54 protein-coding genes (1 of these 54 cut by a window edge) are annotated in these 55,903 nt (G+C 69.7%); 24 read left to right on the top strand and 30 right to left on the bottom strand.

Annotated elements, in window-relative coordinates:
• The 6 genes from G582_RS15670 to G582_RS0105635 all read left to right on the top strand — a co-directional run.
• Positions 1-38, top strand: the end of a protein-coding gene (locus G582_RS15670; RefSeq protein WP_051246800.1) for a ribonuclease HII. It extends 580 nt beyond the left edge of the window; 38 of the gene's 618 nt are visible here — the last part of the coding sequence; its start codon lies beyond the left edge, outside the window; the stop codon is at positions 36-38.
• 83 nt (positions 39-121) lie between these two features.
• Positions 122-3,700: a DNA polymerase III subunit alpha gene (gene dnaE, locus G582_RS0105655; protein WP_038053091.1), complete on the top strand. Its 3,579-nt coding sequence runs from the start codon at positions 122-124 to the stop codon at positions 3,698-3,700.
• A gap of 93 nt (positions 3,701-3,793) precedes the next feature.
• Positions 3,794-4,756 carry an acetyl-CoA carboxylase carboxyltransferase subunit alpha gene (locus G582_RS0105650; RefSeq protein ID WP_028839005.1) on the top strand — a complete coding sequence of 321 codons (963 nt, stop codon included), beginning with the start codon at positions 3,794-3,796 and terminating at the stop codon, positions 4,754-4,756.
• 55 nt (positions 4,757-4,811) lie between these two features.
• Complete coding sequence (gene tilS / locus G582_RS15665) at positions 4,812-6,125, top strand: tRNA lysidine(34) synthetase TilS (protein WP_051246797.1); 1,314 nt, start codon at positions 4,812-4,814, stop codon at positions 6,123-6,125.
• 9 nt (positions 6,126-6,134) lie between these two features.
• On the top strand, positions 6,135-6,398 hold the full coding sequence (locus tag G582_RS0105640; RefSeq protein WP_028839004.1) for an exodeoxyribonuclease VII small subunit: 264 nt from the start codon (positions 6,135-6,137) through the stop codon (positions 6,396-6,398).
• On the top strand, positions 6,385-7,305 hold the full coding sequence (locus G582_RS0105635; protein WP_028839003.1) for a farnesyl diphosphate synthase: 921 nt from the start codon (positions 6,385-6,387) through the stop codon (positions 7,303-7,305). Before G582_RS0105640 ends, G582_RS0105635 begins: the two co-directional genes overlap by 14 nt.
• A gap of 53 nt (positions 7,306-7,358) precedes the next feature.
• Here the strand turns inward: G582_RS0105635 and G582_RS0105630 are convergent, their stop codons facing one another.
• The 3 genes from G582_RS0105630 to pmbA all read right to left on the bottom strand — a co-directional run bounded on the left by G582_RS0105630 (position 7,359) and on the right by pmbA (position 9,866).
• Positions 7,359-7,799 (bottom strand): DUF4870 domain-containing protein, encoded by a 441-nt coding sequence (locus G582_RS0105630; RefSeq protein ID WP_051246794.1) that lies wholly within the window; start codon positions 7,797-7,799, stop codon positions 7,359-7,361.
• Between the two features lie 189 nt (positions 7,800-7,988).
• Positions 7,989-8,408, bottom strand: coding sequence for a DUF4870 domain-containing protein (locus G582_RS0105625; protein ID WP_038053088.1), 420 nt, complete (start codon positions 8,406-8,408; stop codon positions 7,989-7,991).
• A 90-nt stretch (positions 8,409-8,498) separates the two neighbouring features.
• Entirely contained in the window at positions 8,499-9,866 is a 1,368-nt protein-coding gene (pmbA, locus tag G582_RS0105620; protein ID WP_028839000.1) for a metalloprotease PmbA, read from the bottom strand.
• Between the two features lie 32 nt (positions 9,867-9,898).
• Here pmbA and yjgA point away from each other — a divergent pair, with 32 nt between their 5' ends.
• Positions 9,899-10,474, top strand: a complete 576-nt coding sequence (gene yjgA / locus G582_RS0105615) for a ribosome biogenesis factor YjgA (protein WP_028838999.1) — start codon at positions 9,899-9,901, stop codon at positions 10,472-10,474.
• A gap of 8 nt (positions 10,475-10,482) precedes the next feature.
• Here the strand turns inward: yjgA and tldD are convergent, their stop codons facing one another.
• From tldD to G582_RS0105595, 4 genes are all read right to left on the bottom strand, one after another.
• Positions 10,483-11,922, bottom strand: a complete 1,440-nt coding sequence (gene tldD / locus G582_RS0105610) for a metalloprotease TldD (protein WP_028838998.1) — start codon at positions 11,920-11,922, stop codon at positions 10,483-10,485.
• Positions 11,923-12,058: 136 nt separating this feature from the next.
• Positions 12,059-15,877, bottom strand: coding sequence for a YhdP family protein (locus G582_RS15660; protein WP_083960997.1), 3,819 nt, complete (start codon positions 15,875-15,877; stop codon positions 12,059-12,061).
• Between the two features lie 67 nt (positions 15,878-15,944).
• The gene (gene rng, locus G582_RS0105600; RefSeq protein WP_028838997.1) at positions 15,945-17,438 is read right to left on the bottom strand and encodes a ribonuclease G; all 1,494 of its coding nucleotides are present in this window, start codon (positions 17,436-17,438) and stop codon (positions 15,945-15,947) included.
• Positions 17,435-18,007 (bottom strand): Maf family protein, encoded by a 573-nt coding sequence (locus tag G582_RS0105595; protein ID WP_028838996.1) that lies wholly within the window; start codon positions 18,005-18,007, stop codon positions 17,435-17,437. The genes rng and G582_RS0105595 overlap by 4 nt, the downstream gene beginning before the upstream one ends.
• Before the next feature lie 125 nt (positions 18,008-18,132).
• Here G582_RS0105595 and G582_RS0105590 point away from each other — a divergent pair, with 125 nt between their 5' ends.
• The 6 genes from G582_RS0105590 to G582_RS0105565 all read left to right on the top strand — a co-directional run bounded on the left by G582_RS0105590 (position 18,133) and on the right by G582_RS0105565 (position 24,600).
• The gene (locus G582_RS0105590) at positions 18,133-18,867 is read left to right on the top strand and encodes an SIMPL domain-containing protein (protein WP_038053085.1); all 735 of its coding nucleotides are present in this window, start codon (positions 18,133-18,135) and stop codon (positions 18,865-18,867) included.
• A gap of 221 nt (positions 18,868-19,088) precedes the next feature.
• Positions 19,089-19,787 carry an energy transducer TonB gene (locus tag G582_RS0105585; protein ID WP_038053082.1) on the top strand — a complete coding sequence of 233 codons (699 nt, stop codon included), beginning with the start codon at positions 19,089-19,091 and terminating at the stop codon, positions 19,785-19,787.
• An 82-nt stretch (positions 19,788-19,869) separates the two neighbouring features.
• The gene (locus G582_RS0105580) at positions 19,870-20,115 is read left to right on the top strand and encodes a GlsB/YeaQ/YmgE family stress response membrane protein (protein ID WP_038053079.1); all 246 of its coding nucleotides are present in this window, start codon (positions 19,870-19,872) and stop codon (positions 20,113-20,115) included.
• Positions 20,116-20,287: 172 nt separating this feature from the next.
• On the top strand, positions 20,288-22,117 hold the full coding sequence (locus tag G582_RS0105575) for an assimilatory sulfite reductase (NADPH) flavoprotein subunit (RefSeq protein ID WP_028838992.1): 1,830 nt from the start codon (positions 20,288-20,290) through the stop codon (positions 22,115-22,117).
• Positions 22,118-22,132: 15 nt separating this feature from the next.
• Positions 22,133-23,842, top strand: a complete 1,710-nt coding sequence (gene cysI, locus G582_RS0105570) for an assimilatory sulfite reductase (NADPH) hemoprotein subunit (RefSeq protein ID WP_028838991.1) — start codon at positions 22,133-22,135, stop codon at positions 23,840-23,842.
• 23 nt (positions 23,843-23,865) lie between these two features.
• Complete coding sequence (locus G582_RS0105565; protein ID WP_028838990.1) at positions 23,866-24,600, top strand: phosphoadenylyl-sulfate reductase; 735 nt, start codon at positions 23,866-23,868, stop codon at positions 24,598-24,600.
• Positions 24,601-24,640: 40 nt separating this feature from the next.
• Here G582_RS0105565 and G582_RS0105560 read toward each other — a convergent pair whose 3' ends face one another.
• Positions 24,641-25,603 (bottom strand): LysR substrate-binding domain-containing protein, encoded by a 963-nt coding sequence (locus G582_RS0105560; protein ID WP_028838989.1) that lies wholly within the window; start codon positions 25,601-25,603, stop codon positions 24,641-24,643.
• Between the two features lie 150 nt (positions 25,604-25,753).
• Here G582_RS0105560 and cysG point away from each other — a divergent pair, with 150 nt between their 5' ends.
• Complete coding sequence (gene cysG / locus G582_RS0105555; RefSeq protein ID WP_028838988.1) at positions 25,754-27,214, top strand: siroheme synthase CysG; 1,461 nt, start codon at positions 25,754-25,756, stop codon at positions 27,212-27,214.
• 33 nt (positions 27,215-27,247) lie between these two features.
• The gene (cysK, locus tag G582_RS0105550) at positions 27,248-28,207 is read left to right on the top strand and encodes a cysteine synthase A (RefSeq protein WP_028838987.1); all 960 of its coding nucleotides are present in this window, start codon (positions 27,248-27,250) and stop codon (positions 28,205-28,207) included.
• 214 nt (positions 28,208-28,421) lie between these two features.
• Here the strand turns inward: cysK and G582_RS0105545 are convergent, their stop codons facing one another.
• Positions 28,422-29,840: a mannose-1-phosphate guanylyltransferase/mannose-6-phosphate isomerase gene (locus G582_RS0105545; protein WP_028838986.1), complete on the bottom strand. Its 1,419-nt coding sequence runs from the start codon at positions 29,838-29,840 to the stop codon at positions 28,422-28,424.
• A gap of 53 nt (positions 29,841-29,893) precedes the next feature.
• Here G582_RS0105545 and G582_RS0105540 point away from each other — a divergent pair, with 53 nt between their 5' ends.
• Positions 29,894-30,898 carry an aminoglycoside phosphotransferase family protein gene (locus G582_RS0105540; RefSeq protein WP_028838985.1) on the top strand — a complete coding sequence of 335 codons (1,005 nt, stop codon included), beginning with the start codon at positions 29,894-29,896 and terminating at the stop codon, positions 30,896-30,898.
• Positions 30,895-31,593 (top strand): N-acetylmuramate alpha-1-phosphate uridylyltransferase MurU, encoded by a 699-nt coding sequence (gene murU / locus G582_RS0105535; RefSeq protein WP_028838984.1) that lies wholly within the window; start codon positions 30,895-30,897, stop codon positions 31,591-31,593. The genes G582_RS0105540 and murU overlap by 4 nt, the downstream gene beginning before the upstream one ends.
• On the opposite strand, the gene hda is transcribed toward murU, so the two are convergent.
• The 3 genes from hda to G582_RS15655 are packed head-to-tail and all read right to left on the bottom strand — an operon-like array spanning position 31,590 to position 34,580.
• The gene (gene hda / locus G582_RS0105530) at positions 31,590-32,297 is read right to left on the bottom strand and encodes a DnaA regulatory inactivator Hda (protein ID WP_038053076.1); all 708 of its coding nucleotides are present in this window, start codon (positions 32,295-32,297) and stop codon (positions 31,590-31,592) included. The genes murU and hda overlap by 4 nt on opposite strands.
• A 1-nt stretch (position 32,298) precedes the next feature.
• Positions 32,299-33,480 carry an AI-2E family transporter gene (locus G582_RS0105525; protein WP_156880297.1) on the bottom strand — a complete coding sequence of 394 codons (1,182 nt, stop codon included), beginning with the start codon at positions 33,478-33,480 and terminating at the stop codon, positions 32,299-32,301.
• A 2-nt stretch (positions 33,481-33,482) separates the two neighbouring features.
• On the bottom strand, positions 33,483-34,580 hold the full coding sequence (locus G582_RS15655) for a DUF2066 domain-containing protein (RefSeq protein ID WP_156880295.1): 1,098 nt from the start codon (positions 34,578-34,580) through the stop codon (positions 33,483-33,485).
• Positions 34,581-34,729: 149 nt separating this feature from the next.
• On the opposite strand from G582_RS15655, the gene purM reads away from it, so the two are divergent.
• From purM to G582_RS0105505, 3 genes are read left to right on the top strand one after another with little or no spacing between them, the layout of a single operon-like run.
• On the top strand, positions 34,730-35,779 hold the full coding sequence (gene purM, locus G582_RS0105515; RefSeq protein WP_028838981.1) for a phosphoribosylformylglycinamidine cyclo-ligase: 1,050 nt from the start codon (positions 34,730-34,732) through the stop codon (positions 35,777-35,779).
• Complete coding sequence (gene purN / locus G582_RS0105510; RefSeq protein WP_028838980.1) at positions 35,779-36,423, top strand: phosphoribosylglycinamide formyltransferase; 645 nt, start codon at positions 35,779-35,781, stop codon at positions 36,421-36,423. Before purM ends, purN begins: the two co-directional genes overlap by 1 nt.
• A 33-nt stretch (positions 36,424-36,456) precedes the next feature.
• The gene (locus tag G582_RS0105505) at positions 36,457-37,128 is read left to right on the top strand and encodes a DUF3108 domain-containing protein (protein ID WP_028838979.1); all 672 of its coding nucleotides are present in this window, start codon (positions 36,457-36,459) and stop codon (positions 37,126-37,128) included.
• 79 nt (positions 37,129-37,207) lie between these two features.
• Here G582_RS0105505 and G582_RS0105500 read toward each other — a convergent pair whose 3' ends face one another.
• From G582_RS0105500 to surE, 4 genes are read right to left on the bottom strand one after another with little or no spacing between them, the layout of a single operon-like run.
• A complete protein-coding gene (locus G582_RS0105500; protein WP_028838978.1) occupies positions 37,208-37,972 on the bottom strand; it encodes a peptidoglycan DD-metalloendopeptidase family protein in 765 nt (254 codons plus the stop codon).
• Between the two features lie 8 nt (positions 37,973-37,980).
• Positions 37,981-38,595: a YqaA family protein gene (locus G582_RS0105495; RefSeq protein ID WP_028838977.1), complete on the bottom strand. Its 615-nt coding sequence runs from the start codon at positions 38,593-38,595 to the stop codon at positions 37,981-37,983.
• Positions 38,592-39,272, bottom strand: coding sequence for a protein-L-isoaspartate(D-aspartate) O-methyltransferase (locus tag G582_RS0105490; protein ID WP_156880293.1), 681 nt, complete (start codon positions 39,270-39,272; stop codon positions 38,592-38,594). Before G582_RS0105490 ends, G582_RS0105495 begins: the two co-directional genes overlap by 4 nt.
• Positions 39,269-40,057 (bottom strand): 5'/3'-nucleotidase SurE, encoded by a 789-nt coding sequence (surE, locus tag G582_RS0105485; RefSeq protein WP_028838975.1) that lies wholly within the window; start codon positions 40,055-40,057, stop codon positions 39,269-39,271. The genes G582_RS0105490 and surE overlap by 4 nt, the downstream gene beginning before the upstream one ends.
• 73 nt (positions 40,058-40,130) lie before the next feature.
• Between surE and G582_RS0105480 the strand changes: the two genes are divergently transcribed.
• A complete protein-coding gene (locus tag G582_RS0105480; RefSeq protein ID WP_051246784.1) occupies positions 40,131-40,697 on the top strand; it encodes a Smr/MutS family protein in 567 nt (188 codons plus the stop codon).
• Positions 40,698-40,742: 45 nt separating this feature from the next.
• Here the strand turns inward: G582_RS0105480 and truD are convergent, their stop codons facing one another.
• From truD to G582_RS0105440, 8 genes are all read right to left on the bottom strand, one after another.
• Complete coding sequence (truD, locus tag G582_RS0105475) at positions 40,743-41,777, bottom strand: tRNA pseudouridine(13) synthase TruD (RefSeq protein ID WP_028838973.1); 1,035 nt, start codon at positions 41,775-41,777, stop codon at positions 40,743-40,745.
• Positions 41,774-42,253, bottom strand: coding sequence for a 2-C-methyl-D-erythritol 2,4-cyclodiphosphate synthase (ispF, locus tag G582_RS0105470; RefSeq protein ID WP_028838972.1), 480 nt, complete (start codon positions 42,251-42,253; stop codon positions 41,774-41,776). Before ispF ends, truD begins: the two co-directional genes overlap by 4 nt.
• 95 nt (positions 42,254-42,348) lie before the next feature.
• Positions 42,349-43,035: a 2-C-methyl-D-erythritol 4-phosphate cytidylyltransferase gene (ispD, locus tag G582_RS0105465; RefSeq protein ID WP_028838971.1), complete on the bottom strand. Its 687-nt coding sequence runs from the start codon at positions 43,033-43,035 to the stop codon at positions 42,349-42,351.
• Positions 43,032-43,370: a cell division protein FtsB gene (gene ftsB, locus G582_RS0105460; protein WP_028838970.1), complete on the bottom strand. Its 339-nt coding sequence runs from the start codon at positions 43,368-43,370 to the stop codon at positions 43,032-43,034. The genes ispD and ftsB overlap by 4 nt, the downstream gene beginning before the upstream one ends.
• Positions 43,371-43,384: 14 nt before the next feature.
• A complete protein-coding gene (eno, locus tag G582_RS0105455; protein ID WP_028838969.1) occupies positions 43,385-44,677 on the bottom strand; it encodes a phosphopyruvate hydratase in 1,293 nt (430 codons plus the stop codon).
• A 21-nt stretch (positions 44,678-44,698) separates the two neighbouring features.
• On the bottom strand, positions 44,699-45,532 hold the full coding sequence (kdsA, locus tag G582_RS0105450) for a 3-deoxy-8-phosphooctulonate synthase (RefSeq protein ID WP_028838968.1): 834 nt from the start codon (positions 45,530-45,532) through the stop codon (positions 44,699-44,701).
• An 8-nt stretch (positions 45,533-45,540) separates the two neighbouring features.
• Positions 45,541-47,208 carry a CTP synthase gene (gene pyrG / locus G582_RS0105445; protein WP_038053073.1) on the bottom strand — a complete coding sequence of 556 codons (1,668 nt, stop codon included), beginning with the start codon at positions 47,206-47,208 and terminating at the stop codon, positions 45,541-45,543.
• Positions 47,209-47,386: 178 nt separating this feature from the next.
• Complete coding sequence (locus tag G582_RS0105440) at positions 47,387-48,376, bottom strand: glucokinase (RefSeq protein ID WP_028838966.1); 990 nt, start codon at positions 48,374-48,376, stop codon at positions 47,387-47,389.
• A 224-nt stretch (positions 48,377-48,600) separates the two neighbouring features.
• On the opposite strand from G582_RS0105440, the gene parE reads away from it, so the two are divergent.
• Positions 48,601-50,490 (top strand): DNA topoisomerase IV subunit B, encoded by a 1,890-nt coding sequence (gene parE / locus G582_RS0105435; protein WP_028838965.1) that lies wholly within the window; start codon positions 48,601-48,603, stop codon positions 50,488-50,490.
• Positions 50,491-50,532: 42 nt separating this feature from the next.
• Here parE and G582_RS0105430 read toward each other — a convergent pair whose 3' ends face one another.
• The 3 genes from G582_RS0105430 to G582_RS0105420 all read right to left on the bottom strand — a co-directional run bounded on the left by G582_RS0105430 (position 50,533) and on the right by G582_RS0105420 (position 52,767).
• On the bottom strand, positions 50,533-50,721 hold the full coding sequence (locus G582_RS0105430; protein WP_028838964.1) for a hypothetical protein: 189 nt from the start codon (positions 50,719-50,721) through the stop codon (positions 50,533-50,535).
• Between the two features lie 19 nt (positions 50,722-50,740).
• On the bottom strand, positions 50,741-52,000 hold the full coding sequence (locus G582_RS0105425; RefSeq protein ID WP_028838963.1) for an NAD(P)/FAD-dependent oxidoreductase: 1,260 nt from the start codon (positions 51,998-52,000) through the stop codon (positions 50,741-50,743).
• Positions 52,001-52,284: 284 nt separating this feature from the next.
• On the bottom strand, positions 52,285-52,767 hold the full coding sequence (locus G582_RS0105420) for an FKBP-type peptidyl-prolyl cis-trans isomerase (RefSeq protein WP_028838962.1): 483 nt from the start codon (positions 52,765-52,767) through the stop codon (positions 52,285-52,287).
• A gap of 62 nt (positions 52,768-52,829) precedes the next feature.
• Between G582_RS0105420 and G582_RS0105415 the strand changes: the two genes are divergently transcribed.
• Both G582_RS0105415 and G582_RS15650 read left to right on the top strand, forming a co-directional pair.
• Positions 52,830-53,390: a C40 family peptidase gene (locus G582_RS0105415; protein WP_083960991.1), complete on the top strand. Its 561-nt coding sequence runs from the start codon at positions 52,830-52,832 to the stop codon at positions 53,388-53,390.
• A gap of 146 nt (positions 53,391-53,536) precedes the next feature.
• On the top strand, positions 53,537-54,184 hold the full coding sequence (locus tag G582_RS15650) for a C40 family peptidase (protein WP_051246781.1): 648 nt from the start codon (positions 53,537-53,539) through the stop codon (positions 54,182-54,184).
• A 46-nt stretch (positions 54,185-54,230) separates the two neighbouring features.
• Here the strand turns inward: G582_RS15650 and G582_RS0105405 are convergent, their stop codons facing one another.
• The 3 genes from G582_RS0105405 to G582_RS15645 all read right to left on the bottom strand — a co-directional run.
• Entirely contained in the window at positions 54,231-54,740 is a 510-nt protein-coding gene (locus tag G582_RS0105405; RefSeq protein WP_028838960.1) for an acyl-CoA thioesterase, read from the bottom strand.
• A 45-nt stretch (positions 54,741-54,785) separates the two neighbouring features.
• Positions 54,786-55,316 (bottom strand): single-stranded DNA-binding protein, encoded by a 531-nt coding sequence (gene ssb / locus G582_RS0105400; RefSeq protein WP_028838959.1) that lies wholly within the window; start codon positions 55,314-55,316, stop codon positions 54,786-54,788.
• Between the two features lie 361 nt (positions 55,317-55,677).
• The coding region (locus G582_RS15645) for an IS5/IS1182 family transposase (protein ID WP_038053067.1) at positions 55,678-55,903 on the bottom strand (226 nt) is incomplete at its 5' end.

The following is a 55,903-nucleotide window of genomic DNA, read 5'->3' as shown; positions in this document are numbered from 1 at the left end:
TGCAGGCGGAACTGCCGGGTTTGCCGCAGCCAGCCTGAGTCACGCACGGATCGCGTACTGTCAAGCCTTGCCCGCCTCCGCTGCGGGCCCTAACCTGCGGCTTCAACACCGCGACCACGCGATGCCCGCACGTTTCGTCCACCTGCACCTGCACACCGAATTCTCGCTCGCGGACTCCACCATCCGCGTGCCCGAGAAGCCGGACTATGCGCGGCCGGAAAAAGCCGGCGACCGGCCCAACCTGCTCAGCTGTGCGGTGGAACTGCAGCTGCCGGCGCTGGCGGTCACCGACCGCAACAACCTGTTCGCGCTGGTCAAGTTCTACAAGGCCGCGGAAAGCGTGGGCATCAAGCCCATCGCCGGTGCCGACGTGCTGGTCGCCGACGGCGGCGATGCGCCTTCGCAACTCACCCTGCTGTGCCGCGACCAGGACGGCTACCTCAGCCTGTCGCGCCTGCTCAGCCGCGCTTGGCTGGAAGGCCAGCGCGGCGACTGCGTGGCGATCGATCCGGAATGGCTGCGCGACGACCATGCCGGCCTGTTCGCGATCGCTGGCCGCACCAGCCTGGCCGGGCGGCTGGTGCAGGCCAATCGCCATGACGTCGCGGAGGCGCAGCTGGCGGAATGGCGGCGGGTGTTCGGCGATGGCCTGCATCTGGAGCTGACCCGCACCGGCCGCGACGGCGAAGAAGCGTTCAACCAGTTCGCCCTGCACGCCTCCGGCAAGCTCGGCCTGCCGGTGGTGGCCAGCAACGACGTGCGCTTCCTCGATGCCGCCGGCTTCGGCGCGCACGAGGCGCGGGTGTGCATCTCCAGCGGCCGGGTGCTGGAAGATCCGCGCCGCCCGCGCGACTACAGCGCCCAGCAGTACCTGCGCTCGACCGAGGAAATGGTCGCGCTGTTCGCCGACGTGCCTGACGCGCTGGACAACACGGTGGCGCTGGCGCAGCGCTGCAACCTGCAGCTGAAGCTGGGCACCTACTTCCTGCCGGCCTATCCGGTGCCGTCCGACGAGACACTGGACAGCTGGATCCGCAGCGAAGCCCGGCGCGGCCTGGAAGCACGGCTGCAGAAAAATCCCCTGGCACCCGGCAAGACCCGCGAGGACTACGAGGCGCGGCTGGAATTCGAGCTGGACACCATCATCAAGATGGGCTTCCCAGGCTACTTCCTGATCGTGGCCGACTTCATCCAGTGGGGCAAGAACCAGGGCATCCCGATCGGCCCGGGCCGCGGCTCCGGCGCCGGCTCGCTGGTGGCGTGGGCGCTGCAGATCACCGACCTGGACCCGCTGCCGTACAACCTGCTGTTCGAGCGCTTCCTCAACCCGGAACGCGTGTCGATGCCCGACTTCGACATCGACTTCTGCATGGACCGGCGCGACGAAGTCATCGACTACGTCGCCCGCAAGTACGGCCGCGAGCGCGTTTCGCAGATCATCACCTACGGCACCATGGCCGCCAAGGCGGTGCTACGCGACACCGGCCGCGTGCTCGGCTTCGGCTACGGCATGGTGGACGGGATCGCCAAGCTGATCCCCAACATCCTCGGCATATCGCTGAAGGACGCGATGGGCCAGGGCAAGGGCGGGATGGACGGCGAAATGGCATCGCCCGAGCTGATCCAGCGCTACGAGAGCGAGGACGACGTCCGCGACCTGATCGACCTGGCGCTGCAGCTGGAGGACCTCACCCGCAACGCCGGCAAGCACGCCGGCGGCGTGGTGATCGCGCCGACGCCGCTGTCGGATTTCTGCCCGCTGTACGCCGAACACGACCACGGCACGCTGGGCAAGAACCCGGTCACCCAGTTCGACAAGGACGACGTGGAAGCGGTGGGGCTGGTGAAGTTCGACTTCCTCGGCCTGCGCACGCTGACCATCATCGACTGGGCGGTGAAGGCGATCAACGTGCGCCGCGCGAAGGATGGCGCCGAACCGGTCGATATCGCCACGATCCCGCTCGACGACGCCAGCGTCTATCGCAACGTGTTCGCCAACGGCAACACAGGCTCGGTGTTCCAGTTCGAATCCTCCGGCATGCGCCGCGCGCTGAAGGACGCGAAACCGGATCGCTTCGAGGACCTGATCGCGCTGAACGCACTGTACCGCCCCGGCCCGATGGAGATGATTCCGTCGTTCGTGGCGCGCAAGCACGGCACCGAGACGTTCGAATACCCCGACCCCCGCACCAAGGGGATGCTCCAGGAGACCTACGGCATCATGGTCTACCAGGAGCAGGTCATGCAGATGGCGCAGATCGTCGGCGGCTACTCGCTGGGCGGCGCCGACCTGCTGCGCCGTGCGATGGGCAAGAAGGTGCCGGCCGAAATGGCCAAGCACCGCGAGATCTTCCGCGAGGGCGCGGCCAAGGGCGGGGTCAGCGCGGCCAAGGCCGACGAGATCTTCGACCTGATGGAGAAGTTCGCCGGCTACGGCTTCAACAAGTCGCACGCCGCCGCGTACTCGCTGGTCGCCTACCAGACCGCCTGGCTGAAGCAGCATTACCCGGCCGAGTTCATGGCCGCCACCCTGTCCAGCGACATGGACAAGACCGACAAGGTGGTGGCCTTCCTGGATGAGGCGCGCGGCCTCGGCCTGACCGTGCTGCCGCCCGACGTCAACGCGTCCAGCTACATGTTCGATGCCACCACCCCGGACACCATCCGCTATGGCCTCGGCGCGGTGAAGGGCGTGGGCCAGGGCGTCTGCGAGGCCATCGTCACCGCCCGCAATGCCGACGGCGTGTTCCGCGACCTGCTCGACTTCTGCCAGCGCGTCTCCGCCGCCGGCCTCAACAAACGCACGCTGGAAGCACTGATCCACGCCGGTGCGATGGATGCGCTGGCGGTCAACCGCGCCTCGCTGATGCTGCAGCTGCCGGAGGCGATGAAAGCCACCGACCAGATGGCGAAGAACCGCGAAGCCGGCATGTTCGACATGTTCGGCAGCGGCGGCAGCAGCGACATCCGGATTGAACTGCCGGAAACCACCGAGTGGCCGCTGGCGCAGCTGCTGCAGGGCGAACACGACACGCTGGGCCATTACCTCAGCGGCCATCCGATGGACCCTTACCGCGACGACGTGCAGAAGCTGGTCGGCCACGACCTGTCGGCACTGGCGGAAATCTGGGAACGCGCCGCGCGCAACAGCCGCCCGCAGGAAGGCCGCAGCTGGCGCCCGATGGTGCAGACGGTGGTGGCTGGCCAGGTGATCGGCATGCGCAAGCGCGGCGAATCGCAGGCGTTCGTGCAGCTGGAGGACGGCCGCGGCCGGATCGAATGCGGCTTCTTCAACGAGCAGTGGCAGGAATTCGCCCCGCTGCTCACCCGCGACCGCATCCTGGTGGTCGAGGGTGGCCTGCGCGAGGACGAATTCAACGGCGGCTATTCGCTGCGCGCCAGCCGTTGCTGGGATTTCGCGCAGATCTGCGGTCAGCAGGCGCAGCGCATTTCCATCCGCATCGACCTGCGCGTGGCCGGCGCGCAGCAGCAGCTGGAACACGTGCTGAAGGCCCACGCCGGGCCGACCCCGGTGCTGCTGGAAGCCACCACCGTCGCCGGCATCGGGCGGCTGACCCTCGGCGGCGGTCGTGGCCTGCAGGTGGACGCCAGCCTGCCCGGGCTGCTGCGCAGCCTGCCGGGCGTCGGCACGGTGCAGGTGCAGCTGGCGCGGCCGTGGGCAGCGCCAAAGTCCGAATGACGCCAGCGGCTGCCTTCTCCCCCTGCTCCGCGAGCAGGGGCGGCAGCACCGTCCGGTTCGGTACGGCGACCCCGCTGGGATAAACTCCGCAGGATGAATCCGAATTACCTCGACTTCGAGCAGCCGATCGCCGACCTGGAAACCAAGATCCAGGAACTGCGACAGGCCAGCAACGGCCCGGCGCTCAACATCGACAAGGAAGTGCAGGCGCTGCGGGACAAGCTGCGCAAGCGCACCGCGACGATCTTCCGCGACCTCACCCCGTGGCAGGTGTCGCAGCTGTCGCGCCACCCGCAGCGGCCGTACACGCTGGATTACCTGCGGGTGATCTGCGACGAGTTCCAGGAACTGGCCGGCGATCGCGCGTTTGCCGATGACCAGGCCATCGTCGGCGGCCTGGCCCGCATCGACGGTCGCCCGCTGATGGTGATCGGCCACGAGAAGGGCCGCGACACCAAGACCAAGGTCCGCCGCAACTTCGGCATGCCCAAGCCCGAGGGCTACCGCAAGGCGCTGCGGCTGATGAAGATGGCGGAGCGCTTCGGCCTGCCCGTCCTCACCTTCATCGATACCGCCGGCGCCTGGCCCGGCATCGACGCGGAAGAGCGCGGCCAATCCGAGGCGATTGCCCGCAACCTGCTGGAAATGGCCGAGCTGCGCGTGCCGATCGTGTGCACGGTGATCGGCGAAGGCGGCAGCGGCGGCGCATTGGCGATCGGCGTGGGCGACCGCACGATCATGCTGGAATACAGCACCTATTCGGTCATCACCCCGGAAGGCTGCGCCTCGATCCTGTGGCGCGATTCCGCCAAGGCCAAGGACGCCGCGGAACAGCTGGGCATGACCGCCAGGCGCCTGCACGGGCTCGGGTTAGTGGACAAGGTGGTGCGCGAACCCACCGGTGGCGCCCACCGCAATCCGGTGCAGATGGCCAAGCGCCTGAAGGCGGTGCTGCTGCGCGAGCTGGACGCACTGGAAGGCCTGCCGGCAGAGGATCTGCTGGAACGCCGATACCGCCGCCTGCGCGCCCTCGGCGCCTACGACCTCGCCTCCTGATTCCGCAACGCGGCGCCGGCCGCCCGCCGCGCAGGCGCCGCCCTACACTTGCGGCATGCGCCTGCCCGCTCCACCGCTGCCGTCGCCGATCCTGCTGGGTTTCAGCGGCGGCCTGGATTCCACCGTGTTGCTGCACCTGCTTGCGGCGGACGAAGCCATCCGCCAGCGCGGGCTGCGCGCGCTGCATGTCCACCACGGCTTGCACCCGGAGGCCGACGCCTGGGCCGCGCTTTGCCGGCGCGCCTGCGACGCGCTGGATGTGCCGCTGGAAATCGTCCGCGTCGAGCTCGACCTGACCGCCGGACTCGGCATCGAAGGCGCCGCCCGTGTTGCCCGCCACGCCGCCTTTGCCGCAGCGCTGGGCGAAGACGAAATCCTGACCCTCGCCCATCATCGCGACGATCAGGCCGAAACCTTCCTGCTGCGCGCACTGCGCGGCGCCGGCAGCGACGGGCTGGCGGCGATGCGGCCGTGGCGTCGCCACGCGCACGGCTGGTTGTGGCGACCGCTGCTGGACGTGCCGCGCACGACGTTGCACGACTACGCCACGTCGCAGCGCCTGCACTGGCTCGACGACCCCGCCAACGCCAACACCGACTTCGACCGCAACTTCCTGCGCAACGCGGTGCTACCGCTGCTGCGCCAGCGCTGGCCGGACGCCGCCGCCAGCTTCGCCCGCAGCGCCGCGCTATGCGCGCAGGCCGGCGAGCTGCTGGACGCCGAAGACGCCGCGGCGCTGGCCGCCGCGCGTCGCGACCCGCACACACTCGACATGCAGGTGCTGCTGGACCTGTCCGCTGCGCGCCGGGCGCGGGTGCTGCGGCGCTGGACTATCGAGCTGCAGCTGCCGCCGCTGCCCGGCAACGGCATTGCCCGGATCGAGCGCGAACTGCTGGCCGCGCGCCACGACGCCAGCCCGCGCTTCGACTGGCAGGGCGCGCGCGTCTGGCGCTGGCGCGGGCTGCTGCACGCGGACGTGTTGCACGAACCGCTGCCCGCCGGCTGGAGCCAGGCATGGGATGGCCGCGCGACACTGATGTTGCCGGGCGGCGGGCGCCTGCAGCTGGTGCACGCAGCAGGCTTCGACGCGCCGCTGCGCGTGCATGCGCGGCAAGGCGGCGAACGCATCGTGTTGCCAGGCCGCAGCCATTCGCATGCGCTCAAGCACGTGCTGCAGGACAGCGGCATGCCGCCGTGGCAGCGCGCGCGCCTGCCGCTGCTGTCCGACCCCGACGGCAGGCTGCTGGCAGCGGGCGATGCCATCGTGTCCGCACCACTGGCGGCATGGCTCGCGGCGCGGGATGCGCGACTGCAGCTTTCCCCTGCTCCCGGTACGGATGAGGAGAGTGGCGCGGCCGCGCTGGCGTAAACTGCGCGCATGGCCAAGAAACCCGCCCCCGACATTTCCCCCGTTGCCGATTTCGAGCAGTCGATGCTGGCGCTGGAAGACCTGGTTGGCCGGATGGAAACCGGCGACATGACGCTGGAAGAATCGCTGGCCGCCTACGAACGCGGCGTCGGTCTGTACCGCCGCTGCCAGGGTGCGCTGGAGCAGGCCGAGCTGCGCGTGCGCCTGCTCGATGACCCCGCCAACCCTGGCGATGCGCGCGAGTTCGATGCCGGCGACGATGGCAGCGCCTGACCTCGCGCCTTGGCGCGCACGCGCGGAAGCCGCGCTGGAACATGCCCTGCCCGACCCCGCCACCGCCCCGCAACGCCTGCACGCGGCGATGCGCCACGGCGTCCTCAACGGCGGCAAGCGCATGCGCCCGCTGCTGGTGTATGCCACCGGCACCGCGTTGGGCGCATGCGAGGCCGATCTGGACGCCGCCGCCGCCGCGGTGGAACTGGTGCACTGCTATTCGCTGATCCATGACGATCTGCCGGCGATGGACGACGACGACCTGCGCCGCGGCCAGCCCACCGTGCACGTCGCCTTCGACGAAGCCACTGCCATCCTCGCCGGCGATGCGCTGCAGACGCTGGCGTTCGAATTGCTGACCACTGCGCCGCAGCCTGCCGAACGGCGCGTCGCGATGCTGGCCGAACTGGCGCGCGCCTCCGGCGTGGCCGGCATGTGCGGCGGGCAGGCGCTGGATATCGATGCCACCGGAAAAGGGGGTCAGAGTGTCTTTTCACAAGTGAAAAGCCACTCTGACCCCCTTTTCCCCCTTGCCGACCTGGAGCGCCTGCACGCGCTGAAAACCGGTGCGCTGCTGCGCTGCGCGGTGCGGCTGGGTGCGTTGGCCGGCAACGCCACGCCGGCGCAGGCCGCGTTGCTGGACCGCTACGCCGATGCGCTGGGCCTGGCCTTCCAGATCCGCGATGACCTGCTGGACATCGAGGGCGATGCCGCCACCCTCGGCAAGACCGCCGGCAAGGATGCGGCGCAGGCCAAGGCGACCTTCCCGGCGCTGCTCGGCGCCGATGCCAGTCGCGCGCGGCTTGGAGAACTGTCTGCAGTCATGCAGCAGGCGCTGGCGGAACTGGACGCCGATACCGGTGCACTGCACGCGCTGGCGCGGCAGGTCGTCGAACGCAGCCACTGACACGGAAAAGGCCGGGAGTTCCCGGCCTTTTCGTCATACCTGGTTTGCCGCGGTCACAGCAGCCGCAGCGTGAAGGGATAACGGTAGCTTTCGCCGTTCAGCGCCTTGAACGTCGCGATGACGCTGCACACCAGCCAGCTTACGGCCACCGCCCCCGCCAGCAGCACCAGCACCAGCCCGGCCGGCAGGGTCACGATGGCGCCCAGCCCCAGCGTCAGCACGGTGGCGCCCACCAGTAGCACGCCAGTGATGGCAAGCGCGCAGGTCAGCAGGAACATGGTCAGGTTGAAGTTGAACGCTTCGCGGGCGTGTTCGGCGACGAAGGCCGAATCGTTCTTCTTCAGGAAAAAGATCGCCAGGCCCGCCAGCATGCCGGCCACGCCGGCGCTCCAGCTGGTCATGAAGGCCAGCAGCAGGGCACCCGCATGCACGCCAGCGGCCCAGCCGCGCTCGCCCTGGGCGGTCGACAGCGTCTGCATCTGCACGGTCTCCATCGTCGTCTCCTGCCGGAACCATTCCGGTCTGGATCGATGATGGCGGCGCCCGACGGCCGCACAAGCCGGCATGCGACGAAACCCGCGGCAGCGGCGACGGAAACCCATGCCGGAGCGGCGAATGCAGCCCGGAAACGGACGAGCCCGGGCATGCCCGGGCTCGTGGTCGTGCACTGTTGCCGCCGGCGCTTACTTGACCAGGCGGATCGTCAGCGGGTAGCGGTAGGCCACGCCCTCGTTGGCCTTGATCGCTGCCAGGATCACCAGCACCAGTGCGCCGATGCCCACGATCAGCGCCACCGGAATCGTCAGCAGCGCGCCGATGCCGATGGTGAGGATGGTGAAGATCAGCAGCAGCAGGAAGATCGCCGACACGGTGATGTTGAAGTTCAGCGCTTCCTTGGCCTGGTCGGCCACGAACGGCATCTCGTCCTTCTTCATCAGCCAGATCACCAGCGGGCCGATGAAGAAGCCCCAGCCGCCCAGCGCCGACGTCAGCAGGCCGCCTACCAGCGCGGACAGATGGGCGAACATCGCCCACTGGCGCTCTTCCTTGGAAGGCCCGACGGGCGGCGGTGGCGGCGTGGCGACGGTATCGTTCTGGTCCATGAATATTCCCCGATTGGTCAAGACGGCATCAATTGCCGCGTTGCGGAGGATAACGCGAACCGATGACACATTCGGCCATCGCCAAAGCAATCAGCCCTCGCCCGCCACAGTCATCCGCCCGACCAGGATCGAGCCGGTGCGCACATGCGAACGCGGGTCGATGTCGCTGCCCACCGCTTCGATGCCGGCGAACATCGCTTTGAGGTTGCCGGCGATGGTGATGCCGTCGACTGGATAGGCGAGCTCGCCGTTCTCCACCCAGAAACCGGCCGCGCCGCGCGAGTAGTCGCCGGTGATCGCGTTGACGCCCTGGCCCATCAGCTCGGTCACCAGCAAGCCTGTGCCCATGCCACGCAGCGTCGATGCCAGGTCGCCGGCATTGGCGCGCACGTTGAGGTTGTGCACGCCGCCGGCGTTGGCGGTGGTCGCCAGCCCCAGCTTGCGCGCCGAATAGCTGCCCAGCACGTAGCGCTGGACGATGCCGTCCTCCACCAGCATCGATTTACGGGTTGTCACGCCTTCGGCGTCGAACGCGGCGGAGCGGAAGCCGCGCGGCAGGAACGGATCCTCCTCGATCGCGAACCACTCCGGGAACACCCGCGTGCCCGCGCTGTCGAGCAGGAAGCTGGCGCGGCGGTACAGCGCGCCGCCGGATACGGCGCCGAGGAAGCTGCCCACCAGCGAGCGCGCCATTTCGGCAGCGAACAGCACCGGCACTTGGCCGGTCGGCAGTCGGCGCGGGGCCAGCCGCGCCAGGGTGCGCTGCGCAGCCCTGCGGCCAATGGCCTCGGGCGATTCCAGGTCGCCCTGCGCCAGCGCCACGCTGTACCAGCCGTCGCGTTGCATCGCCTCGCCCTCGCCGGCGATCAGCGCGCAGCCGGTGCTGTACGAGGTGGCGCGCTCGGCGCCGAGGAAGCCGTGGGAGTTGGCATACACGCTGAGGGATGCGTTGGCGTTCATCGACGCACCGTCGGAATTGCCGATCCGCGCATCCACCTCGCGTCCGGCCGCCTCGCAGGCGAGCGCGATGTCGATGGCGCGGTCGGCATCGAATGGCGCCGGGTACCAGGTATCGAATTCGCGCAGCACCTGCGCCATCAGCGCGGCATCGGCCAGCCCGGCCGCCGGATCCTCCTCGGTATGGCGGGCGATCGCGCAGGCCTGCGCCACGGTGGCGGCCAGGCTGTCCTCGCGCAGGTCGGCGGTGCTGGCGCTGCCCTTGCGCTGGCCGAAATAGACGGTCATCGACACCCCGCGGTCGCGGGTGGCCTCCACTGTCTCCACTTCGCCGAGGCGCACGTTGACCGCAAGGCCGGCGTCCTCGTCACAGGTGACTTCGCACTGGTCGGCGCCGGCGGCGCGGGCGCGGTCCAGCAACTGGCGGGCGACGACGGACAGCTGTTCCAGCCGCTGCCGGCTGTCGTCGGCGGGCGCGGCAAGATCGACGGACGGGTTCAATGACCTGCTGTTCAATGGATTATCCTGTTGCAATGCGAGGACGTGACGAAGACACCGGTGAATTTCTCAGCCCCAGCCGCAGCGAGCAGCGTCGCGCGGCGCTGGACGTGCTGGAACTGGGCGAACAACTGACGGCGATGACCGCCACCCAGTTGGGCAGGCTGCCGATTCCGGAGGACCTGATGCCGCACATCCGCGAGACCCAGCGCATCACCTCGCACGGTGCGCGCAAGCGGCAGCACGCCTATCTGGCCAAGCAGATGCGCAAGCTGGACGACGATGAGCTGGAGGCGATCCGCGATGCGATGAGCAAGGACGGCGAAGCCGCGCGCCGCGAAACCGCCGCGCTGCACCGGGTGGAAGCGCTGCGCGACGCGCTGCTGGGCGAGGACGGCGACGCCGCGCTGACCGACCTGTTGGCCGCGCATCCGCACGCCGACCGCCAGCAATTGCGCCAGTTGCTGCGCAACGTCCGCGAGGAACGGGCGAAGAACAAGCCGCCGCGCGCGTTCCGCGAACTGTTCCGGGTACTGCGGGAGTTGATGGCGGAAGCCGGCGATGCCGCCAGCGACGACGACGCGACGATCGACGGCGACACCGACGCCTGATCGCGGCATCACGCCTGCGTCCCGCCCACGGTCAATTCCGAAATCAGCAGGGACGGCTGGCCCACGCCGACCGGCACCGACTGGCCGTCCTTGCCGCAGATGCCGACGCCGTCGTCCAGGGCCAGATCGTGGCCGATCATCGCCACCTTCTGCATGGTTTCCGGGCCGTTGCCGATCAGGGTGGCGCCCTTCACCGGCGCGGCGATCTTCCCGTCCTCGATCAGATAGGCCTCGGTGGCGGAGAACACGTACTTGCCGCTGGTGATGTCCACCTGGCCGCCACCGAAGTTGACCGCGTACAGGCCCTTCTTCACCGAGCGGATCATTTCCTCCGGGTCATGGCTGCCGGCGCGCATGTAGGTATTGGTCATGCGCGGCATCACCAGGTGGGCGAAAGACTCGCGGCGGCCGTTGCCGGTGGGCGCCATGCCCATCAGCCGCGCGTTGAGCGTGTCCTGCATGTAACCGACCAGAATGCCGTCGTCGATCAGGGTGGTGCAGGACGTCGGCGTGCCCTCGTCGTCGATATTGAGTGAACCGCGGCGGCCATCGAGGGTGCCGTCATCGACGATCGTCACGCCCTTCGACGCCACCTGCTGCCCCATCCGCCCGGCGAAGGTGCTGGTGCCCTTGCGGTTGAAGTCGCCTTCCAGCCCGTGGCCCACCGCCTCGTGCAGCAGCACGCCCGGCCAGCCGTTGCCCAGCACCACCGGCATCACCCCGGCCGGCGCGTCGATCGCATCGAGATTCACCAGCGCCTGCCGCAGCGCCTCGCGGGCGAACTTCTCCGGCTTGTCGTCGGCCAACAGCTGCTCGTAGGAATAGCGCCCGCCGAAGCCGGCGTAGCCCGATTCGCGGCGGCCGTTCTGCTCCACGATCACCTGCACGTTCATCCGCACCAGCGGGCGCACGTCGCCGGCCAGCACGCCGTCGCTGCGCGCCACCAGCACGGTGTCCACACCACCGGACAGGCTCACCATCACCTGCTGCACGCGCGGGTCCAGCGCGCGCACCAGCGCATCCACGCGGCGCAGCGCCTCCACCTTGGTGGCGTTGTCGAGCGCATCGATCGGATCCAGCGCCGGATACAGCATGCGCCCACCGCTGCGCTGCAAGGCCTGCGCGCCGTGGCTGCGGCCGTCGCGGGCGATGGCGCGGGCCGACTGCGCCGCGGCCAGCAGCGCCGGCGCATCCAGTTCGTCGGAATAGGCGAAGCCGGTCTTCTCGCCGGAGATCGCGCGCACGCCGACGCCCTGCTCGATGCTGTGCGAACCGTCCTTGACGATGCCGTCCTCCATGCTCCAGCCCTCGCGGCGGGCGTGCTGGAAATACAGGTCGCCGAAGTCGATGCCGGGGCCCAGCAGGGTGCCGAACGCGCGCTCCAGCGCGGCGGCATCGAGCCCGGTGGGCAGCAGCAGGCGGGATTCGGCGATGGAAAGATGCGGCATGGAGTTGTCCTGGTACTGCGTGGATGGGTCGTCGCGTGCGCGGCGAGGCGCCTGCCGGGGCAGGAATGCGCAGCAGGGTCGCTGCGCGCGCGCCGACGACATCGAAGTCATCAATGTCGTGGCGTTTGCGCCGAAATCAATCGCCGCGGGCCTGCCCGGTGCCGGCCTGCGCCGCGGTGTCGCGGGCGATGGCTTCCACCTTGGGGTCCGCCCACGGCCCGGTGACCCGGTAGGTCTTGGCGCCGATGCCGCGCATCGGCTTGTCCAGCACCGCATTGGCCACCGCGCCCACCGCCGCGCCGACCGGGCCGCCGGCCAGCGCGCCCACCGCGGTGAGCAGGCTGCCGGACTTCGGCCGCACTTCCACGGTCTGGTCGAAGCGGCGGTTGCGCAGGTCGGTGCTGCCGCGCACGTGGATCTCGGCGGCGGGACCGCGCACGGCCAGGTCGTCGGTGCGCAGCTGGCCCTGCGCCAGCGTGGCATCGCCCTGGATGCGGTCGAAGGCGAAGCCCTTGCTGAAGAAGTCGCTGAAATCCAGGGTCAGCCGGCGGCGCAACTGGGCCACGCCGAGCAGACCCAGCACGCGGCCGGCGCCTGGCTCGATCTCCAGCAGCTGGCCGTCGCGCACATCGGTGCTCAGGCGCGCTTCCACGCTGGTGAGGCCGAACTCGCCCGGACCGCCGCGCCAGCTGGCTTCGGCGCCGAGCCTGCCCTTGCCGCCCGCCACCTGGCCGCCGAAGCCGAACCCGTCCAGCAGCGCGCCGATGTCGTCGCTGGCCACGTCCAGCTTGAACTGGGTGCGCGCGGAACCGCCGCGCCCCAGCCAGCTGCCGGTGGCGCTGAGCCGCTGCTTGCCGCCGGCGGTGGTGAATTCGTCCATGCGCAATCCGCCCGCCACCGGCGTGCTGCGGAAGCGCGCGCGGCCCATCGCGGTCTTGCCGATGCGCAGGTCGGCCACGTCCAGCAGCAGCGGCGGCACCGCCGCGGGATCGGCAGCGCTGGCCGGTGCATTCGCCGGCGCGGGCGCCGCGTCCTTGTCGGCCACCGGCAGCGACCAGTGCAGGCGCTCGAAACGGCCGGCGATGGTGGCGCCGTCCTGCGTCGGCACCAGCAGCGCGCCGGAAATGCCCGCGCCCTGCACCTGCACCGAGGTGCCGCGCGGGGCCGGTACCACCACCATCCGCGCCGTGCCGACATCCGAACCCAGTACCTGCAGATGCGCGGCTTCCAGCTCGATCCGGCGCAGCGGCAGGTCGGCATTGCCGCTGCCGCCGGCAGCGATGCCGACCCAGTCCAGCGCGTCCAATTGCTCCACCCGCCCACCGACCAGCAGGCCCGAGGCAGGTGGCGCGCCCGCGGGACCGCCGCCCAGCTGCAGGCGCAGGCCGGTGCGGCCGTTGCTGGTGCGGCTGCGCAGCGACAGCAGGTTGCCGAGGGTGGCTTCCACTTCGCCGCTTTCCAGCGGCAGGCGGATCTCGATTTCAGTCGCCAGCGCCTGCGCGGCGGGCTTGCGCAGCGGCGCCGGCAGGTCCAGCGCGGTGCCGACGAGGCTGGAGCGCAGCCGCAGCCGCGCCGGTTGCGATCCGGGGGTTGCAACGCGCGGCACAGCCAACTCGGTGGTCCAGCTGGAACTGCCGCGCACATGCGGTTTGAGCCAGTCCAGATTGCCGGCCTTGGCCAGCAGGCCGTCGATATCGGAAGCCGCCTGCAGTGTCGCTTCGAACGCATGCGCAGGATCGCGCACATGCGGCCCCGCACGCAGCGACAACAACCCCGGCGCGCCGTCCTGGCGCACCTGCAGGTCGCTGGCATCGAAACCGCCGCGATCGAAACGGGCCTGTCCGCGCACCTGCTCGAACGCCAGCTTCCAGCGCTGTTCGGCCAGACGCACGCCGCCCAGCGCCACCGTGCCTTCGATCCGCGAAGGCGGCGGCTGCTGGTGGTGCAGCGGCAGCAACAGCTGCACGCGCGCCTGCGCCGGCCCGGCCGCGCGCAGGTTGTCGAGGATATCGCGGTGTTCCTTGTGCAGCGGGCTGGCGCGCAGCATGGCGAGGAAATTGCCGGCATCGCCGCCGGCTGCCGCATCCACCTGCAGCTCGGCCTTGCCGAAGCGGGCGATGCCGGCCTTGAGCGCGCTGACCGGCACGCCGGCCAGGTTGGCGCTGCCGGTCAGACTGAAGCCATCGGCCACGAAGCTGACGTCGGCATTCATGCGCTGCGCCGCCGGCCAGTCCGGCTGGAACTTCACCGTGCCGTCCGCGATATGCGCATCGGCGCGGAACACGCCGGCACCGGCCATGCCCGGCTCGTTGCGGAACGGCCAATCGTCGAGGTCGCCGGCCACCACCGCGTGGACGTTGCGCAGGGTGCCGCCCTGCAGCGCCGTGTCCAGCCACTGCACGGTCGCCTTCGGCATCAGGTGGTGGATCCAGAAGCCATGCGCGGCCGAGATCGGTACGTCGCCGATGTCGACCGCAAGGTCGAGGTGCGGGCGGCTGCCGTCTCCCTCGAAGCCGATCCCGCCGCGCGCCTGCAGCCGCAGCGGGTCACCATCGACGGCCAGCCCCGGCGTGCGCACGGTCCAGCCGTTGCCGTCGCGCCAGAGCACGGCTTCGCCGTCCAGCGTGAACGCATGCACCACGCCGAATCCGGCCGGCCAGTCGAAGGCCACCTGCGCGGCGCGGTCGAAGCGCAGCCGCAGCCCGTCCTGGTCGGCCTGCAACCACCCGCTGACCCCGCGCATGCCTGGCGCATGCCCCACCGGATCGAAGCGGAAGCCGTCGATGCGCGCACTGGCGCGCAGCCGGCCACCGCGTTCGCCGGCCAGCACGATGTCCTGCACCAGCGCGCCCGGCGCGGTGGTGCGCAGCCAGTGCCGCAGCGACGGCGCCAGCGCATCGCTCAGCGCCGCCAGCTGCAGCAGCGGAGCCACGTCCACCCGCTGCGCGCGCAATGCATAGCGTCGCTCGCCGCCGGCCAGCGCCAGCCCGTCCAGGGTCTGCCGGCGCGCGCCGTCGCCGATGCGCAGGCGCGGCATGCGCAGCTGCCAGTCCTGCAGGCTGCCGGCCCAGCTGGCATCCAGCACCAGCTCGCCCAGCGCCTGCGTGGGCGCGGCGGCACCGGCCGCGGCACTGCCGCGCAGGCGCACGTCCAGCAGCCCGGCGTCGGCGCGCACCGTGACCACCCGATGTCCGCGCAGCTGCGCCCACCCGCGCAGGCGGCCGCGTCCCGACAGCGGCGAGACACCGGCCACGTCGAACGTGCCGGCCAGCGCCGCCAGATCCGCCTGGCGGGTGCCGGCATAGACGCGGCCGTCGCCGCTGGCGCGGTCCAGCTCGCCGGCGATATCGAAGGGCTGGGCACCTTCGCGCAGCCAGGCACGCGCACCGGCGCGCACCCGCTCGCCCTCCACGCGCAGGCGCAGGTCGATGCGCGGCAGGCGCAGGTCGAGCCCGAGTTCCGGCGCCAGCACGTGCAGGCGCGCCTGCGCCAGCTGCAGTTCGCCCAGGTTCGACAGCGCCTCCAGCGGATCGCCGCCGGCCTGCTGGCCGGGCAGGCCGCGCACCTGCCACTGGCCGTCGGCGCTGCGCTGCAGGGTCAGGTCCACCCCGCGCAGGCGCAATTCGGTGAACGAACGCCCCGGCAGCAGGCCGGCGTACTGCGCCACCAGTACCTCGGCATCGCCGATCCGCAGCGGGTTGGCGGAATCACCGATGCGCAGGTTGTCCAACCGCAGCAGCGGCCCGCGCCGGGTCCACTGGGTGGTCACGTGGTCGAATGCGACCGGCCGGCCGGCGCGTTCGCCCAGCCATGCCGCGATGCGCTCGGGGTGGCGCTCGGCCAGCGGCAGCAGCTGGCTGCCGATGCCGTTGCCCAGCGCCGCCAGCACCAGCATCGCCGCGATCGCGTACCAGGCGCCGCGGCGCAGCAACCGCAGGCGATGGCGCCAAGGCATGGTCACGGCGGCCTGCCCGTCATGCCCCCACGGGGCACCAGCCTAGGACAGCGAACGGCTGCCTTCATCAGAGCAGCACCACATCGAACTGCTCCTGCAGGTACTGCGCATCGGCCTGGAAGCGGATCGACTTGCCGATGAACTCCTCCAGCTCCGCCACCGCGTTGGACTCCTCGTCGGTGATCCGCGCCACCACGCTGGGCGATGCGATCACCAGCAGCCGCGCGGCGTCGAACTGGCGCACCGCGCGCACGATTTCGCGGAAGATCTCGTAGGTCACGGTCTCCGCGGTCTTGAGCATGCCGCGCCCGCCGCATTCATGGCAGGGCTCGCACAGCTGCCGCTCCAGCGACTCCACGGTGCGCTTGCGGGTCATCTCCACCAGCCCCAGCGGCGAGAAATCGTAGACCGTGGTCTTGGCATGGTCCTTCGCCAGCGACTTCTCCAGCGTGCGCAGCACCTGCCGGCGGTGCTCGGCATCGTGCATGTCGATGAAGTCGATGATGATGATGCCGCCGAGGTTGCGCAGCCGCAGCTGGCGCGCCACCGCCTGCGCCGCCTCGAGGTTGGTGCGGTACACGGTTTCCTCGAGGTTGCGCTGGCCAAGGAAGCTGCCGGTGTTCACGTCGACCGTGGTCATCGCCTCGGTCTGGTCGATGACGAGGTAGCCGCCGGACTTCAGCGGCACTTCTTTTTCCAGCGCGTGTTGGATCTCGTCCTCGACCCCGTACATGTCGAACACCGGGCGCGCGCCGGTGTAGTGCTCCACCTTGTCCGCCAGCGCGGGCATGTAGCGCGCGGCGAACTCGCGCAGGCGCTCGCAGGTCTCGCGCGAATCCACCTTGACCTTGTCGACGTCGCGGCGGATCAGGTCGCGCACCGCGCGCAGCGGCAGGCTCAGGTCCTCGTACACGCGGCTGCCGACTTTCGCCTCGGCGGCATTGCGCTCGATCAGCTCCCACACCCGGCCGAGGTAGGCGATGTCCTCGGCCAGCGCCTCGGCCGGCTGGCCCTCGGCATTGGTGCGGACGATGTAGCCATGCCCGGCGCCACCGGCGGTCAGCTCGGCCATCAGGGTCTTGAGGCGGGCGCGCTCGGCCTCGTCCTCGATGCGCGCGGAGATGCCGACCACCTTCGAGCGCGGCAGCAGCACCAGGTAGCGCGAGGGGATGCTGATCTGGGTGGTCAGCCGCGCACCCTTGCTGCCGATGGGGTCCTTGACCACCTGCACCACCACCTCGGCGCCGTCGCGCAGCAGGTCGGCGATGGGGATCTGCATCTGCGGCGGCGGCGCGGCCGGGGCGTCGTCGCCGGCCACCGCGTCCAGCGGCGCGCTGCGGAAGATGTCGTTGGCGTGCAGGAAGGCGGCCCGCTCCAGGCCGATGTCCACGAACGCGGCCTGCATGCCGGGCATCACCCGCTGCACCTTGCCCTTGTAGATGTTGCCGACCACGCCGCGCTGGCTGCCGCGCTCGATGTGCAGCTCCTGCAGCATGCCGTTCTCGACCACCGCGACGCGGGTCTCGCGCGGGGTCACGTTGACCAGCAGCTCCTCGCTCATGACGGCAGCAGCCCGAACTGGCGCAGCAGGCCGGCAGTTTCGTGCAGCGGCAGGCCCATGACCCCGGAATAGCTGCCGTCCAACCGCTGCACATGCGCCTCGAAGCGGCCCTGGATGGCGTAGGCGCCGGCCTTGCCCTGCCATTCGCCGCAGGCCAGGTAGCGGGCGACGGCGGCGTCCGACAGCGCTTCCACGGTCACCCGGGTCAGCACCGCGGCCTGCGCTTCGCGCCCAGCCGAGACCAGCGACACGGCGGTCAGCACCTCGTGGGTGCGGCCGGACAGCGCGCGCAGCATCCCGGCCGCATCGACTGCATCGGCCGGCTTGCCGAACACGCGATCACCGAGGATGACCTCGGTATCGGAGCCCAACACCACCGCGCCCGGCACCGCCACCACTTCCAGCAACCCCGCGCCAGCCTTTTCGCGCGCGACCCGGCGCACGTAGTCGGCGGCGGGCTCGGTGGCCCCCCGCTGTTCGGGAACATCGAGATCGAGGATGCCGAATTCCAGCCCAAGGCGGGCCAGCAGTTCGGCGCGGCGGGGCGAACGCGAGGCAAGATGCAGCATCCCGGAAGTCTAACCTGTGGCTGACTGCGCACCGCACTGGCACAGCCGCGTAACCCCGCCGCGGCTCACCGGCCGTTCACCCCCCGCAGGTACATCCTTTCCACCATCATCCACGGGAGTCCATCATGACCCTGCGTCCGCTGTTCCTTGCCCTCGCCCTTGCCACGGCCCTGCCCATGACCGCCAACGCACAGACCCCTGCCGATGTCGGCGCCGACGCGCAGGCGGGCACGCTGCTGTCGGTTGCCGCCATCGCCGAGGCCAGCCGCACGCCGGACATCGCCACCATTTCCACCGGCGTGGTGACCCAGGCGGGCGACGCCAATGGGGCGATGCGCGACAACGCCGCCCAAATGGACAAGGTGATGGCGGCGCTGCGCGCGGCCGGGATCGCGGCGCGCGACATCCAGACCAGCGGGATCAACCTCAACCCGCAGTACAAGTACGTGGAGAACATGCCGCCGGCCATCGTCGGCTATCAGGCCAGCAACACGGTCAACGTCAAGGTGCGCGAGCTGGGCAAACTGGGCAAGGTGCTGGACGCGCTGGTGGCGCAGGGTGCCAACCAGATCAACGGGCCCAGCTTCGGCATCGACAAGCCGGAGGCGGCGCTCGACGAAGCCCGCGTCGCCGCGGTCAAGAAAGCGCAGGCGCAGGCGCAGACCTATGCCGACGCGCTGGGCCTGAAGATCCGGCGCATCGTCAGCATCAGCGAAGGCGGCGCCAGCCTGCCGCGCCCACCGATGCCGATGCTGCGGGCGATGTCGGCCGATGCCGGCTACGCCAAGGAAACCGCGGTGGCGCCGGGCGAAAGCTCGGTGTCGGTCAGCGTGGAGATGGTGTTCGAACTCGGCCGCTGACTTCTTCCCGCCGCGTATGCCACGACGCCCGCCTCGCGCGGGCGTCGTCGTTTGTGCCGCCAGCTGAACACATGGCAACGGCCGCGCCGCGTCCCGTTGCCCATCGCGGAAGTGGCGGCGCAGCGTACAGGCGTGCGCCGGCCGGGCCGTAACCCCATCCACCCCGCCCGCCCGTTGCATGACTCGTGGTTCCCGCTTTCTCACCGGAAAGGAGATTGGCCATGATTCACGCATCCGTCCCCGCCCAAGTCCCTTCGCACGCGCCCCGGCTGCAGCCCGATCCCGCGCGCATCCTCACCCTCAGCGGCACCGTCGCGCTCAACCTGCTGGTGTTCGGCCTGCTGCTGGTGCCGGTCACGCTGCCGCCGCCGGCGGTGCTGGCGCCGGCCAAGCCGAGCATGGCGATCCGCGACATCGTCAAGCCAGCGGAGCCGGTGGTGGTGGACATCGTCCCGATCCAGCCGCCGCGTCCGACCACGTCCGCACCCACGCATGATCGCCAGCAAGTGGCGCCAGCCACCCGCGATGCCGGCGCCACCGCCGTGATCAGCGATACCGGCAGCGAGCCGATCGCGGATGCCATTGCCGGCAGCGGCGATATCGCTCCGCCAAGCGGCGACATCGGACCCGCCGGCGGCCCGGCGCCGATGCAGCTGGCCTACCGCAATGCCCCGGCGCCGGCGTATCCGCGCATCGCGCTGCAGCGGCAGTGGAGCGGCATCGTGCTGCTGCAGGTGCTGGTGGACGTGGACGGCCGTCCGCTGGACGTGGCCATCGCCCGCAGCAGCGGCCACCGCGAGCTGGACGAGGCCGCACGCCAGCAGGTGCTCAAGCGCTGGCTGTTCCAGCCGGCCAGCCGCGACGGCGCGCCGGTGCAGGCGATCGGGCTGGTGCCGGTGGAGTTCAGCCTGCGCCGCTGAAGGTTCGCGACCCGGGCGGAAACGCCCTAGGATGGGCCGGCGTCACTCCATCAACGCGCGCTCCATCCATGCAGGAGGGAACATGTTCGACGGCATCCTCGGTTACATCTTCGGCGGTCTGGTGATCGGCGTTCTGGCCCGGATGGTCAAGCCCGGCGCGGACGCGATGGGCTGGATCATGACCATCGTGCTCGGCGTGCTCGGCGCGTTCGCCGGCGGCTGGGCGGCAGGCAACTTCGGCCTCGGCCGGGTCATGACCTGGGTGGTCGCCATCGGCGCGGCCATCGTGCTGCTCTTCATCTTCGAAGCAGTGCGCAAGAAGAACTGACCCACCCACCCGGTGCTTCGGAACGCCCCGCCCGTGCGGGGCGTTTCCGTTCTCGCGCTCTCTGCACGCCACGCCCATATGCAGCCGATGCATATGCGCATGGCCCGCGATCCTTTCCGCCACGATGGCGCGACGCCTAGCCTGCCAGGACGTTCCCTGCCCCGGTCCCGCCATGTCGCAAGCCGCCGCTCCATTGCCTTCGCCGCTCACCGGCGATCAGGGCGCGTTGCTGTCCCGGCTTGCCGCGGACGCCGACAGCAGCGCCCTGCTGTGGGCGTCGGGCTATCTGGCCGGGCTGGCCCGCGCGCTCAGCCCCACCGTGCTGGCCCCCGCCACCGCGCCGACCGTTGCGCCGCAGCCGGCCACCGTCATTTACGGCAGCCAGACGGGCAACGCTCGCCGCGCCGCCGAGGCGCTGCATACGCAGCTGCAGGGCGCCGGCCTGCCAGTGCGACTGCTGCGCGCCGACGCTTATCCGCTGCGCGAGCTGGGCAACGAAACGCTGCTGTACCTGGTCATCAGCACTCAGGGCGAAGGCGACCCGCCGGACGATGCGATCGGCCTGGCCGAATTCCTGCACGGCAAGCGCGCGCCGAAGCTGCCGCAGCTGAAATACGCGGTGCTGGGACTGGGCGACTCGTCCTATGCCGACTTCTGCGGCATCGCGCGCAAGCTGGACGCGCGGCTGGCCGAACTCGGCGCCACGCGGATGCAGGCGCTGGGCGAAGCAGATCTCGACATCGACACCATCGCCGCGCCCTGGCGCGAAACGGCATTGGGCCAGGCCCGCGAACTGCTCAAGCCGGCGCCAGCCGCGCACCTGGCCACGGTCACCCCGCTGCGCCCGCATGCCGCGCCGGCGTGGTCGCAGGAGCGGCCCTTCCCCGCCGAGCTGCTGGCCAACCAGCCGCTGAGCGGACGCGAGTTCAAGGGCACCGGCTTCCGCCGCTACGCCGCGCCGGACAAGGACGTGCGCCATATCGAACTGTCGCTGGAAGGCAGCGGCCTTGCCTACGAACCCGGCGATGCGCTGGGCATCCACCATCGCAATCCGGATGCGCTGGTTGCGGCGGTATTGGAGGCGACCCGGCTCGACGGCGATACCGTGGTCGAACGCGACGGCGACGTCCTGCCGCTGTCGCGCTGGCTGGCCGAGCGGCGCGAGCTGACCCGGCTGGCCAAACCCGTGCTTGCCGCGCTGGCCGAACGCGCGAATGCCCGCGAGCTGGCGCAGCTGCTGGAACCCGGCGCCAGCGGACTGGCCGCCTTGCTGGGCGACCACCAGCTGGTCGACGCGCTGCGCCGCTGGCCGGCCGACTGGGACGCCGCGGCGCTGGTGGCCGCGCTGCGCCCGCAGGTGCGCCGGCTGTATTCAATCGCCTCCAGCCGCAAGCGGGTCGGTGAGGAAGCCCATCTCACCCTCGACGTGCTGCGCTACCACGCGCACGGCTTCGATCACCTCGGCGCGGCCAGCGGCTTCCTGTCGGCGCTCGAAGATGGTGCGCAGCTGCCGGTCTACATCGAGCCGAACGAGCGCTTCCGCGTCCCCGCCGACGCCAGCCGCGACGTCATCATGATCGGCCCCGGCAGCGGCGTCGCCCCGTTCCGAGGCTTCGTGCAGGAGCGCGCCGAAACCGGCGCATCGGGCCGCAACTGGCTGTTCTTCGGCGCCCGTCATTTCAACACCGGCTTCCTCTACCAGACCGAATGGCAGGACGCGCTGCAGAAGGGAGAACTGCACCGCCTCGACCTCGCGTTCTCGCGTGACCAGGCCGAGCGCATCCACATCCAGCAACGCCTGCGCGAGCAGGGCCGCGATGTCTTCGACTGGCTGCAGGCCGGCGCACACCTGTACGTCTGCGGCGCCATCGGCATGGGCAAGGACGTGCATGCCGCGCTGCTGGAGATCGTGGCCGCGAACGGCGGCGGTGATGCGGAGGCGGCGGCGGATTTTCTTTCCATCCTGCAGCGCGAAGGCCGTTACGCCCGCGACGTGTACTGAGCAGAAGGCCACCCCATGAGCCACCCATCCGTCGAAAAAATCAAACTGGAAAGCCGCCGGCTGCGCGGCACGCTGGCCGATGGCCTGGCTGATGCCAGCACCGGCTCGCTGAACTTCGAAGACCAGCGCACCATCAAGTTCCACGGCAGCTACCAGCAGGACGACCGCGACCTGCGCGACGAGCGCCGCCGGCAGAAACTCGAACCCGCGCACCAGTTCATGATCCGCATCCGCGCCCCGGGCGGCGTGTTCACACCGAAGCAGTGGCTGGGGATGGATGCCATCGCCACCACCTATGCCAACCACTCGCTGCGCGTCACCACCCGCCAGACCTTCCAGATCCACGGCGTCGTCAAGCGCGACCTGAAGCAGACGATGCAGGCGATCAACGCCGCCACCCTCGACACCATCTCCGCCTGCGGCGACGTCAACCGCAACGTGCTCGGGACCAGCAACCCGCGGCGCTCGCAGCTGCACGCACAGGTGCACGACTGGGCGCAGCGCCTGTCCGCGCATTTCAAGCCGGCCACCCGCGCCTATTACGAAGTGTGGCTGGACCAGGAGAAAGTGGCCGAGAGCGGTGTCGAACACGAACCGCTGTATGGCGATGCCTACCTGCCGCGCAAATTCAAGATCGCCATCGCGGTACCGCCCGACAACGACGTGGACGTGTTCGCCAACGACCTGGCGCTGATCGCGATCGTCGATGCGGACGGCGCGCTGGCCGGCTTCAACGTCGGCATCGGCGGCAGCATGGGCGCCAGCCACGGGATTGCCGCGCACTACCCGCGGGTGGCCAACGTGATCGGTTTCGTCACGCCGGAGCAGGTGCTGCCGATTGCCGAAGCGGCGATCAGCGTGCAGCGCGACCTTGGCGATCGCGAGGACCGCAAGCACGCGCGCTTCAAGTACACGATCGACGACCACGGCGTGGAAAAAATCGTGGCGCTGATGCAGGAGCGCGCCGGCTTCGCACTGCAGCCCGAGCGTCCGTATCGTTTCGATCACAACGGCGACCGCTTCGGCTGGGCGGAGGGCGAGGACGGGGCATGGCACCTGACCCTGTCGCTGCCATCCGGCCGCATCGCCGATTTCCAGGATGGCCGCCCGCTGCTGACCGGCCTGCGCGAAATCGCGAAAATCCACAGCGGCGAATTCCGCCTGACCTGCAACCAGAACGTGATCGTCGCTGGGGTGCCGGCCGGCGCGCGGGCGCAGATCGACGCACTGGTGGCGCAGTACGCGCTGGACGTGGAAAACCTCGCGCCCAGCGCACTGGCGCGCAGCGCGGTGGCCTGCGTGGCGCTGCCCACCTGCGCACTGGCGATGGCCGAAGCCGAACGCTACCTGCCCACCTTCCTGCGGGTGTTGCAGCCGCTGCTGGACAAGCACGACCTGCGCGAGCAACCCATCGTGCTGCGCATTTCCGGCTGTCCCAATGGCTGCTCGCGTCCTTACCTCGCCGAAATCGCGCTGGTCGGCAAGGCGCCGGGGCGCTACACCCTGTTCCTCGGCGGCGACCATCGCGGCACCCGCCTCAACACGTTGTACCGCGACAACATCGGCGAGACGCAGATCGTCGAGGCGCTGGACCCGCTGCTGGGCCGCTACGCCGGCGAGCGCGAGCCCGGCGAACACTTCGGCGACTTCCTGCATCGCGCCGGCATCGTTGCACTGCCGCCCTATCCCACCCACGTCCGCGTCGATCCGGCGGAAGCCGCCTGATGCCGAGCCATCTCGCCAACGCCATGAACCTCCTCGACCCCACCACCCTTGCGGCCGCCGAACTCGCCGCGATCAACCGCGACCTGGAGCGGATGGACGCGCAGGCGCGCATCGCCTGGGCGCTGGCCCACCTGCCCGGCACGCACGCGCTGTCGACCAGCTTCGGCGTGCAGTCGGCGGTCAGCCTGCACCTGCTGACCCACGCGCGGCCGGGCATCCCGGTGATCCTGGTCGATACCGGCTACCTGTTCCCGGAGACCTACCGCTATGCCGACCAGCTGGTCGAGCTGCTCGGGCTGGACCTGCACGTGTACCGCCCCGGCATCGGCATCGCCTGGATGGAGGCGCGCTTCGGCCGCCTGTGGGAGGCCGGCAGCGACGGCCTGCGCCGCTACAACCAGCTGCGCAAGGTCGAGCCGATGCAGCGGGCGCTGGGCGAACTGGAGGTGGGCTGCTGGCACGCCGGCCTGCGCCGCGGCCAGTCAAGCAGCCGCAGTGGCATCGAGGTGCTGCAGGTGAAGGACGGGCGCTTCAAGTTCCACCCGATCGCCGACTGGACGGACATCGATGTGGGCGCCTACATGCTGTTGCATGACCTGCCGGAACACCCGCTGGTCCAGCAGGGTTATGTCTCGGTGGGCGATGTCCACACCACCGCGCCGCTGCAGCCGGGCATGGACGCGGCGCAGACCCGCTTCTTCGGCCTGCGCCGCGAATGCGGGCTGCATTTCGACGAAACCGCCAGTTCCGCGGCGTAATTGCAAACGGGTGGAGTGAGGATGCTCACTCCTCCAGCGCCTACGCCTGCCAGCGCGGCGGCAGCGGCCATTCCGGGGCGAGATTGCCCTCAAGGATGCGGCGCAGGTCGCGCGGGTCGATCTGCGGCGCCAGCCCGTGCAGCAGCGCCAGCGCGTATTCGCGCAGTACCCGGCCACGCGGGACCACCGCCCAGGTGATGCATTCGGGCAGCTCCGGCGGCGCCGCGATCACCCGCAGGTCGTCGTCCTCGCGTCCGCCCACCGCCATCTCCGCCAGCAGGCCGGCGCCCATGCCGGTGCGCACATAGGTCTTGATGAGGTTGGCATCGCGCGCGGTCATCGCGATCAGCGGCGTCACCCCGCTAGCGGCGAACGCGCGCTGCAGCGACGATTCCGGCAGGGTCGAGGATTCATACGAAATCAGCGGATGCCGGGCCAGCTCCACCAGCGACGGCGGCCGCCCCAGGCTGGCCAGCGGATGCGTGTTCTGCACCAGCAGCACGCGCTGCCAGCGGAACAGCGGCACCGCCATGCCGCTGGTGGGCGGCGGGCCACCGGCGGTGCTGATCAGGCCGAAATCGGCTTCGCCCAGCTTCTCCAGCACTTCCGCATCGCCGGCCGCGAACAGGTCGACGCTGACCTTCGGGTAGCGCCGGGTCAGCTCCGCGATGACCTTCGGCAGCACGTAGCGCGCCTGGGTGTGAGTGGTGGCCAGCAGCAGCCGGCCGCTGAATTCGCCGCGCTCGTTGGCGGCGTAGCTGCGGATGTTGGCGGCCTCGGACAGGATCCGGCGCGCGTGCTCGATCACCTTCACCCCCGCCGGCGCCACGCCTTCCAGGCTGCGGCCCTTGCGCAGGAACAGCTGGAAGCCCAGCTCGTCCTCCAGCTGCTTGAGCTGCTTGGACAGGCCGGGCTGGGTGGCGTGCACCTTCTCCGCAGCCTGGGTGATGTTGAACCCGGAATCGGCAATGGCGACGAGGTAGCGGAGCTGGGTGAGAGTCATGGCGATGCTCTTTATATCGCTATATCTGCATACAGCGATGAAGTATACATGCGCAGCAGCGCATGCCCGCGGCTTGCTTATGCCGCTGAGGCATAAGCAGACATCCTGCCACCATTTCCCCCGCCCGGCCACGCCCCCTAGCGTGTCGGCATGTCCGCAGCCGTCGTCACGCCCGCCCTGTTTCCCCTGTTCCTGGACCTGCGCGGCCGCCGCGTGCTGGTGGTGGGCGGCGGCGAGGTGGCCGCGCGCAAGGTCCTGGCGTTGCTGGATAGCGGCGCCGCGGTCGCAGTGGTGGCACCGGCTTTGGCGCCCGCGCTGGCGGCGCTGGCCAAGGCGAACCGGCTGGCGCACATCGCTGCCGCGTTCGCGCCCGAGCAGCTCGACGGCAGCTGGCTGGCGATCGCGGCCACCGACGACGACGCGGTCAACCGCGCGGTGGCCGCGGCCGCGCATGCCCGGCGCATGTTCATCAATGTGGTGGACGACGCCGAACTCGCCAGCGCCCAGCTGCCCGCCCGCGTGCAGCGCGGCCCGCTGCAGGTCGCGATTTCCAGCGGCGGTGCCTCGCCGATGCTGGCCCGGCACCTGCGCGAACAGCTGGAAATCCGGCTCGACGGAGCGCTGGGCCAGCTTGCCGGCCTGCTGGGCGAACTGCGCGGGCGCATCCGCATGCAGCTGGCCGATCTGGGCCAGCGCCGCGCCTTCTTCGATCGCGTGCTGGCCGGCCCGGCGCAGTCGCTGTTGCGCCGCGGCGATGCAGCCGCGGCGCGGCGCGCGGTGGAAGCGGAGCTGGCATCGCGGCGGGCATCGTCCGCCGGCCGCGTCGCGCTGGTCGGCGCCGGCCCGGGCGATCCCGGCCTGCTCACCCTGCGCGCGCTGCGCCTGCTCAATGAGGCGGACGTGATCCTGCACGACCGTCTGGTCAGCCTCGACGTGCTCGCGCTGGCGCGCCGCGACGCGCAGCGCATCGACGTCGGCAAACGCGTGGGCGGCGACCACGATGCCACCCAGCAGCACATCCACGCCCTGCTCATCGAGCATGCCCGCGCCGGTCGCCGCGTGGTGCGCTTGAAGGGCGGCGACCCGTTCGTGTTCGGTCGCGGCGGCGAGGAACTGGAAGCGCTGCGCGAGGCCGGCATCGATTTCGAGGTGGTGCCCGGCATCACCGCCGCCACCGCCTGCGCCGCCTATGCCGGCATCCCGCTGACCCATCGCGCACATGCGCAGTCGCTGCACCTGCTCACCGCGCAGGCCCGCGACGGCGATGCCGACCACGACTGGCGCGCGCTGGCCAAACCCCAGCAGACCCTGGTGTTCTACATGGGCGTGCAGGGCCTGGCCCGCCTGCGCGACAACCTGCTAACGCACGGCCGCGCAGCATCCACCCCGGTAGCGCTGGTGGAGAACGGCAGCCGCCCGCAGCAGCGGGTGATCGCCGGCACCCTGGCGCAACTGCCGGAACTGGCCGCAGCGCATGCCGTGCGCGCGCCGGCGCTGCTGGTGGTGGGCGAAGTGGCCGCTCTGGCCACCCGCCTGCACTGGTTCGGCGCCGCGCCGCTGGGCGGCGAACGCCAGCGATGTCCGCCCGACGCCCTCGCCCGCGCCGCCTGACCGTTTTCCACCGCATTCCAAGGATCCATCGCAATGACCATCTACAACAGCATCCTCGACGCCGTCGGCAACACCCCGATCATCCGCCTCAACCGCATCGCACCGAAGCACGCGACGGTGTACGTCAAGGCGGAATCGTTCAACCCCGGTGGCTCGGTCAAGGACCGGCTGGCGCTGGGCATCGTCCTCGACGCCGAGCAGCGCGGCCTGCTCAAGCCCGGCGACACGATAGTGGAAGCCACCTCCGGCAACACCGGCATCGCGCTGGCGATGATCGCCGCCGCGCGCGGCTACAAATTCGTGGCGGTGATGACCGAAACCTTCTCGATCGAACGCCGCAAGGCCATGCGCGCCTACGGCGCCAAGGTGATCCTGACCCCCGCCGCCGCACGCGGCACCGGCATGGTGGAGAAGGCGAAGGAACTGGCGGAAAAACACGGCTGGTTCTGGGCCAGCCAGTTCACCAACCCGGCCAACCCGGCCTACCACCGCCAGACCACCGCGGCGGAAATCCTGCGCGACTTCGCCGGCAAGCGGCTGGACGTCTTCGTCAGCGGCTGGGGCAGCGGCGGCACCCTCACCGGCGTGGGCGAAGTGCTCAAACTGGCGCGCCCGGACACCCGCATCGTCGCCACCGAACCGGCCGGCGCCGCCCTGCTCAAGGGCGATGCGTGGGCGCCGCACAAGATCCAGGGCTGGACGCCGGACTTCGTGCCCGAGGTCATCAACCGCAACGCCTTCGACGAACTGCGCACGGTCACCGACGAGGACGCCATCGCCACCTCGCGCCGGCTGGCTGCCGAGGAAGGCATCTTCGTCGGCATCTCAGCCGGGGCCACCGCCGCCACCGCCCTGCAGCTGGCGGAAACCGCGCCCGAAGGCAGCGTGCTGCTCGCAATGCTGCCGGATACCGGCGAGCGCTATTTCTCCAGTCCGCTGTTCGCCGACATCAACGAGGGCAGCGACGACGAGTGGCTGGCCAGTCTGGGCTGACTGCCAGCCTAGTCCAGCGCGTACACAAACCCTCCCGTATCGCGTGGAGGGTTTTTCACTTCAGGTGCCGCGATGCCCCAGCCGCCTTCCTGCGGGCGCTGCCTGGAGCGAAATCAAGGAGGAGGCATTGGCCCTGGGCCAATGCCGGAGGACATTCGCGGAAGGCAGTGCCCGCAGGAACGCGGCCGCGAAAGAATGCACGCCGCACACACCCTCACGACCGCCCGTACACGTCCTCATAGCGGACGATATCGTCCTCGCCCAGGTAATCCCCGGACTGCACCTCGATCAGCTCCAGCATCTCGCTGCCGGGATTCTCCAACCGATGCTTGGCGCCGATCGGAATGTACGCGCTCTGGTTGGCGAACAGCTCGAACACGTCGTTGTCGCGGGTCACCCGCGCGGTGCCGCGCACCACCACCCAGTGCTCGGCGCGGCGCTCGTGGGACTGCAGCGACAGCCGCGCCCCCGGCTTGACCTTGATCCGCTTGACCTGGAACCCGTCGGCCATGTCGATGGAGTCGTAGCTGCCCCACGGGCGATGCACCTCGCGGTGCAGCACGGCCTGCGAGCGCTGCCCGGCCTTTAGCTGCGCCACCACGTCCTTGACCTGCTGCACCCGGTCCTTGCGCGCCACCAGCACCGCATCGTCGGTTTCCACCACCACCAGATCGTCCACGCCCACCAGCGCCACCAGCCGCCGTGCGTACGCGTAGCTGTTGCGACTGTCGATGGACACCACGTCGCCGTGGTGCGCGTTGCCGTGGGCGTCCTGCTCGCTCACCGCCCACAGCGCCGACCACGAACCGACATCGTTCCAGCCGATGTCCACCGGCAGCACACAGGCGGCATCGGTCTTCTCCATCACCGCATAGTCGATGGAGTCCGACGGACAGGCGGCGAACGCGGCTTTGTCCAGGCGGATGAAATCGCCGTCGCGGGCGGCGGCATCGAACGACGCACGCACCGCTGCGACGATGTCGGGACGGAAGCGCTGCAACTCATCGAGGTAGCGCGAAGCCCGCAGCAGGAACATGCCGCTGTTCCAGTAATAGCCGCCGGCATCCAGATAGCGCTGCGCGGTGGCCGCATCGGGCTTCTCGACGAAGCGCAGCACCTTGCGCACGCCATCGCTCCTGCCGGCTTCGCCCGCTTCGGCATGGATATAGCCAAAGCCGGTCTCCGGCCCATCCGGCACGATCCCGAACGTCACCAGCGCACCCGCCTCGGCCGCCGGCATCGCTTGCCGCACGGCGGCACGGAAAGCCTCGCCATCGCGTACCACGTGGTCGGAAGGCAGCACCAGCAGCAGCGGATCATCGCCCCCGGCCAGCGCCTGCAGCGCCGCCGCAGCAATCGCCGGCGCGGTGTTGCGGCCCAGCGGCTCCAGCACGATCGCCGGAGTGGGGGCACCGATCTGGCGCAGCTGCTCGGCGACCAGGAAGCGGTGGTCTTCGCCGGCCACGACGATCGGCGCGGCATCGGCGATCGCGGCTACCCGCAGCCAGGTGGCCTGCAGCATGGTGTCATCGCCGGCCAGCGGCAGGAACTGCTTGGGATAGGCCTCGCGCGAGAGCGGCCACAACCGCGTGCCGGAACCACCGGACAACAGGACCGGCTGCAACTTCGCCATGGACGCCTCTCTCGCAACTGCGCAAATACCGGCGCGCAGTTTAACCTTTGCACATGAGCAGCCCTGCAACCGACGACCGCGCCACCCTCCGCCTGCACTGGGCCCGCCACGCGCTGGGAAATGCCGATGCCGGGCTTGAGCGGGCCTCCACCGACGCCGGCTTCCGCAGCTACTGGCGCAGCGTGGGCGCCACGCCGTCGCGGATCGTGATGGACTCGCCGCCGGACCGGGAAGACGTGCGTCCATGGCTGCGCATCCGCGACCTGCTGGAAGCCGCCGGCGTGCGCGTGCCGCAGGTGCTGGCGCGCGATGTCGACGCCGGCTTCCTGCTGCTGGAAGACCTCGGCGGCCCGACCGTGGCGCAACTGATCAACGACGCCAACGCAGATGCGCACATGGATGCGGCGATCACCCAGCTGCTGCGGCTGCAGTCGCTGGCGCTGCCGGCGGATTTCCCGGTGTTCGGCGAGGCCCTGCTGCAACGCGATGCCGGGTTGTTCGAAGACTGGTTCATCCGCCGCCACCTCGGCGTCGAGCTGGGCTGCGGCGACAGCGAGCGGCTGGAGCTGGCGCAGCGACGGCTGATGGACAACGCGCTGGCGCAGCCGCGGGTGCCCACCCACCGCGACTACATGCCGCGCAACCTGATGCCGGTCGAAGATGGCCCGGCGGTGCTGGACTTCCAGGACCTGGTGCTGGGCCCGATCGCCTACGATGCGGTCAGCCTGCTGCGCGACGCTTTCCTGAGCTGGCCGGAGGCGCGCGTGGACGGCTGGCTGCGCCGTTTCCACGCGCGCGCCGCCGAGGCCGGCCTGCCGGTGCCGGCCCTGGAGGCCTTCCTGCGCGACGCCGACTGGTGCGGCGTGCAGCGGCACCTCAAGATCCTCGGCATCTTCGCCCGCCTGCAGCATCGTGACGGCAAGCCGCGCTACATCAAAGACGCACCGCGCTTCCTCGGCTACCTCGACGCGGTGGTGCCGAAATACCCCCAGCTCGCGCCGCTCCGCGAGCTGCTGGACGACACCATCAAGCCCGCGTTCGCGAGGATGTCGGCATGAAGGCGCTGATCTTTGCCGCCGGCCTTGGCGAGCGCATGCGCCCGCTCACCGACACCACGCCGAAGCCGCTGCTGCGCGTCGGCGGCAAGCCGCTGATCGAATGGCATCTGGAGAAGCTGGCGGCGCTGGGCATCCGCGACGTGGTCGTCAACACCTCGTGGCTGGCAGACCAGTTTCCCGCAGCACTGGGCGACGGCGCGCGCTGGGGCCTGCGCATCCACTACGCGTTTGAAGGCGATACCCCGCTGGAAACCGGCGGCGGCATGTGGAACGCGCTGCCGCTGCTGGGCGAGGCCCCCTTCCTGCTGGTCAATGGCGATGTGTGGACGGACTTCGATTTCGCCGGTCTGCCGCGCGAACCGCGCGGGCTGGCGCATCTGGTGATGGTGGATCGGCCGCCGCAGGCGACCCACGGTGATTTCGCCCTCGACGCCGACGGCTGCGTGCGCGCCGATGGCGGACACAAGCTTACCTATGCCGGCATCGGCGTCTATCGCCCGCAGTTTATGGACGGCTGGCGCGATGTCATTCCCGAACCGCTGCTCGCCAACGGCAAACCGAAATTCCCGCTGGCGCCGCTCCTGCGCGCGCACATGGCAGCCGGCGAGGTCAGTGGCGAACACCATCGCCGGCGCTGGACCGACGTGGGCACGCCGGAGCGATTGCAGGGACTGGACGCGGAGCTGCGCGGCTAGCCCTGGTCCGCTTCCAGCACCTGGCGCAAAAACGGCACGGTCAGCCGGCGCTGCGCGGCCAGCGAGGCGCGGTCCAGCCGCTCGAAGATCGCGGTCAGGCTGCCAAGGTCGCGGCTGCAGCGGCGCAGCAGCCAGTCCAGCGCGGCCTCGTCGAGATCCAGCCCGCGCGCAGCGGCACGCTGGCGCAGCAGCTCGGCGCGGCCGGCATCGTCCAGCACCGGCAGCGCCCAGCGCGCGCACTGCGCCAGCCGCGAACGCAGGTCCGGCAACACCAGCGGCAGCGCGTCGGGCGCGGCATCGGCGGCGTAGAGGACGCCGCGCCCGGCGTCGTGCAGGCGGTTGTGCAGGTCGAACAGCGCCACCTCGTCGTCGCGGCTGCCGGCAATCGCGTCCACGTCGTCCACCGCCACCAGCTCGGCGCGCTCCAGTCCGTCCACCGCTGCGCGCACCCGCCCGTGCAGGCCGCGCAGGGTCAGGTAGGCGGCCTGCACGCCGGCCGCCTCCGCCTCGGCGCAGCTGGCCAGCAGCAGATGGGTCTTGCCGGTGGCGTGCGCGCCGTGCAGGTAAAGGCCGGCGGCGGCGCTGCCGACAGCCAGCGCCTGCAGGCTTTCCAGCAAGCCTGCGGGGGCGCCGACATAGCGCGACAGCCGCTGGTCCGGCGGCGCGCGCAGCGCCAGCGGCAGTTGTGGCACCAGTTCGATCATCTCAGGCGACAGGCGGCTCGCGTTCGGCCGGCTCGCTCGTCGGCGGCTCGACAGCCGCGGCTGCGGCTGCATTCCCATCGAGGACGATCACCGGCCCGTCGCCGGCATACAGGCGGCTGTGTCGGTAGCGATCCTGTGCGTAACGCAGCAGCACGTTCGCCACCGCCGCCACCGGCAGCGCCAGCAGCATGCCGAGAAAGCCGAACAGGGTACCGCCGGCCATCACCGCGAAAATCACCGCCATCGGGTGCAGGCCGATCTTGTCGCCGACCAGCTTCGGGGTCAGCCAATAGCTCTCGATGATCTGGCCGACGGTGAACACCACCGCCACCCCGGCCAGGTGCTGCCAGTCGCCGTACTGGACCAGCGCGGCGATGCCACCGAACACCACGATGGACGCCGGCCCCAGGTAGGGCACGAAAGTCAGCAGGCCGGCGATCAGCCCGATCAGGATGCCGAGGTTGAGGCCCACCGCCCACAGGCCGATCGCATACAACACGCCCAGGATCAGCATCACCGTCAGCTGGCCGCGCAGGAAGCCGCCCAGCACCTCGTCGGATTCGCGCGCCAGCCGGCGCACGGTGTCGTAGTGGTCGCGCGGCACCAGCGCCCCGACGCGCTCGACCAGCAGGTCCCAGTCGCGCAGGAAGAAGAAGGTCAGTACCGGCAGCAGCACGATGTTGGCCAGCCAGCCCATCAGCGCGAAGCCGGAGCGCGAGACATAGCCCAGCACGGTCGCCGCCACCCCGCCGGCGCCCTGCCAGTGTTCGCGGATCAGCTGGAACAGGCGCTCCGGGTCCAGCCAGGACAGTATCTGCAGGCCGGTGCGGTGCTCGACCCACGGCAGCGCGGTCTGCACGAACCAGTCGCGGTAGTTCGGCAGCGATTCCACCAGGGTCACCAGCTGCTGCTCCAGCAGCGGCACCAGCAGAACGGCGACGATGGTCAGCAGCAGGGTCATCACGCTGAACACCAGCACCACCGCGGTATTGCGCTGCAGGCGCCGGGATTCGAGCCGATCCACCATCGGGTCGCCCAGCCAGCCCAGCAGCGCGGCGAACACGAACGGGCTGAGGATCGGTGCCAGCAGCCAGACCACCCACAGCACGCCCAGCGCCAGCGCGGCCCACTGCACGCGCCGATAGAACGCGGCGATGGTGGCCAGATCGTCTTCGCGATGCATGCTCAGCGCCCCGCCAACCGGAACGTGACAACACCCGTGGTGGCGTCGCCTTCGCCCGCGGAAACCGGCGACAGCGTGCCGCCGCGGCTGACGTAGCGGGAGAAACCGGCAATGCCCGAGGCCAGGTCCAGGTCGAGGTCGAGCGCGTCCGGTGCAGCGCCGGTCGGGGTGATGCGCCGGACGATGGAAATATCGTCCAGGTAACCGGCCAGGCGCAGGTAATCGTCGGCGCCGTCGATCCCCAGCACGCGCACGCGATACACGCCTGCCGGCCCGGCCGTGCCGGCCTTGGCATAGCGCTTGAACAGCGCATCCGCCGCGCCCTCGGCGCCGCCGGCCATCGCCTTGCGCGCGTCCATGCTGCTGGTCTGCCAACTCGCCAGCACCCTGCCGCCGTCGACGAGGGTCCAGTCCGCGCGCCAGCCTTCGGCGCCGCGCTGCAGCTTGCCGATCAGCTGCATGGGCGGGCTGTAGCGCTTCGACAGCGAGGCGATCGCGGCGGTGTCGCCGCGCCAGATCGCGCCAACCGCGGCCTGTTCGGCGGCATTGCCGGACGGCAGGCCCAGCGCGTAACCGCGCGATTTGGCCGCATCCAGCACCGAACGCGCCGCGTTCACCTGCCCCAGCCCCACCAGCCGCGGCCCGCGGCCGTCATCGATGGCGAGCCACAGCACCGGCTTGGGACGCGGCTGCGGCCAACTGGGCAGGCCCAGCATCGCCACCAGATCGTCCACGTCCTGCTGGCGGAAGCGCACCACCAGTTTGGTCTGGAAGCTGGGCGCGCCGGTGGCCGCTACGCCTTCGTCCTGGCGGTAGTCGTAGCCGTCCACGTAGTCCTGGGCCTTCGCCAGCTCCTCGCGCACGCCCGGCCGCTGGGCGGCGCCGTCGTCGCCGGTGACGTTGCCCAGCACCTGCGCCAGCGCGCGGGTAAAGGCCTTGTCGCGCTCGCCGTCGGTCTGGTTGCGCACCACCACTTCAGCCTGGTAGGCGCCCTGCGCCTGCGCCCGGTCGCCCTCGGTGCGTTGTGCCAGCGCCGCGCCCACCGGCAGCAGGCACATGCCGAGCAGCGCCGCCCAGAGCCATCGGTTGCACCGTCGCATCGTCCCATGCGGCTTCGTCTGCATTGCCATTCCTCGCCGGAAATCCCGGCCATCGCTACCGAAATGGTGCCGCAGCCGGGCGGGCGCGTCCATGTCCACGGCCTGCGGCTGTTAAAATCGCCGATTCACCACGCCCGTGCGAGTCCGCCGTGACGCCATCCACACCCTCCACCCCCGGCCTGACCTACCGCGACGCAGGCGTCGATATCGATGCCGGCAACGATGTGGTCGAACGCATCAAGCCGCTGGTGCGCCGCACGATGCGCCCGGAAGTGCTGGGCGGCGTGGGCCTGTTCGGCGGCCTGTTCGACCTCTCCGGCCGCTACAAGGAACCGGTGCTGGTATCCGGCACCGATGGCGTCGGCACCAAACTCATCCTTGCCAAGCAGTTGAATCGCCACGACAGCATCGGCCAGGACCTGGTGGCGATGTGCGTCAACGACGTGCTGGTGCAGGGCGCCGAACCGCTGTTCTTCCTCGACTACTTCGCCACCGGCAAGCTGGACGTGGAGACCACGGTGAACGTGGTCGGCGGGATTGCCAGGGGCTGCGAGATCGCCGGCTGCGCGCTGATCGGCGGCGAGACCGCGGAAATGCCCGACATGTATCCGCCAGGCGAATACGACCTGGCCGGCTTCACCGTCGGCGCAGTGGAAAAGTCGAAGCTCATCGACTCCAGCAAGCTGCGCGCGGGTGACGTGCTGATCGGCATTGCCTCCAGCGGCCCGCATTCCAACGGCTATTCGCTGGTGCGCAGGATCCTCGAGCGCGCGGGCAATCCACTGGACCTCGATCTCGGCGGCGTGGCCCTGGCCGATGCGCTGATGGAACCCACCCGCATCTACGTCAAGCCGGTGCTGGAGCTGCTCTCGAAGCATGAGATCCACGCGATGGCCCACGTCACCGGCGGCGCGCTGGTGGAGAAGATCATCCGGGTGGTGCCGCCGGGCCTCGGGCTGGAAATCGACACCGCCAGCTGGCCGCTGCCGGCGGTGTTCGACTGGCTGCAGCGCGAAGGCAACGTGGCGCGCGAGGAAATGTGGCGCACCTTCAACTGCGGCATCGGCTACGTGCTGATGGCGTCGCCCGACGCTGTCGCCGCGATCGGCGCCGACCTCGACCGCATGGGTCTGCCGCACTGGCAGATCGGCCAGGTCGTGCCGGCCTCCGGCGAAGGCGAGCGGTTGCACATCCGCTGATGCCGGTCCGCCTCGCCATCCTTGCCTCCGGGCGCGGCAGCAACCTGCAGGCGATCCTCGATGCGATCCAAGCCGGCGTGCTGGACGCCCGCATCGCCGGCGTGTTTTCCGACCGGCCCGACGCGCCGGCCCTGCAGCGGGTCCCGGAAGCGCTGCGCTGGTCGCGCACGCCCAAATCCTGCGGCGGCCGCGCGGCCTTCGACGCGGTGCTGGCCGATGCAGTGGCCGCCTGCGAGCCGGACTGGGTGGTCTGCGTCGGCTACATGCGCATCCTTGGCGAAGCCTTCGTGCAGCGCTTCGCCGGCAAGATCCTGAACATCCATCCCTCGCTGCTGCCCAAGCACAAGGGCCTGCATACCCACCAGCGCGCGCTCGATGACGGCGATGCCGAGCACGGCGCCAGCCTGCACTTCGTCGACACCGAGCTGGACGGCGGCGCGGTGATCGCACAGGCGCGGGTGCCGGTACTGCCCAACGACGATGCCGACACGCTGGCCGCGCGGGTGCTGGCAGTCGAACATCCCCTGCTGCTGGGAGTGCTGCAGCTGGCCGCCTCCGGCCGGCTTGCTGAACGCAACGGACAGGCGACCCTGGATGGTCAGGCCCTGTTTACGCCGCTGTGGCTAGAGTCGATGGCGACCTGACGCGATTGCGTCGGTAACGAACAGGTATTCCGCATGAAAGCAGTCCGCATCGCCTCCGCCCTGACCCTGCTGCTCGCCGCCTCGCAGGCGTGGGCAGTCAAACCGTTCGTGGCCGATTACGAGGCCAGCTGGAAGGGCGTGCAGGCGAACGCGCAGATCAGCCTGAACCGCGGCGCCGACAACCGCTGGAACTACCAGCTGAGCGTCAGCAACCAGCTTGGCAGCTCGCGCCAGACCACCGTGTTCGAGGAGCATGGCGGCAGCTTCCGCCCGCTTTCCGGCGTCGATGCAACGCAGGTGCTGTTCAAGCGCTCGCAGAAGAACGCCACCTACGACTGGGCCCAGCGCGAGGCGCACTGGAGCGGCGACGTGAAGGCCGACCGGGTGGGCCCGGTGAAGCTGGAGGACGGCGACCTCGACGGCATGCTGATCAACCTGGCCCTGGTCCGCGACGTGGCCGCCGGCAAGCCGCTCAGCTACCGGCTGGTGGACAACGGCGTGGCACGGCCGCAGCGCTTCCAGAACCTCGGCAAGGACACCGTCATCGTCGGCGGGCAGCAGCGCACGGCTACCAAGGTTTCGCGCAGCAGCGACGACAAGCAGGTGATCGTGTGGATCGTCGATGGCCTGCCCACCCCCGCGCGCATCCTGCAGCGCAAGGACGGCAGGGACGAGCTGGAGCTGACGCTCAAGTCGGTGCGCTGAAGCTGACGGCACAAGGCGCGTTCGCGCGCAGTCGGTTCTGCAAGCGCCACTGCGCCGCAACCGCACAGCCAGGACGCCTTCAGCGCGCGGGTAGATAACCCTGCGGATTGACCGGCTTGCCGTTGTAGCGGATCTCGAAGTGCAGCATGTCGCGCGCGGCGCCGCTGCGGCCCATTTCCGCGATTTGCTGGCCGGCCTTGACCAGCGCACCTTCGTTCACCAGCCGCGCGCGGTTGTGCCCGTAGGCCGACAGCCACTGGTCGTTGTGCTTGACGATCACCAGTTCGCCATAGCCCACCAGGCCCGAGCCGGAATACACCACCACCCCATCGGCGGCGGCGCGTACCGATTGCCCGGCCTTGCCGGCGATGTCGATGCCCTGACGGGTGGGATCGCCGGCCGCAAAGGTGGTCACCACTGCGCCTTCCGCCGGCCAGCGCCAGGCCAGTTCGCTGGCCGGAAGCGCTGCCGGCGCGGTCGCCTGACGCTGCGACGGCGTGGTGGACGGCTTCGCAACAACGGGACGCGCGGGCAGATCACGGCGATCGCTCGGATACAGGCGCAGGCGCTGCCCCGGATGGATGGTGTAAGGCGGCGGGATGTCGTTCCACAGCGCCAGATCCAGCGCGGTGATGCCGTTTTCGGTGGCGATCCGGTAGACCGTCTGGCCGCGCTGGACCACTGCGGTGGCGCCGTATTTCGGCTGCGATACCCGCACCGGCGGCAGCGCACTGGCGCCGCTGCGCGAGCCGCGATGCGGATACTCGCGCACCACCCGGCTGCGCCCGCAGCCCGCGAGCACGACCACCGCCACCACCACCGCCAGCACCCGATATCCGCGCATGCCGCCCATCATGCCGCAGGCCCGCGCAACAGCAACCAACCGACAAGGGCGGCCAGCAACAGCATGGCCGCCCAGCCCAGATGTTCGATCCAGCGATGCAGCGCGCGCTCGGCACGCTCGCCGCCCACCCGGATCACCAGCGCCAGCAGGTAGACCCGCTTGCCGCGCCCCACCAGCATCGCTGAGAGGAACGGCAGCATCGGCACCCCGACGATGCCGCTGGCCCAGGTGAAGATCTTCAGCGGAATCGGCGTGAACCCGGCCAGCACCAACAGCCAGAAAGCCCGCCACGGTGAATGCGCGACGATCCCGCGCAACTCCGCCACCTCGGCCTCGATCCGCGTCAGCCAGCCCAGCGCGGCCAACCCCGGCTTGACCACTTCGTAGGCGTAATGGCCCAGCAGGTAGCCGACCACCGCGCCCAGCAGCGAGAACAGCAGGCTGATGCCGGCGAAGCGGAACGCACGCTTCGGTTGCGCCAGGCACATCGGCGCCAGCATCACTTCCGGCATCACCGGGAACACGATGGCCTCGGCGAAGCTCAGGCCGCCCAGCAGTGCCGGCGCCTTCGGATGCCGCGACCAGACCAGCGCGCGCTGGTAGAGCGGGCCAAACAGTTTCATCGATCGGTCATCCCCGACAGCAGCGGCACGAACACCACCGCGCCCAGATCTTCCTGCACGATGCTGCCATCGGCCTGCTTGCGCAGGCACAGCAGCGACTGCCCGCCGGAGGCGCCCACCGGTGCCACCAGCACTCCCCCCGGCGCCAGCTGCGCGATCAGCGCATCCACCAGCGCAGGACCGGCGGCGGTGACGATGATGGCGCCGAACGGTGCTTCTTCCGGCCAGCCGATGCGGCCGTCGTCATGCTTGCTGCGCACATGCAGGCCAAGGCTGCGGAAGCGCTTGCGCGCGGTGCGCAGCAGGTCGCCGATGCGCTCGACGGTGAAGACATCAAGCCCCAGCGCAGCCAGCACCGCGGCCTGGTAACCCGAGCCGGTGCCCACTTCCAGCACCTTGTTCGGCCCGTCGCGCAGCAGCGCCTCGGTCATCTTCGCCACCACGAACGGCTGCGAAATGGTCTGGCCGTGGCCGATCGGCAGGGCGTTGTTCTCGTAGGCGCGCGAAGCCAGCGCCTCGTCCACGAACTGGTGGCGCGGCACCGTGCGGATCGCATTGAGCACGCGCTCGTCGGTGATGCCGCCCTTGCGCAGGTCGTCGATCAGGCGGTCGCGCACGCGCTGGCCGGTCAGGCCCATGCCGAGGTCGGCCGGCTGCAGGCGCATCCGCGCGATCACGATGCCGCCTCCAGCGACGCGGCCAGTCCGCCGACCCAGCTGGCGACCTGCTCCAGCGCCTGGTAGCGGGTCAGGTCGACGTGCAGCGGGGTGATCGCGATGTGACCGCTGCGCACCGCGTTGAAATCGGTGCCTGGCCCAGCGTCCTGCTCGTCGCCGGCCGCACCGATCCACCACCACTGGCGCCCGCGCGGATCTTCCTGCGGCATGCACGGCTCGGCGCGGTGACGATGGCCAAGGCGGCTGGTCTCGAAGCCGCGGATCTCGTCCCACGGCAGATCCGGCACGTTCACATTGAGGATGGTGGACGCCGGCAGCGGGTCGCGGCGCAGACGCTCGACGATCTCCACCGCCGCGCGCGCCGCGCTTTCGTAGTGCTTGCCCTGGTGGGCCTCGGTGACCAGCGACATCGCCACCGCCGGCAGCCCCAGGAAGCGGCCTTCCATCGCCGCCGCCACGGTGCCGGAATAGATCACGTCGTCGCCGAGGTTGGCGACGTTGTTGATGCCGGACACCACGATGTCGGGTTCCAGCCCCAGCGCCTCCAGCATGCCGGTGACCGCCACGTGCACGCAGTCGGTGGGGGTGCCGTAGACCTTCCAGGTGCGCGGATCGAGCTGCACCACCCGGATCGGTGCATCCAGCGTCAGCGAATTGCTGGCGCCACTGCGGTCGCGGTCGGGCGCCACCAACACCACTTCGTGGCCGGCGTCGCGCAGGCCCTTGGCCAGCGCGTGGATGCCGGGGGCGTCGACACCGTCGTCGTTGCTGACCAGTACCCGCATCACGGCATCGGAACATTGTGCATGCGGCCATGATACCGGATGCGCACAGGCGCTTCGCGGTAACCTGAGCGGCATGCGCAAGGCCCCGCCCGACATCCAACCCGAGCATGACTACCGCGACGACGCCAGCCTGTTCCGCGCCGCCATCGGCGCCGACCGGGGCAAGGTGCGGGCGCTGCCGGAGGCCACGCCGCCGCCCGCCGCACCGAAGCCGAAGCCGTCCGCGAAGATGGCCCGTCGCGACGAGGAAGCCGCCCGCGAGGAGTTCCGCCACATGCTGGTGTCCGCACTGGAAGCCGGCGACGAGATGAGCTACCGGCGCGAGGAAATCACTCCGCGGGTGCTGAAGAAACTGGCGCGCGGCGAATACGCGGCGCAGGAAGAACTCGACCTGCACGGTCTGCCCGCCCGCACCGCCGAAGCACTGCTGCGCGAATTCCTGCGCGACTGCCGCGCGCACGGCCTGGGTTGCGTGCGGATCGTGCACGGCAAGGGCCGCAATTCCGAAGAGCGGTTGCCGGTGCTGAAGAACCTGGTGGACCGCCTGCTGCGCCAGCGCGCCGACGTGCTCGCCTTCCATTCGCCGCCTGCGGCGCAGGGCGGCACCGGGGCGGTGCTGGTGTTGCTGGAGAAGCGCTGAAGCTGCCGGCACGGATCGTTCCCGCGACGACGGGAAAAATAGCGGTTACCGGGATTGTGCGGAATCCACGATCTCGCCCAACTCGCCCAGCACCGTGGTCGCGTAGCAGCCCGGCGGCAGCGCGAAGCGCAGCTCCAGCGCGCCGTCATCGCGCCATGACCACGCCAGTTCGGCCGGCCGCAGCCGCAGCGCGCGGCGCTCCTGCTTCAGGCCTGCGCGCTCCAGGCCCGCGCGCAGGCGCGAGGCGGTATCGCCGGCCAGCGCGGCCAGCTCCAGCTCGCGGGCGGCGCCGGTGCTGCGCAGTTCGCCCTCGCCCCACAGCGGGCCGCTGGGATGGATGTCGAACGCCTCCAGCCGCGCCTGCAGTTCCGGGGTGAACGGCTCGGGGCCGAACACGCTGCGGCTGCCGTCCAGCATCCACACCTCGCCGTCCAGCGCCGCGTCCCAATTGCCCGCCTCGACCCGCGCCGCCAGCACCCGGTTGAACAGTTCCGAACGCGCGGCGGAGAGCAGCATCGTGCGCTCCTCGCGCTTCACCCGGCCGCCGGCGAACATCGCCACCGCCTTGCGCACGTTGTCGCCACCGCGGCCGAAGCGCTGCTCGCCGAAATGGTTGGGCACGCCGCGCGCCGCGATCGCGGACAGCCGTGCATCGACGGCATCGCGCTCGCCTTCAAGCGCCCGCAGCACCAGCACGAAACGGTTGCCGGCCAGCGCACCGCGCGGCAGCTTGCGTGAATGCCAGGCGTGGTCCAGCACGCGCAGCTCGTCACTCTGCAACGCCTCGATGGCCGGCGCGACTTTCTTCGGCAGCCACACGCTGAAGCGCTGGCGGGTCACCGCATGGCGGTCCTTCAGCCCGGCGTAGCCGATCGCCGATTCATCCACGCCCGCCCATTGCGCGATGGTCCTGGCGGCGAAGGCGGTGTTCATGCCGCGCTTCTCCAAGGTCAGCAGCAGGTGCTCGCCGGCGCCACTGGCCTCGAAGCCCGGCATTTCCTCGACGAAGAAATCCTCGGCACTGCTGCGGATGCGCGCGGCCAGCACCGGCGCGCCGTGGGCGCGCGCAGCCGTCGTCACGCCCGCACCAGCAGGCAGACCGCCTGCGCCGCGATGCCTTCGCCGCGGCCGGTGAAGCCCAGCTGCTCGCTGGTGGTCGCCTTGACGCTGACCTCATCGATGTCGATGCCGAGGTCGGCGGCGATCAGCTCGCGCATGGCCTGCGCATGCGGCCCGACCTTCGGCCGCTCGCAAACCACGGTGATGTCGCAATTGCCCACCCGCCAGCCGCGCTCGAGGATCAGCGCGTTGCAGTGGCGGACGAAGGCGCGGCTGTCGGCGCCCTTCCAGCGCGCATCCGACGGCGGGAAATGCACGCCGATGTCGCCCAGCGCCAGCGCGCCCAGCATGGCGTCGCACAGCGCGTGCAGCGCCACGTCGCCGTCGGAATGCGCCAGCACGCCGCGCTCATGCGGGATGCGCACACCGCCCAGCACCACTTGGTCGCCGTCACCGAAGGCGTGGACGTCGTAACCCTGGCCGATCCTGATATCCATCTACCCGCCTTTTACCTGCTTATGAAGGAGCGCACCGCGGGGGCGCAATGCTCTTCGCACAGTCCGGCCTGGGCATCGCGCCCTGCGGTGCGCGTCTACGAGTTTCTTGCCAGCAAAAATTCGACCAGCGCCAGGTCCGCCGGCGTGGTCACTTTCAGATTGTCCTCGCGGCCTTCGACCAGCGCCGGATGCAGGCCCAGCCGTTCGACCGCCATCGCTTCGTCCGTCACTGCAACGCCAGCGACCTGCGCCGCTTCCAGCGCGCGCAGCAGCAGGTCGCGTCGAAACGCCTGCGGGGTCAGTGCGCGCCACAGGCGTTCACGCGGCTCGGTGGCTGCGATGCGCGCGGACTCGCCGGCGCGCTTGAGGGTGTCGCGCACCGGCGCGGCGAGGACGGCGCCGTCGGCGCAGGCCGTCGCGGCGTCGATCAGTTTGTCGATGTCATCCGCGCGCAGGTTGGGCCGCGCAGCGTCGTGCACCAGCAGCAGCGCGTCTTCGGGCACGCTTGCCGGCAGTGCGCGCAACGCGGCCAGCACCGAATCGGCGCGCTCAAGGCCACCCACGCAGGCAATCACCGGCTTGCCGTGCAGGCTGGTCCAGCCCGGCCAGTGCGGATCGTCCGCCGCCAGCGCCACCACCGCGCCGTCGATGGCCGGATGCGCCAGCAGCGCCTCCAGTGCATGCGCGACCAGCGGCTTGCCGGCGGCAGCCAGGTACTGTTTCGGCACCTCGCCGCCGAAGCGGCGTCCGCTGCCGGCGGCGGGCATCAGCGCCCAGCTCATGGCTGCGGCGCGGCCTCGCCCGCCGGCGCGGCGGATGCGGGCGCGGCCTGCGCGCCATCGATCACCCGGTAGAAGATTTCGCCCGGCTTGACCATGCCCAGCTCGCTGCGCGCACGCTCTTCCACCGCTTCGCCGCCAGCCTTGAGATCGGCGACTTCCGCCGCCAGCGCATCGTTGCGCGCCTGCAGGCGGCGGTTCTCGGCCACCTGTGTCTTCACCTGCGCGGTCAGCGCGGCCACTTCGTGCTGGCCGCCGCTGCCGTACCAGAGCTTGTACTGCAGCGCCGCCAACAGCAGCACCAGCACGACCAGCAGCACGGGCAACGGCTTCGCCACGACGGCGTGCAGGCTCAGCGCTTCAGCGAGACGAAGGCGTCGCGACCGGCGTAGCGCGCGGCCGCACCCAACTGCTGTTCGATGCGCAGCAGCTGGTTGTACTTGGCCACGCGATCGGAACGGCACAGCGAACCGGTCTTGATCTGGGTGGCGGTGGTGGCCACCGCGATGTCCGCAATGGTGGTGTCCTCGGTTTCGCCGGAGCGGTGCGAGACGATCGCAGCGTACTTCGCCGCGTCGGCCATCGCGATGGCTTCCAGCGTCTCGCTGAGGGTGCCGATCTGGTTGACCTTGATCAGGATGGCGTTGGCCACTCCGCGGCTGATGCCGTCCCTGAAGATGCGCGGGTTGGTGACGAACAGGTCGTCGCCGACCAGCTGCACCTTGCCGCCGAGGCGGTCGGTCAGCAGCTTCCAGCCGTCCCAGTCGTCTTCGGCCATGCCGTCTTCGATGGTGACGATGGGGTACTGCGCGCACCAGTTGGCGAGGAAGTCGACGAACTGCTCCGAGGTCAGGCGCTTGCCTTCTCCGGTGAGGTTGTACTTGCCGTTCTCGAAGAATTCGGTGGACGCCACGTCCAGGCCCAGCAGCACGTCCTCGCCGGCCTTGTAGCCGGCCTTGCCGATGGCTTCGAGGATGGTTTCCAGCGCCTCTTCATTGCTGCGCAGGTCGGGGGCGAAGCCGCCTTCGTCGCCCACCGCGGTGGACAAGCCGCGCGCCTTCAGCACCGACTTCAGCGCGTGGAAGATCTCGGTGCCGCTGCGCAGCGCTTCACTGAACGAATCGAAGCCGACCGGCAGCACCATGAATTCCTGCAGGTCGACGTTGTTGTCGGCGTGCGCACCGCCGTTGATGATGTTCATCATCGGCACCGGCAGCACGGGCGCGGCGCCGGTCAGGCCGGCGAGGTACTGCCACAGCGCCTGCTTCTTCGAGGCCGCCATCGCGTGCGCGGCCGCCATCGACACCCCCAGCAGCGCGTTTGCGCCCAACCGGCCCTTGTTCTCGGTGCCGTCGAGGTCGATCAGGCGCTTGTCCAGCCCGCCCTGGTCGGCGGCGTCGAAGCCCTGCAGCGCGTCGGCGACCACGCCGTTGACGTTGCCGACAGCCTTCTGCACGCCCTTGCCGAGGTAGCGGGTCTTGTCGCCGTCGCGCAGCTCCACCGCTTCCTTGCTGCCGGTGGAGGCGCCGGACGGCACCGCGGCGCGACCGAAGCTGCCGTCGGCCAGCGTCACTTCGGCTTCAAGGGTGGGATTGCCGCGGCTGTCGAGGATTTCGCGGGCGTGGATCCGGGTGATCGTGGTCATCGTGGGAAATCGTCTCGGGAATCAGAAGGAGGATTCGAGGAAGCCGCCGCGCTTGGTCACGGCGTCCAGTTCCAGCAGGGTTTCCAGCAGTGCTTCCATCTTGCCCAGCGGCCAGGCATTGGGGCCGTCGGACAACGCCTTGCTCGGGTCGGGGTGGGTTTCCATGAACACGCCGGACACGCCCACGGCGACCGCGGCGCGCGCCAGCACCGGCACGAACTCGCGCTGGCCGCCGGAGCTTGCGCCCTGCCCGCCCGGCAGCTGCACCGAATGGGTGGCGTCGAACACTACCGGGCAGCCGGTGTCGCGCATCACCGCGAGGCTGCGCATGTCGCTGACCAGGTTGTTGTAGCCGAACGACGCGCCGCGCTCGCAGACCATGATCCGCTGGTTGCCGGTGGACTTGGCCTTCTCCACCACCGGTTTCATGTCCCACGGCGAAAGGAACTGGCCCTTCTTGATGTTGACCGGCTTGCCGGTGGCGCAGACCTTGGTGATGAAATCGGTCTGCCGCACCAGGAAGGCCGGCGTCTGCAGCACGTCGACGACGGAAGCCACTTCGTCCATCGGCGTGTATTCGTGCACGTCGGTCAGCACCGGCACGCCGAGCTGGCGCTTGACCTCGGCCAGCACGCGCAGGCCTTCTTCCATGCCGGGGCCGCGGAAACTGTTGATCGAGGTGCGGTTGGCCTTGTCGAAGCTGGACTTGAAGATGAAGTTGATCCCCAGCTTGCCGGTGATCTCCTTCAACTGCCCCGCCACGTCGATCTGCAGCTGCTCGCTTTCGACCACGCAGGGGCCGGCGATCAGGAACAACGGTTGGTCAAGCCCGACCTTGAAGCCGCAAAGATCCATGGATGCGCTCACTTCTGCTGGGCCGCGCGGCGTTCGCGGGCGGCGCGGATGAAGCCGACGAACAGCGGATGCCCGCTGCGCGGCGTGGACAGGAACTCGGGGTGCGCCTGGCAGGCCAGGAACCACGGATGCACGGATTGCGGCAGTTCCACCATCTCCACCAGCAGGTCATCCATCGACTTGGCGGAAATCACCAGCCCGGCGTCTTCCAGCTGGGTGCGGTAGCGGTTGTTGAACTCGTAGCGGTGGCGGTGACGTTCGCCCACCACGTCCTTGCCGTACAGCGCGTGCGCCAGCGTGCCTGGCTTGACGCGCTGGTCCTGCAGCCCCAGGCGCATGCTGCCGCCGAGGTCGGAGCCCTCGCTGCGGCGCTCCACTTCGCCGCTCTGGGTGCGCCACTCGGTGATCAAGCCGATCACCGGATGCGCGGAATCGCGGTCGTTCTCGGTGCTGTTGGCGCCGGCCAGGCCGGCCTCGTGGCGGGCCATGTCGACCACCGCCGCCTGCATGCCGTAACAGATGCCGAAGTACGGCAGCCCGGTTGCGCGCGCGTACTTCGAGGTCAGCACCTTGCCTTCGAAGCCGCGATCACCGAACCCGCCCGGCACCAGCACGCCGTCGACGTCGGCCAGCAGCGCGGCGGCGCCCTCGCGCTCGAGGTCGCCGGCCTCCAGCCACTTCAGGTTCACGCGGGTGCGCTGGCGGATGCCGCCATGCTTGAGCGCCTCGCCCACCGATTTGTAGGCGTCCTTGTGGTCGACGTACTTGCCGACCACGGCGATGGTGACTTCGTCGTCCGGGTGCTCCGCGGCATCGACCACCGCGTCCCATTCCGACAGGTCGGCGGCATGCGCCTTGTCCTGCAGGCGCAACTGCTCCACCACCAGCTGGTCCAGGCCCTGCGCGTGCAGCCAGCGCGGGATCTTGTGGATGTTGTCCAGGTCGATGGCGGAAATCACCGCCTTCTCCGGCACGTTGGTGAACAGCGCGATCTTGCGGCGCTCGCCGTCCGGCAGCGGCTTCTCGCTGCGGCACATCAGCACGTCCGGCTGGATGCCGATGCCGCGCAGTTCCTTCACCGAATGCTGGGTGGGCTTGGTCTTCAGCTCGCCGGCGGCGGCGATGTACGGCACCAGGGTCAGGTGCATGAACATCGCATGGTCGGCGCCGCGCTCGATCCGCAGCTGGCGGATCGCCTCGAGGAACGGCAGCGACTCGATGTCGCCGACGGTGCCGCCGATCTCGACGATGCCGACATCGAAGCCGGCGGTGGCGGCGTCGATGCAGTGCTTGATCTGGTCGGTGACGTGCGGGATCACCTGCACGGTGCCGCCGAGGTAGTCGCCGCGGCGCTCCTTGCGGATCACGGCGTCGTAGATCTTGCCGGTGGTGATCGAGTTCAGCCCCGACAGGCGGGTGTTGACGAAGCGTTCGTAATGGCCGAGGTCGAGGTCGGTCTCGGCGCCGTCGTCGGTGACATAGACCTCGCCGTGCTGGAACGGGCTCATCGTGCCCGGATCGACGTTGAGGTAGGGGTCCAGCTTCATCATCGTGACCGACAGGCCACGGGCTTCGAGGATCGCCGCCAGCGAAGCGGCGGAAATGCCTTTGCCGAGCGAGGACACCACGCCCCCGGTCACGAAGAGAAGGGGCGTATGGGTAGCAGGGGAAGTCATGGCGGCAGCGCGGCGCTGGAAACCCGCATTCTAGCGGCAAGACGCGTGGGCGTACATGGCCGCGCGCCCCCGGTTCCGGCACAAGTCATTGATCCGGAATGGAAACACGCTTTTTGCGAAGACCGCAGCCGGGTCTTGCAGACGCGACCCGCGCCACCGCAACGCCGCTTGCCGTCGCTCAGTCGCGTGGCCGCGCCGCGTGCCAGGCCGCCGCGCCGATCAGGCCCAGATCGCCGTGCTCCAGCGCGTGCACCGGCACCTCGCGCAGGCTGTCGGACAGCACGCCCTTGTCGAGGAAGCGACGGATGAAGTCGCCACGACTCAAATGGCGCTGCAGGTGCCCGGTCAGGCCTCCGGCCAGGCAGACCGAACCGGCGCGGAAGGTCAACGCCAGGTCGCCGGCGAAGCTGCCCAGCCATCCGCAGAACAGCGCGATGCACTCGGCCGCCAGCGGGTCGCTGCCTTGGTCCGCGGCTTCCACCAGCTCCGCCGGCGTTTGCCAGCGCGGCTGCATCTCGCGCAGCGCGCACAGCGCCAGGTACAGGTTCACCAGCCCGGGGCCGGAGAACACTCGCTCGCTGGCCACGTGGCCGAAGCGCGCCTGCAGCAACCGCACCACCTCCAGTTCCAGCGGCGTGCCGGCGGCAAGCGCGGCCTGCCCGGCTTCGCTGGGCTGCACGGCGGGCCGGCCGTCCTGTTCCACCAGCAGCGCGGCGCCCAGCCCGGTGCCCGGACCCAGCAGCAGCGTCGGCAGCGGCAGGCCACCCGCGGCACCCAGCGGCTGCAACTGCGCCTGCGGAATCCGCGGCAGCGCCCAGGCCAGCGCCTCGAAATCGTTGATCAGGTGCAGATGGCCGATGCCGGCGTCGCGACGGGTCGCGGACAGCGACACCGGCCACGCCAGGTTGCCGTTGAGCAGATGATCGCCTTGCAGCACGCCGGCAATCGCCACCACGCAGGCGTCCGGAAACGCGGTCTCGCCGGCGCCGACGGCCTCGTCGCGGAAACGGCGCAGCACCGCGGCCAGGCTGGGAAAAGCTGCGCATTCGTAGCGGCGGTGGAAACCGACGCTGAACCCGTCGCCGTCCGGATCGACCAGGCCCAAGCGGGCGTAGGTGCCACCGACGTCGGCGGCAAGCAGGCGCCTCGCCGATGACTGCGCGGTCACGCCTGCCCCATCCAACACTGTGTCGCCATGCATCTGCCGCCGTCGCCTGCCTTCGGAAAGGATCCACCAACGCGGCGACCCGGCGGCAATTGTAGGCGGGGCCGCCGGCGCCCGCGCGCCTTCCCGCCATCCACCCGCGACGTGGCACGGTTCGCGGCCGCGTTCAACCTTGACCGCGGCAGGCGGGACGACCATCCTGCGCCGTCCCCCTGCAGCACGCACGCATGAACACCCGCTACAACGCCGCCGACATCGAAGTCCTCTCCGGTCTGGACCCGGTCAAGCGCCGGCCCGGCATGTACACCGACACCACCCGCCCGAACCACCTGGCGCAGGAAGTCATCGACAACGCGGTGGACGAGGCGCTGGCCGGGCATGCCCGCGGCATCGAGGTGACCCTGCACGCCGACGGCAGCTGCGAAGTGTCCGACGACGGCCGCGGCATGCCGGTGGACATCCACCCGGAGGAGAAGATCCCCGGCGTCGAACTGATCCTCACCCGCCTGCACGCCGGCGGCAAGTTCAGCAACAAGAACTACACCTTCAGCGGCGGCCTGCATGGCGTCGGCGTCAGCGTGGTCAACGCGCTGTCGAACAAGGTCGACGTGTTCATCAAGCGCGACGGCAGCGAATACCACATGGCCTTCGCCGACGGCGACCGCGCATCGGCGCTGTCGGTGGTCGGCAGCGTGGGCAAGAAGAACACCGGCACGCGGCTGCGCTTCTGGCCGGACCCGAAGTATTTCGACACGCCCAAGTTCAACCTGCGCGCGCTCAAGCACCTGCTGCGCGCCAAGGCGGTGCTCTGCCCCGGCCTGACCGTCAACCTGTTCGACGAGGCCAGCGGCGAGCGCCTGCAGTGGTATTACGAGGACGGCCTGCGTGACTACCTGAAGGGCGAACTGGACGGCCGCGAGCTGCTGCCGCCGGAGCTGTTCGTGGGCAGCCTGAAGAAGGACACCGAGGTGGTGGACTGGGCGGTGGCCTGGCTGCCGGAAGGCGAGCTGGTGCAGGAAAGCTACGTCAACCTGATTCCCACCGCCCAGCACGGCACCCACGTCAACGGCCTGCGCAGCGGCTTCACCGACGCCCTGCGCGAGTTCTGCGACTTCCGCAACCTGCTGCCGCGCGGCGTCAAACTGGCGCCGGAGGACGTGTGGGACCGGGTCGCCTTCGTGCTGTCGCTGAAGATGACCGACCCGCAGTTCAGCGGCCAGACCAAGGAGCGCCTGTCCTCGCGCCAGGCCGCGGGTTTCGTCGAGGGCGCCGCGCACGACGCCTTCAGCCTGTGGCTCAACGCCCACACCGAGTTCGGCGAGAAGATCGCGCAGCTGGCCATCGAGCGCGCCTCGGCGCGGCTGAAGACCGAAAAGCAGATCGTCCGCAAGAAGGTGACGCAGGGGCCGGCCCTGCCCGGCAAGCTGGCCGATTGCATCAGCCAGGACCTGTCGCGCACCGAGCTGTTCCTGGTCGAGGGCGACTCCGCCGGCGGCAGCGCCAAGCAGGCCCGCGACAAGGATTTCCAGGCCATCCTGCCGCTGCGCGGCAAGATCCTGAACACCTGGGAAGTGGCTTCCGGGCAGGTGCTGGGCTCGCAGGAAGTGCACGACCTCGCCGTTGCCATCGGCTGCGACCCGGGCAAGGAGGAGATCGACGGCCTGCGCTACGGCAAGGTGGTGATCCTGGCCGACGCCGACAGCGACGGCCTGCATATCGCCACCCTGCTCACCGCGCTGTTCCTCAAGCATTTCCCCGCGCTGGTCGCCGCCGGCCATGTGTTCGTGGCGATGCCGCCGCTGTTCCGCGTGGACGTGGGCAAGCAGGTGTTCTACGCGCTGGACGAGGAAGAAAAGCGGCTGCTGCTGGAGAAGATCCAGCGCGAGAAGCTCAAGGGCCAGATCAACGTCACCCGCTTCAAGGGCCTGGGCGAAATGAACCCGCAGCAGCTGCGCGAGTCCACCATGCACGTGGACACCCGCCGGCTGGTGCAGCTCACCGTCGACGACGACACCGCCACCCGCTCGCTGATGGACATGCTGCTGGCCAAGAAGCGCGCCTCCGACCGCAAGAGCTGGCTGGAACAGAAGGGCGATCTGGCGACGCTGGAAGTCTGATCCGCAGCGTCGACACACGCTTCGCCGCGATGCCGCGCAGTCCTAAGCGATCCAGCCGCTGACCCAGCGGATCAACGCATGCAACCGCGCCGCCAGCCAACCAGCGGTGGCGTGCAGCTCGGACGGGAACAACTTGCCCAGCAGCCAGTAGACCAGCCAGGCCGCAGCGGCGAGGATCGCCAGCGCCAGCAGGCGCATGCGGAAGTCACTGCGGGCCTTGCTGGTGGTCATTATCGGGCTCCCTGGCAGATCAGGCGAACCGCACCGGATCGAATGGCGCCGGGTTCACGCAGGGCATGCGGCCGGCGATCATGTCGGCCAGCAGCTGGCCGGTGCTGGCGCTCATGCTCACCCCCATCATGCCGTGGCCGACCGCCATCCACAGGTGCGGATGGCCGGGCGCGCGCCCGATCAGCGGGATGTCGTCGCGGCTCATCGGCCGCCAGCCGCACCACTTCTCGCGCACTTCCGGGCCGACCGGATGGTGCAGGAACTGCGCCGCGCCGCGCTCCAGCGCGCCCAGCCGCTTCTCGTTGAGGCTGTCATCGAAGCCGGTGAATTCCATCGTGCTGCCCAGCCGATAGCCGCTGCCCCAGGCGGTCACGCAGACCGAGGGTTCATACAGGATGACCGGCCGCTTCGGCGCCAGCTGCGGCGAGCTGTAGGTGATCGAATAACCCTTGCCCGGCTGGATGGTCTTGCGCAGCCACGGCAGGCCGACCGCATTGGCGATCTGCGGCGACCATGCGCCGGTGGCCAGGATGACGTCGCGCGCGCGCAGCCGCCCCTGCGCGGTGCTGGCCAGCACGCCTTGTGCGCCGGACTCCAGCGACTGCAGCGGGCAGTGCTCGATGATCCGCCCGCCGCGCTCGCGCACCACCCGCGCCAGTTCGGCAACATAGCGGTCCGGGCGCAGCGCAGCGTCGCCGCGGAAGCACATCGCGCCGGCCAGGCCGGGCTTGAAGGCAGGGTCGCGCGCTTCGTAATCCCGGCCTTCGACGATCTCCACGTCCACGCCCAGCTCGCGCAGCAGCGGCACGTCGCCCAGTTCGCGATCCATGTCACGGCGGGTCTTGAACACGTAGTCCTCGCCGGTCTCGGCGAACTCGCAGTCCAGCGCGTAGCGCTCCACCCACTGCTGGATGCGCTGGCGCGAGTCGGACAGCAGGGTGAACTTGGCGCGGGCGCTGGCCACGTAGTCGCGGTGGTTGCAGCGCTGCATGAAACCCAGCATCCAGCGCAGTGTGTCCGGATTCAGGGTGGGCTTGATGTACAGCGGTGCGTCGGGGGTGAACATCCAGCGCGCGGCGCGCAGCAGCGTATTCGGCCCGGCCAGCGGCGGCGCGTGGCTGGGGGTGAGCGTGCCGCAGTTGCCATGCGATGCGCCGGCGCCGATCTTGCCGGCGTCGATCACCGTCACTTCGCGGCCATCGTCGAGCAGCGCCAGCGCGGTGGCCAGCCCGGACACGCCGGCTCCGACCACGAGGCAATCGATGGATTCTTCGGCGATGGTTGCGCTCACGATGTTCGGCGTCCGCTGGAAAGATCGCCCATTATCACGGCCCCAAGGCCGGCGGGACAGCCCACCACCTGCCCGCAGCGGCATGGCGCCATGTCCGCGATCCGCAAACGCGAACGGCCCGCATTGCGGGCCGTTCGCGATGATGCTTTCATCCGGCCCCCTGAGTCAGGGGGCGATTCGCGCCGCAGGCGCGAATGGGGGGTCTGGCCGCTAACAGCCGGGGCCCGAAGTTTGCACGGCAAACTTTGGCATTGATCCATGCTGCGCATGGATCAATGCGCGTGGCCGCCCTCGCCATGCACGTGGCCGTGGGCGATTTCTTCCTCGCTGGCCTCACGCACTTCGATGATCTCGATGTCGAACTCCAGGTCCTTGCCGGCCATCGGGTGGTTCAGGTCCACGTCGACCACGCTCATGCCCACCTTCTGGATGGTCACCGCGCGCGGGCCGAAGTTGGTGTTGAGCACCACCTGCATGCCCGGCGCCAGCTTCTGCTCGCCGAAGTGCTTCTTGGGAATGCGCTGGCTCAGGCCGTCGCGGCGCTCGCCGTAGGCATCGCCGGCGGTGACCGCGGCCTTGAAGCTGTCGCCGGCTTCGCGGCCGTCCATCGCCTTTTCCAGACCAGGGATGATCTGCCCGCGGCCGAACAGGATGGCCAGCGGCTCGCCCACCGCCTTCGAGCTTTCCAGCTGCTCCTTGCCGGCTTCGGCCACGGCGTAGTGGAAACGGACAACGCGGTCTTTTTCGATCTTCATGATGTGCCTGCCAATCGGTTGGGCGCTTGCCGCCGCATGCGGTTGCGGCAACACTGCGAGGGATGGAACCAGCCGACTGCATCCAGCGACCGGGCGCGCATTATCGACGCTGCGCCGCGCTTGCGCCATTGCCGGCCCTGCTGCTGGCCGCCGTGCTGGCCGGCTGCGGCGGCGGCGAAACCACCCGTCACGCGCCGCCACGCGCCGGCGTGCGCGACTGGCCGATGGTGGAGCCGGCCGACTCGGCCAAGGCCAACGCGGTGCTGATGCGCGCCATCAGCCTGGTCGGCACGCCCTACCGCTACGGCGGCAATACCCCGGAAGGCGGCTTCGACTGCAGTGGCCTGGTCGGCTACGTGTTCCGCGACATGCTGGACCTGCGCCTGCCGCGCACCACCCGCGAACTGGCAGGCCTGCAGGGGCCACCTATCCGCCCGGAACGGCTGGCCAGCGGTGACCTGGTGTTCTTCGGCAGTGGCGGGCAGGTCAGCCACGTTGGCATCTATGTGGGCCAGGGCCGCTTCGTCCATGCGCCCAGCAGCGGCGGTACGGTCCGGCTTGATTCCCTGGACGGACACTGGTGGATCGACCATTACTCCGGGGCGAGACGGCTGCTGAAGTGAAACGTGAAGCCCGTCACGAAAGCTCGCATCCCGATGATGGATATGTGAATTCCTGCCTATTCATCTTGCGCCAGCTAACAGTTTCTGAACTTCCCGACCCGTCATCGCAGGCATAGTCGCCCCTGTTTTTGCTTCGTGATGACCGCGTGAAGACAGCGAACCTGCACCACGGCCATTCCGCACCGCGCTCCCGTCGCGTGCTCCGACTGGCCCTTGCCCTGGCCCTCTTGGCGGGCAGCCTGCCGGCACTGGCGATGAATCCCGCGATTTCCAAGGCCGATCCCGCACCGCAGGCCGCATCGGCCGCTGCGCTGGCGCTGCCGGCCCCGGCCGCCATCGCCACCCCCGATACCGCGCCGCTGGCTGCTCAGCTGGCCATCCTGCAGAAGTCCAAGGACGCGCCGACCAGTCCGTCGCTGGTCAAGACCGTGCTGCAGCGCGCGTTCTCCCTGCTCGGCACGCCGTATCGCTGGGGCGGCAGCTCGCCGGAAAGCGGCTTCGACTGCAGCGGCCTGGTGGGTTACGTGTTCCGCACCATCGGCATCGACCTGCCGCGGGTGTCGCGCGCGATGGCCGATGAAGGCACCAAGGTCGCCAGCCGCGACGCGCTGGCCGAAGGCGATCTGGTGTTCTTCGGCAAGCGCGGCCACATCGACCACGTCGGCATCTACATCGGCGAGGGCAAGTTCCTGCACGCGCCGCGCACCGGCCGCGACGTAACCGTCTCCAGCCTGACCAGCGGCTATTGGGCGCAGAAGTATCTGGAGGCGCGGCGCGTGGCCGCCGGCAGCTGAGCCGGCAGTCTCCAATCCGTGCCGATGACGCCGCCTGCGGGCGGCGTCACTGTTTGCGGGCGTCGACGGCGGCCTGGCGGTAGCGCGCCACCGCCTGCTCCACGTCGCGGCCCAGCGCCATCACTTGCTGTGCGTATTCGGCCAGCTTGCGATCGTCCTCGCTGCGCGGCTGCCACGGCGGCACCGGCACCGGCGAGCCTTCCGGCGCATCCAGCGCCACGAACACGATCACGCAGTGGGTGCACAGCCGCGCATCGGCCTCGTCGGCGCGCGGGTCACGGGCGCGCACGTCCACCGCGAAATGCATCGAGGTGGTGCCGGTGTGGATCAGGGTGGCCTGCACCGCGACCAGATCGCCGATCCGGATCGGGGCGACGAAGCGGATCCCGCCCACCGCCACCGTGACGCTGTAGTGGCCGCTCCAGCCGACCGCAGCGGCATAACCGGCCTGGTCGATCCAGCGCATCACCTGCCCGCCGTGCACCTTGCCGCCGAAGTTCACGTCCGACGGCTCGGCGAGGAAGCCCATGCTCAACTGGCGCTGGCGTCCGCTCATGCTCAACTCCCGACCGCGCGAGGCGCGGCGGCAGATAGGTGCTTCCTAGAACGGGATATCGTCGTCGAACGGCACGTCGTCGAAGGCCGGCTTGGCCGGTGCCTGCGCCGGTTCGCGGCGCTGGGCCGGAGCGCTGCGCTGCGGACGGTCGCCGCCGCTGCCACCGCCACGCTGGTAGCCGCCGCCTTCGCCGCCGCCGCGCTGCTGGTAGCCACCGCCACCCTCGCCGCCACCGCGCTGGCCCTCACCGCCGCCGATCATCTGCATCTCGTCCGCGATGATGTCGGTGGTGTAGTGCTTGACCCCGTCCTTGTCGTAGGAGCCGTACTCAAGGCGCCCCTCGATATAGACCTGGCGGCCTTTCTTCAGGTACTCGCCGGCAATCTCGCCGAGCTTGCCGAACAGCTTGACGCGGTGCCATTCGGTCTTCTCGATCTGCTGGCCATCCTTGTCCTTGCGCACGTTGGTGGTGGCCACGCTCAGCGTGGTGATCGCCATCCCGCCCTGGGTGTACTTCACGTCGGGATCGTTGCCGAGGTTGCCGACCAGGATCACTTTGTTCACGCCGCGTGCCATGTGCTGCCTCGCTGTGCTTTATGCCAAAAGTTAGTGATAAGTGCCAAAAGTAAGTGGATAAGTTCCAAAAGTTGCTGATAACTTTTGAAGCTCCCTTGGAACCACCTAACCTGTTGGAGGTACTGTGATCATGATAGCAGGCCGGGGGCTACTCCCGCCCTGCCCGGAATACGGCGGACTAGGCAAGCCATCCCGCCGTTCTTGAGTTGAAGGGCATGCCTACCTCAGCCGCCAACCGGTGGACTAGGGAAGGTCTGATCAACACACCCTGAGGCTTCAATCCTGGGCCACAGAGCAGCTTTTTTGCTTCGTCACCGCCTTTACGCGCCGTTTCCGGCGTTTTCCGGCGGGTTTCCCCGCCTTACAGGCGCACTGATCCCGCCGCCGGCAGCAATTGCCGGCGCGCCATCCACAGATTCGACAGGGCGAACAAGGTCTGCACCTGCGCGCTGTTCTTCGCAAGACCGCGATAGCGGACCTTGACGTAGCCAAACTGCCGCTTGATCACCCGGAACGGGTGCTCCACCTTCGCCCGCAGGCTGGCCTTGCAGTGCTCCCAGCGCTCGGCATGGCGACGATCCCGCTGG

The sequence above is a fragment of the Thermomonas fusca DSM 15424 genome, assembly GCF_000423885.1.
In the GTDB taxonomy this organism is placed as follows: Bacteria; Pseudomonadota; Gammaproteobacteria; order Xanthomonadales; family Xanthomonadaceae; genus Thermomonas; species Thermomonas fusca.
Note: the sequence above shows the minus strand (reverse complement) of the source record. Positions and strands in the feature narration are given on the sequence as shown.

What these genes read in the sequence shown, in the direction of transcription:
- rng (WP_028838997.1), bottom strand. Translation starts at nt 17,438, where the DNA reads ATGAGCGAGGAGCTGCTGGTCAACGTGACCCCGCGCGAGACCCGCGTC.
- cysI (WP_028838991.1), top strand. Translation starts at nt 22,133, where the DNA reads ATGAGCCACCCATCCGTCGAAAAAATCAAACTGGAAAGCCGCCGGCTG.
- kdsA (WP_028838968.1), bottom strand. Translation starts at nt 45,532, where the DNA reads ATGGATCTTTGCGGCTTCAAGGTCGGGCTTGACCAACCGTTGTTCCTG.
- G582_RS0105635 (WP_028839003.1), top strand. Translation starts at nt 6,385, where the DNA reads ATGGCAGCGCCTGACCTCGCGCCTTGGCGCGCACGCGCGGAAGCCGCG.
- G582_RS0105495 (WP_028838977.1), bottom strand. Translation starts at nt 38,595, where the DNA reads ATGAAACTGTTTGGCCCGCTCTACCAGCGCGCGCTGGTCTGGTCGCGG.
- ssb (WP_028838959.1), bottom strand. Translation starts at nt 55,316, where the DNA reads ATGGCACGCGGCGTGAACAAAGTGATCCTGGTCGGCAACCTCGGCAAC.
- tilS (WP_051246797.1), top strand. Translation starts at nt 4,812, where the DNA reads ATGCGCCTGCCCGCTCCACCGCTGCCGTCGCCGATCCTGCTGGGTTTC.
- G582_RS0105560 (WP_028838989.1), bottom strand. Translation starts at nt 25,603, where the DNA reads ATGACTCTCACCCAGCTCCGCTACCTCGTCGCCATTGCCGATTCCGGG.
- G582_RS0105650 (WP_028839005.1), top strand. Translation starts at nt 3,794, where the DNA reads ATGAATCCGAATTACCTCGACTTCGAGCAGCCGATCGCCGACCTGGAA.
- cysK (WP_028838987.1), top strand. Translation starts at nt 27,248, where the DNA reads ATGACCATCTACAACAGCATCCTCGACGCCGTCGGCAACACCCCGATC.
- surE (WP_028838975.1), bottom strand. Translation starts at nt 40,057, where the DNA reads ATGCGGGTACTGGTCAGCAACGACGACGGTGTCGACGCCCCCGGCATC.
- murU (WP_028838984.1), top strand. Translation starts at nt 30,895, where the DNA reads ATGAAGGCGCTGATCTTTGCCGCCGGCCTTGGCGAGCGCATGCGCCCG.
- cysG (WP_028838988.1), top strand. Translation starts at nt 25,754, where the DNA reads ATGTCCGCAGCCGTCGTCACGCCCGCCCTGTTTCCCCTGTTCCTGGAC.
- G582_RS0105525 (WP_156880297.1), bottom strand. Translation starts at nt 33,480, where the DNA reads ATGCATCGCGAAGACGATCTGGCCACCATCGCCGCGTTCTATCGGCGC.
- ispF (WP_028838972.1), bottom strand. Translation starts at nt 42,253, where the DNA reads ATGGATATCAGGATCGGCCAGGGTTACGACGTCCACGCCTTCGGTGAC.
- G582_RS0105540 (WP_028838985.1), top strand. Translation starts at nt 29,894, where the DNA reads ATGAGCAGCCCTGCAACCGACGACCGCGCCACCCTCCGCCTGCACTGG.
- ispD (WP_028838971.1), bottom strand. Translation starts at nt 43,035, where the DNA reads ATGAGCTGGGCGCTGATGCCCGCCGCCGGCAGCGGACGCCGCTTCGGC.
- G582_RS0105430 (WP_028838964.1), bottom strand. Translation starts at nt 50,721, where the DNA reads ATGACCACCAGCAAGGCCCGCAGTGACTTCCGCATGCGCCTGCTGGCG.
- parE (WP_028838965.1), top strand. Translation starts at nt 48,601, where the DNA reads ATGAACACCCGCTACAACGCCGCCGACATCGAAGTCCTCTCCGGTCTG.
- G582_RS0105545 (WP_028838986.1), bottom strand. Translation starts at nt 29,840, where the DNA reads ATGGCGAAGTTGCAGCCGGTCCTGTTGTCCGGTGGTTCCGGCACGCGG.
- G582_RS0105505 (WP_028838979.1), top strand. Translation starts at nt 36,457, where the DNA reads ATGAAAGCAGTCCGCATCGCCTCCGCCCTGACCCTGCTGCTCGCCGCC.
- G582_RS0105640 (WP_028839004.1), top strand. Translation starts at nt 6,135, where the DNA reads ATGGCCAAGAAACCCGCCCCCGACATTTCCCCCGTTGCCGATTTCGAG.
- yjgA (WP_028838999.1), top strand. Translation starts at nt 9,899, where the DNA reads ATGCGAGGACGTGACGAAGACACCGGTGAATTTCTCAGCCCCAGCCGC.
- eno (WP_028838969.1), bottom strand. Translation starts at nt 44,677, where the DNA reads ATGACCACGATCACCCGGATCCACGCCCGCGAAATCCTCGACAGCCGC.
- G582_RS0105575 (WP_028838992.1), top strand. Translation starts at nt 20,288, where the DNA reads ATGTCGCAAGCCGCCGCTCCATTGCCTTCGCCGCTCACCGGCGATCAG.
- G582_RS0105565 (WP_028838990.1), top strand. Translation starts at nt 23,866, where the DNA reads ATGAACCTCCTCGACCCCACCACCCTTGCGGCCGCCGAACTCGCCGCG.
- G582_RS0105580 (WP_038053079.1), top strand. Translation starts at nt 19,870, where the DNA reads ATGTTCGACGGCATCCTCGGTTACATCTTCGGCGGTCTGGTGATCGGC.
- G582_RS15660 (WP_083960997.1), bottom strand. Translation starts at nt 15,877, where the DNA reads ATGCCTTGGCGCCATCGCCTGCGGTTGCTGCGCCGCGGCGCCTGGTAC.
- purN (WP_028838980.1), top strand. Translation starts at nt 35,779, where the DNA reads ATGCCGGTCCGCCTCGCCATCCTTGCCTCCGGGCGCGGCAGCAACCTG.
- pyrG (WP_038053073.1), bottom strand. Translation starts at nt 47,208, where the DNA reads ATGACTTCCCCTGCTACCCATACGCCCCTTCTCTTCGTGACCGGGGGC.
- G582_RS0105500 (WP_028838978.1), bottom strand. Translation starts at nt 37,972, where the DNA reads ATGCGCGGATATCGGGTGCTGGCGGTGGTGGTGGCGGTGGTCGTGCTC.
- G582_RS15655 (WP_156880295.1), bottom strand. Translation starts at nt 34,580, where the DNA reads ATGCGACGGTGCAACCGATGGCTCTGGGCGGCGCTGCTCGGCATGTGC.
- G582_RS0105595 (WP_028838996.1), bottom strand. Translation starts at nt 18,007, where the DNA reads ATGCTGCATCTTGCCTCGCGTTCGCCCCGCCGCGCCGAACTGCTGGCC.
- G582_RS0105415 (WP_083960991.1), top strand. Translation starts at nt 52,830, where the DNA reads ATGGAACCAGCCGACTGCATCCAGCGACCGGGCGCGCATTATCGACGC.
- tldD (WP_028838998.1), bottom strand. Translation starts at nt 11,922, where the DNA reads ATGCCGCATCTTTCCATCGCCGAATCCCGCCTGCTGCTGCCCACCGGG.
- G582_RS0105625 (WP_038053088.1), bottom strand. Translation starts at nt 8,408, where the DNA reads ATGGACCAGAACGATACCGTCGCCACGCCGCCACCGCCGCCCGTCGGG.
- G582_RS0105585 (WP_038053082.1), top strand. Translation starts at nt 19,089, where the DNA reads ATGATTCACGCATCCGTCCCCGCCCAAGTCCCTTCGCACGCGCCCCGG.
- dnaE (WP_038053091.1), top strand. Translation starts at nt 122, where the DNA reads ATGCCCGCACGTTTCGTCCACCTGCACCTGCACACCGAATTCTCGCTC.
- G582_RS0105630 (WP_051246794.1), bottom strand. Translation starts at nt 7,799, where the DNA reads ATGGAGACCGTGCAGATGCAGACGCTGTCGACCGCCCAGGGCGAGCGC.
- hda (WP_038053076.1), bottom strand. Translation starts at nt 32,297, where the DNA reads ATGATCGAACTGGTGCCACAACTGCCGCTGGCGCTGCGCGCGCCGCCG.
- G582_RS0105590 (WP_038053085.1), top strand. Translation starts at nt 18,133, where the DNA reads ATGACCCTGCGTCCGCTGTTCCTTGCCCTCGCCCTTGCCACGGCCCTG.
- G582_RS0105405 (WP_028838960.1), bottom strand. Translation starts at nt 54,740, where the DNA reads ATGAGCGGACGCCAGCGCCAGTTGAGCATGGGCTTCCTCGCCGAGCCG.
- G582_RS0105420 (WP_028838962.1), bottom strand. Translation starts at nt 52,767, where the DNA reads ATGAAGATCGAAAAAGACCGCGTTGTCCGTTTCCACTACGCCGTGGCC.
- G582_RS0105480 (WP_051246784.1), top strand. Translation starts at nt 40,131, where the DNA reads ATGCGCAAGGCCCCGCCCGACATCCAACCCGAGCATGACTACCGCGAC.